56 protein-coding genes and 1 tRNA gene (1 of these 57 only partly in view) are annotated in these 56679 nt (G+C 75.5%); 27 read left to right on the top strand and 30 right to left on the bottom strand.

What is annotated here, in order from left to right:
• The 3 genes in view from xseA to VKV23_07055 are tightly spaced (at most 43 nt apart) and all read left to right on the top strand, a layout consistent with a single transcriptional unit that may run on beyond the window.
• A protein-coding gene (xseA, locus tag VKV23_07065; protein HLI15794.1) for an exodeoxyribonuclease VII large subunit crosses the window boundary here: on the top strand, positions 1 to 693 show its 3' end. 891 nt of this gene lie to the left of the window's left edge; the window shows 693 of its 1584 coding nt (coding positions 892–1584); its start codon lies beyond the left edge, outside the window; its stop codon occupies positions 691 to 693.
• Positions 694 to 733: 40 nt separating this feature from the next.
• On the top strand, positions 734 to 961 hold the full coding sequence (locus tag VKV23_07060; protein HLI15793.1) for an exodeoxyribonuclease VII small subunit: 228 nt from the start codon (positions 734 to 736) through the stop codon (positions 959 to 961).
• Between the two features lie 43 nt (positions 962 to 1004).
• Positions 1005 to 2213: an FAD-dependent oxidoreductase gene (locus tag VKV23_07055; protein HLI15792.1), complete on the top strand. Its 1209-nt coding sequence runs from the start codon at positions 1005 to 1007 to the stop codon at positions 2211 to 2213.
• Between the two features lie 1065 nt (positions 2214 to 3278).
• On the opposite strand, the gene VKV23_07050 is transcribed toward VKV23_07055, so the two are convergent.
• Positions 3279 to 3791: a hypothetical protein gene (locus VKV23_07050; GenBank protein HLI15791.1), complete on the bottom strand. Its 513-nt coding sequence runs from the start codon at positions 3789 to 3791 to the stop codon at positions 3279 to 3281.
• 278 nt (positions 3792 to 4069) lie between these two features.
• Here VKV23_07050 and VKV23_07045 point away from each other — a divergent pair, with 278 nt between their 5' ends.
• The 3 genes from VKV23_07045 (at position 4070) to VKV23_07035 (ending at position 7500) form a co-directional block, all read left to right on the top strand.
• A complete protein-coding gene (locus VKV23_07045; GenBank protein ID HLI15790.1) occupies positions 4070 to 4924 on the top strand; it encodes a thiamine pyrophosphate-dependent enzyme in 855 nt (284 codons plus the stop codon).
• On the top strand, positions 4921 to 5931 hold the full coding sequence (locus VKV23_07040; protein ID HLI15789.1) for a dihydroorotate dehydrogenase-like protein: 1011 nt from the start codon (positions 4921 to 4923) through the stop codon (positions 5929 to 5931). Before VKV23_07045 ends, VKV23_07040 begins: the two co-directional genes overlap by 4 nt.
• A 102-nt stretch (positions 5932 to 6033) precedes the next feature.
• Positions 6034 to 7500, top strand: coding sequence for an MFS transporter (locus tag VKV23_07035; GenBank protein ID HLI15788.1), 1467 nt, complete (start codon positions 6034 to 6036; stop codon positions 7498 to 7500).
• Between the two features lie 51 nt (positions 7501 to 7551).
• On the opposite strand, the gene VKV23_07030 is transcribed toward VKV23_07035, so the two are convergent.
• A complete protein-coding gene (locus VKV23_07030; protein ID HLI15787.1) occupies positions 7552 to 8994 on the bottom strand; it encodes an FGGY-family carbohydrate kinase in 1443 nt (480 codons plus the stop codon).
• A gap of 159 nt (positions 8995 to 9153) precedes the next feature.
• Here VKV23_07030 and VKV23_07025 point away from each other — a divergent pair, with 159 nt between their 5' ends.
• The 6 genes from VKV23_07025 to VKV23_07000 all read left to right on the top strand — a co-directional run bounded on the left by VKV23_07025 (position 9154) and on the right by VKV23_07000 (position 14130).
• Positions 9154 to 9576: a rubrerythrin family protein gene (locus VKV23_07025; GenBank protein ID HLI15786.1), complete on the top strand. Its 423-nt coding sequence runs from the start codon at positions 9154 to 9156 to the stop codon at positions 9574 to 9576.
• An 81-nt stretch (positions 9577 to 9657) separates the two neighbouring features.
• The gene (locus VKV23_07020; GenBank protein ID HLI15785.1) at positions 9658 to 10947 is read left to right on the top strand and encodes a heterodisulfide reductase-related iron-sulfur binding cluster; all 1290 of its coding nucleotides are present in this window, start codon (positions 9658 to 9660) and stop codon (positions 10945 to 10947) included.
• Complete coding sequence (locus tag VKV23_07015) at positions 10944 to 11543, top strand: DUF3501 family protein (GenBank protein HLI15784.1); 600 nt, start codon at positions 10944 to 10946, stop codon at positions 11541 to 11543. The genes VKV23_07020 and VKV23_07015 overlap by 4 nt, the downstream gene beginning before the upstream one ends.
• A gap of 160 nt (positions 11544 to 11703) precedes the next feature.
• Positions 11704 to 11934 carry a WhiB family transcriptional regulator gene (locus tag VKV23_07010; protein HLI15783.1) on the top strand — a complete coding sequence of 77 codons (231 nt, stop codon included), beginning with the start codon at positions 11704 to 11706 and terminating at the stop codon, positions 11932 to 11934.
• A 33-nt stretch (positions 11935 to 11967) separates the two neighbouring features.
• Positions 11968 to 13074 (top strand): anthranilate phosphoribosyltransferase, encoded by a 1107-nt coding sequence (gene trpD, locus VKV23_07005; GenBank protein HLI15782.1) that lies wholly within the window; start codon positions 11968 to 11970, stop codon positions 13072 to 13074.
• Positions 13075 to 13332: 258 nt separating this feature from the next.
• Positions 13333 to 14130, top strand: coding sequence for a hypothetical protein (locus tag VKV23_07000; protein HLI15781.1), 798 nt, complete (start codon positions 13333 to 13335; stop codon positions 14128 to 14130).
• Here the strand turns inward: VKV23_07000 and VKV23_06995 are convergent.
• Together VKV23_06995 and VKV23_06990 are read right to left on the bottom strand one after the other, a co-directional pair.
• Positions 14060 to 14875 (bottom strand): glycosyltransferase family 2 protein, encoded by an 816-nt coding sequence (locus VKV23_06995; protein ID HLI15780.1) that lies wholly within the window; start codon positions 14873 to 14875, stop codon positions 14060 to 14062. The genes VKV23_07000 and VKV23_06995 overlap by 71 nt on opposite strands.
• A complete protein-coding gene (locus tag VKV23_06990) occupies positions 14872 to 17196 on the bottom strand; it encodes a hypothetical protein (protein ID HLI15779.1) in 2325 nt (774 codons plus the stop codon). Before VKV23_06990 ends, VKV23_06995 begins: the two co-directional genes overlap by 4 nt.
• A gap of 83 nt (positions 17197 to 17279) precedes the next feature.
• Here VKV23_06990 and VKV23_06985 point away from each other — a divergent pair.
• Together VKV23_06985 and panD are read left to right on the top strand one after the other, a co-directional pair.
• Positions 17280 to 17353, top strand: a tRNA-Val gene (locus VKV23_06985).
• Positions 17354 to 17404: 51 nt separating this feature from the next.
• Positions 17405 to 17755: an aspartate 1-decarboxylase gene (panD, locus tag VKV23_06980; protein ID HLI15778.1), complete on the top strand. Its 351-nt coding sequence runs from the start codon at positions 17405 to 17407 to the stop codon at positions 17753 to 17755.
• 62 nt (positions 17756 to 17817) lie between these two features.
• Here panD and VKV23_06975 read toward each other — a convergent pair whose 3' ends face one another.
• The 4 genes from VKV23_06975 to VKV23_06960 form a co-directional block, all read right to left on the bottom strand.
• Entirely contained in the window at positions 17818 to 18915 is a 1098-nt protein-coding gene (locus VKV23_06975; GenBank protein ID HLI15777.1) for a DUF3048 domain-containing protein, read from the bottom strand.
• 62 nt (positions 18916 to 18977) lie between these two features.
• Positions 18978 to 20354, bottom strand: a complete 1377-nt coding sequence (locus VKV23_06970) for an aspartate aminotransferase family protein (protein ID HLI15776.1) — start codon at positions 20352 to 20354, stop codon at positions 18978 to 18980.
• A gap of 397 nt (positions 20355 to 20751) precedes the next feature.
• Positions 20752 to 23184, bottom strand: a complete 2433-nt coding sequence (locus VKV23_06965) for a bacterial transcriptional activator domain-containing protein (GenBank protein HLI15775.1) — start codon at positions 23182 to 23184, stop codon at positions 20752 to 20754.
• Positions 23181 to 23474 carry a hypothetical protein gene (locus VKV23_06960; GenBank protein HLI15774.1) on the bottom strand — a complete coding sequence of 98 codons (294 nt, stop codon included), beginning with the start codon at positions 23472 to 23474 and terminating at the stop codon, positions 23181 to 23183. The genes VKV23_06965 and VKV23_06960 overlap by 4 nt, the downstream gene beginning before the upstream one ends.
• Before the next feature lie 515 nt (positions 23475 to 23989).
• Here VKV23_06960 and VKV23_06955 point away from each other — a divergent pair.
• Positions 23990 to 24949, top strand: coding sequence for a pirin family protein (locus VKV23_06955; GenBank protein HLI15773.1), 960 nt, complete (start codon positions 23990 to 23992; stop codon positions 24947 to 24949).
• Here the strand turns inward: VKV23_06955 and VKV23_06950 are convergent.
• From VKV23_06950 to VKV23_06920, 7 genes are all read right to left on the bottom strand, one after another.
• Positions 24898 to 25335, bottom strand: coding sequence for a transcriptional repressor (locus VKV23_06950; GenBank protein HLI15772.1), 438 nt, complete (start codon positions 25333 to 25335; stop codon positions 24898 to 24900). The two genes, VKV23_06955 and VKV23_06950, sit on opposite strands and share 52 nt — an antisense overlap.
• 108 nt (positions 25336 to 25443) lie before the next feature.
• The gene (locus tag VKV23_06945) at positions 25444 to 25878 is read right to left on the bottom strand and encodes a hypothetical protein (protein ID HLI15771.1); all 435 of its coding nucleotides are present in this window, start codon (positions 25876 to 25878) and stop codon (positions 25444 to 25446) included.
• Positions 25879 to 26038: 160 nt separating this feature from the next.
• The gene (locus VKV23_06940; protein ID HLI15770.1) at positions 26039 to 27070 is read right to left on the bottom strand and encodes an ATP-dependent 6-phosphofructokinase; all 1032 of its coding nucleotides are present in this window, start codon (positions 27068 to 27070) and stop codon (positions 26039 to 26041) included.
• 390 nt (positions 27071 to 27460) lie between these two features.
• Positions 27461 to 27769 (bottom strand): hypothetical protein, encoded by a 309-nt coding sequence (locus tag VKV23_06935; GenBank protein HLI15769.1) that lies wholly within the window; start codon positions 27767 to 27769, stop codon positions 27461 to 27463.
• Positions 27770 to 27951: 182 nt separating this feature from the next.
• Positions 27952 to 28695, bottom strand: a complete 744-nt coding sequence (locus VKV23_06930; protein ID HLI15768.1) for a SigB/SigF/SigG family RNA polymerase sigma factor — start codon at positions 28693 to 28695, stop codon at positions 27952 to 27954.
• Entirely contained in the window at positions 28682 to 29155 is a 474-nt protein-coding gene (locus VKV23_06925; GenBank protein ID HLI15767.1) for a hypothetical protein, read from the bottom strand. Before VKV23_06925 ends, VKV23_06930 begins: the two co-directional genes overlap by 14 nt.
• A complete protein-coding gene (locus VKV23_06920) occupies positions 29152 to 29490 on the bottom strand; it encodes an STAS domain-containing protein (GenBank protein ID HLI15766.1) in 339 nt (112 codons plus the stop codon). Before VKV23_06920 ends, VKV23_06925 begins: the two co-directional genes overlap by 4 nt.
• Positions 29491 to 29881: 391 nt before the next feature.
• On the opposite strand from VKV23_06920, the gene ligD (VKV23_06915) reads away from it, so the two are divergent.
• Together ligD (VKV23_06915) and ligD (VKV23_06910) are read left to right on the top strand one after the other, a co-directional pair.
• Positions 29882 to 30826: a non-homologous end-joining DNA ligase gene (gene ligD / locus VKV23_06915; protein HLI15765.1), complete on the top strand. Its 945-nt coding sequence runs from the start codon at positions 29882 to 29884 to the stop codon at positions 30824 to 30826.
• Complete coding sequence (ligD, locus tag VKV23_06910) at positions 30819 to 31730, top strand: non-homologous end-joining DNA ligase (GenBank protein HLI15764.1); 912 nt, start codon at positions 30819 to 30821, stop codon at positions 31728 to 31730. Before ligD (VKV23_06915) ends, ligD (VKV23_06910) begins: the two co-directional genes overlap by 8 nt.
• A gap of 286 nt (positions 31731 to 32016) precedes the next feature.
• On the opposite strand, the gene VKV23_06905 is transcribed toward ligD (VKV23_06910), so the two are convergent.
• Positions 32017 to 32433: a hypothetical protein gene (locus VKV23_06905; GenBank protein ID HLI15763.1), complete on the bottom strand. Its 417-nt coding sequence runs from the start codon at positions 32431 to 32433 to the stop codon at positions 32017 to 32019.
• A 203-nt stretch (positions 32434 to 32636) separates the two neighbouring features.
• Here VKV23_06905 and ahcY point away from each other — a divergent pair, with 203 nt between their 5' ends.
• Entirely contained in the window at positions 32637 to 34085 is a 1449-nt protein-coding gene (gene ahcY, locus VKV23_06900; GenBank protein ID HLI15762.1) for an adenosylhomocysteinase, read from the top strand.
• A gap of 368 nt (positions 34086 to 34453) precedes the next feature.
• Here ahcY and VKV23_06895 read toward each other — a convergent pair whose 3' ends face one another.
• From VKV23_06895 to moaC, 12 genes are all read right to left on the bottom strand, one after another.
• Complete coding sequence (locus VKV23_06895; protein ID HLI15761.1) at positions 34454 to 36490, bottom strand: elongation factor G; 2037 nt, start codon at positions 36488 to 36490, stop codon at positions 34454 to 34456.
• A gap of 69 nt (positions 36491 to 36559) precedes the next feature.
• On the bottom strand, positions 36560 to 37054 hold the full coding sequence (locus VKV23_06890) for a DUF4395 domain-containing protein (GenBank protein ID HLI15760.1): 495 nt from the start codon (positions 37052 to 37054) through the stop codon (positions 36560 to 36562).
• Between the two features lie 67 nt (positions 37055 to 37121).
• Positions 37122 to 37859, bottom strand: coding sequence for a molybdenum cofactor synthesis domain-containing protein (locus VKV23_06885; GenBank protein ID HLI15759.1), 738 nt, complete (start codon positions 37857 to 37859; stop codon positions 37122 to 37124).
• A 2-nt stretch (positions 37860 to 37861) separates the two neighbouring features.
• Positions 37862 to 38920: a GTP 3',8-cyclase MoaA gene (gene moaA / locus VKV23_06880; GenBank protein HLI15758.1), complete on the bottom strand. Its 1059-nt coding sequence runs from the start codon at positions 38918 to 38920 to the stop codon at positions 37862 to 37864.
• The gene (gene glp / locus VKV23_06875; GenBank protein HLI15757.1) at positions 38917 to 40158 is read right to left on the bottom strand and encodes a gephyrin-like molybdotransferase Glp; all 1242 of its coding nucleotides are present in this window, start codon (positions 40156 to 40158) and stop codon (positions 38917 to 38919) included. Before glp ends, moaA begins: the two co-directional genes overlap by 4 nt.
• Positions 40155 to 40658, bottom strand: a complete 504-nt coding sequence (locus tag VKV23_06870) for a molybdenum cofactor biosynthesis protein MoaE (GenBank protein ID HLI15756.1) — start codon at positions 40656 to 40658, stop codon at positions 40155 to 40157. The genes glp and VKV23_06870 overlap by 4 nt, the downstream gene beginning before the upstream one ends.
• A gap of 38 nt (positions 40659 to 40696) precedes the next feature.
• Positions 40697 to 41284 carry an NTP transferase domain-containing protein gene (locus VKV23_06865; GenBank protein ID HLI15755.1) on the bottom strand — a complete coding sequence of 196 codons (588 nt, stop codon included), beginning with the start codon at positions 41282 to 41284 and terminating at the stop codon, positions 40697 to 40699.
• 29 nt (positions 41285 to 41313) lie between these two features.
• The gene (locus VKV23_06860; GenBank protein HLI15754.1) at positions 41314 to 42459 is read right to left on the bottom strand and encodes a substrate-binding domain-containing protein; all 1146 of its coding nucleotides are present in this window, start codon (positions 42457 to 42459) and stop codon (positions 41314 to 41316) included.
• A gap of 283 nt (positions 42460 to 42742) precedes the next feature.
• Complete coding sequence (locus VKV23_06855) at positions 42743 to 43714, bottom strand: ATP-binding cassette domain-containing protein (GenBank protein HLI15753.1); 972 nt, start codon at positions 43712 to 43714, stop codon at positions 42743 to 42745.
• Positions 43689 to 44525: an ABC transporter permease subunit gene (locus VKV23_06850; GenBank protein HLI15752.1), complete on the bottom strand. Its 837-nt coding sequence runs from the start codon at positions 44523 to 44525 to the stop codon at positions 43689 to 43691. The genes VKV23_06855 and VKV23_06850 overlap by 26 nt, the downstream gene beginning before the upstream one ends.
• Positions 44509 to 45504, bottom strand: a complete 996-nt coding sequence (locus VKV23_06845) for a substrate-binding domain-containing protein (GenBank protein ID HLI15751.1) — start codon at positions 45502 to 45504, stop codon at positions 44509 to 44511. Before VKV23_06845 ends, VKV23_06850 begins: the two co-directional genes overlap by 17 nt.
• A gap of 52 nt (positions 45505 to 45556) precedes the next feature.
• On the bottom strand, positions 45557 to 46105 hold the full coding sequence (gene moaC / locus VKV23_06840) for a cyclic pyranopterin monophosphate synthase MoaC (GenBank protein HLI15750.1): 549 nt from the start codon (positions 46103 to 46105) through the stop codon (positions 45557 to 45559).
• A gap of 213 nt (positions 46106 to 46318) precedes the next feature.
• Here moaC and VKV23_06835 point away from each other — a divergent pair, with 213 nt between their 5' ends.
• On the top strand, positions 46319 to 46666 hold the full coding sequence (locus VKV23_06835; GenBank protein HLI15749.1) for a hypothetical protein: 348 nt from the start codon (positions 46319 to 46321) through the stop codon (positions 46664 to 46666).
• A complete protein-coding gene (locus VKV23_06830; GenBank protein HLI15748.1) occupies positions 46663 to 47436 on the top strand; it encodes a VC0807 family protein in 774 nt (257 codons plus the stop codon). Before VKV23_06835 ends, VKV23_06830 begins: the two co-directional genes overlap by 4 nt.
• Positions 47437 to 47455: 19 nt before the next feature.
• Here the strand turns inward: VKV23_06830 and VKV23_06825 are convergent, their stop codons facing one another.
• Positions 47456 to 48799 (bottom strand): amidase family protein, encoded by a 1344-nt coding sequence (locus VKV23_06825; GenBank protein ID HLI15747.1) that lies wholly within the window; start codon positions 48797 to 48799, stop codon positions 47456 to 47458.
• 157 nt (positions 48800 to 48956) lie between these two features.
• On the opposite strand from VKV23_06825, the gene VKV23_06820 reads away from it, so the two are divergent.
• The 3 genes from VKV23_06820 to VKV23_06810 are packed head-to-tail and all read left to right on the top strand — an operon-like array spanning position 48957 to position 52442.
• Complete coding sequence (locus VKV23_06820; GenBank protein ID HLI15746.1) at positions 48957 to 49985, top strand: zinc-binding dehydrogenase; 1029 nt, start codon at positions 48957 to 48959, stop codon at positions 49983 to 49985.
• Positions 49982 to 51004, top strand: a complete 1023-nt coding sequence (locus tag VKV23_06815; protein HLI15745.1) for a methyltransferase — start codon at positions 49982 to 49984, stop codon at positions 51002 to 51004. Before VKV23_06820 ends, VKV23_06815 begins: the two co-directional genes overlap by 4 nt.
• A 1-nt stretch (position 51005) precedes the next feature.
• On the top strand, positions 51006 to 52442 hold the full coding sequence (locus tag VKV23_06810; protein ID HLI15744.1) for an amidohydrolase: 1437 nt from the start codon (positions 51006 to 51008) through the stop codon (positions 52440 to 52442).
• On the opposite strand, the gene VKV23_06805 is transcribed toward VKV23_06810, so the two are convergent.
• Positions 52435 to 53214, bottom strand: coding sequence for a DeoR/GlpR family DNA-binding transcription regulator (locus VKV23_06805; protein ID HLI15743.1), 780 nt, complete (start codon positions 53212 to 53214; stop codon positions 52435 to 52437). The two genes, VKV23_06810 and VKV23_06805, sit on opposite strands and share 8 nt — an antisense overlap.
• Positions 53215 to 53315: 101 nt before the next feature.
• Here VKV23_06805 and VKV23_06800 point away from each other — a divergent pair, with 101 nt between their 5' ends.
• The 4 genes from VKV23_06800 to VKV23_06785 all read left to right on the top strand — a co-directional run.
• Positions 53316 to 54125: a BtpA/SgcQ family protein gene (locus VKV23_06800; protein HLI15742.1), complete on the top strand. Its 810-nt coding sequence runs from the start codon at positions 53316 to 53318 to the stop codon at positions 54123 to 54125.
• 2 nt (positions 54126 to 54127) lie between these two features.
• Positions 54128 to 55612, top strand: coding sequence for an FGGY family carbohydrate kinase (locus VKV23_06795; GenBank protein HLI15741.1), 1485 nt, complete (start codon positions 54128 to 54130; stop codon positions 55610 to 55612).
• Positions 55609 to 56370 carry an SDR family NAD(P)-dependent oxidoreductase gene (locus VKV23_06790; GenBank protein ID HLI15740.1) on the top strand — a complete coding sequence of 254 codons (762 nt, stop codon included), beginning with the start codon at positions 55609 to 55611 and terminating at the stop codon, positions 56368 to 56370. Before VKV23_06795 ends, VKV23_06790 begins: the two co-directional genes overlap by 4 nt.
• A gap of 117 nt (positions 56371 to 56487) precedes the next feature.
• A partial coding sequence (locus tag VKV23_06785) for a hypothetical protein (GenBank protein ID HLI15739.1) occupies positions 56488 to 56679 on the top strand: 192 nt, incomplete at its 3' end.

The raw sequence follows: 56679 nt of genomic DNA, 5'->3' as shown, positions 1-56679 counted from the left end.
AGGGGCGACCTCGCCGCGTTCGACGACGAGGTCGTCGCGCGGGCGATCGCGACCGCGCCCTTCCCCGTGTGGACCGGCATCGGCCACACGGGCGACCGCTCGGTCGCCGACGAGGTCGCCCACCGCTCGTACATCACGCCGACCGCCTGCGGCGAGGCGGTGGTCGCCGCCGTGCGCGAGTACTGGGACGCCGTGCGCCAATGTGTCGGGGAGCTCTCCGGCCTGGCGCGCGCCCGCCTCGAGGCGGCCCGCCACGGCCTCGACGGGCAGGCGCGCACGCTGCGCAGCGGGGCGCGCCACCAGCTCGAGCTGCACCTCCACGAGCTCGTCGTGCGCGGCAGCCGTGTCGAGCGCGCCGCGGTCGTCGAGCTCGAGCGCGCCCGGCAGACGCTCGCGTCGCGCCGGCGGGCGCTCGTCGACGCGCTCGCCCGGCGCACGGCGGCCGAGGCCCAGGAGGTGGGCCGTCGTCGCCAGGTGCTGCGCGCGTACGACCCGCGTCGTCAGCTCGAGCGCGGCTGGTCGCTCACGCGAGACGAGGCGGGACGGATCGTTCGCTCCGTCGTCGGGCGCCGCCCCGGGGAGCGCCTGCGGGTGACCGTCAGCGACGGTAGCGTCGTGACGAGGGTGGAGGCGCTGCGCAGCGCCCAGGAGGAGCACCGGTTGGGCGCGCCAGCCGGGCACGCGAGGGGGTAGGGCGATCGACGAGGTCGCGCCGGGTGCAGGCGAGGTGCCGGTGAGCGAGCTGTCGTACCGGGACGCCGCGGCCGAGCTCGACGGCATCATCGGCGAGCTCGACAACGGCGTCGTGGACGTCGACGTGCTCGAGGTCCGCTTCCAGCGCGCCGTCGAGATCGTCGAGGAGCTGGATCGGCGCATCCGGGGCGCTCGGGCGCGCGTCGACGCGCTGCTGCCCCGCCTCGAGGGCATCGGGGGCGAGCAGGGGAGCGCCGATGCCACCTGAGCCAGCGGGAGCACCCGGCGCGTCCTTGGGAGGCGGGGCGGCCGTGGTCGAGCGGGCCGGCACGGTCCTCGTGGTCGGCTCGTCGCTCGCGGGACTGCGCGCCTGCGAGCAGCTGCGCGCGCTCGGCCACGCCGGCCGCATCGTCCTCGTCGGCGCGGAGGCCGGCCTCCCCTACGACCGCCCGCCGCTGTCCAAGCGCTTCCTCGCCGGACGGCTCGACGAGCCGGCGCTCGCGCTGTGCACGCGCGAGCACCTCGAGTCCCTCCAGCTCGACGCCCGCCTCGGCGTGCGGGCGAGCGCGCTCGACGTCGAGGGTCGTCGCTGCGAGCTCGAGGACGGCTCCGAGGTCGCCTTCGACGGGGTCGTCATCGCCACGGGGGCCACGCCGCGCACGCTGCCGGGGGCGCGCGACCTGAAGGGCGTCCACACCCTGCGGAGCCGGGGCGACGCGCTCGCCCTGCGCGACGCCCTCGGCGAGCCCAGCGTTCGCCTCGTCGTCGTCGGCGGCGGCTTCCTCGGCATGGAGGTGGCCGGGACGGCTCGCGAGCTCGGCTGCGAGGTGACGGTCGTGGAGCCGCTCGCCGAGCCGCTCGGGCGCGTGCTCGCCGCCGAGCTGGGCGCCGCGCTGCGGGCCCTGCACGAGCGCCGCGGTGTCGTGGTGCGCACCGGGGTCGGGGTGCGGGCGCTGGCGGGAGAGGGCCACGTGGAGGCGGTTGAGCTGACCGACGGCTCCCGCCTCCCAGCCGACGTCGTGCTCGTGGCGATCGGGGTCGTCCCCGAGGTCGACTGGCTCGCTGGCTCGGGGCTCCGCCTCGAGGACGGCGTCGTCTGCGACGCCGCCCTGCTCGCCGCTCCCGGGGTCGCGGCCGCGGGCGACGTCGCCCGGTGGCCGCACCCGGCCGCTCGCGGCCTCGTCCGCCTCGAGCACTGGACGAACGCGGCGGAGCAGGGCGCGCACGCGGCTGCGAGCCTCCTCGCCGAGGGCGCACCGCCGCCGTACGTCCCGGTCCCGTACTTCTGGTCGGACCACTTCGACACGAAGGTGCAGGCACTCGGCTTGCCGATGCCCGAGGACGACGTGGAGGTGATCGACGGCAGCCTCGCATCCGGGCGCTTCGTGGCCTGCTGCGTGCGTGCCGGACGCCTCAGCGGGGTCGTCGGCTTCGGCCGTCCCCGCCAGGTCACCGCCCTCCGGCCGCTGGTCGCGCGCGGCGCCCCGCTCGCCGAGGCCCGGAGCCTCCTCGTGCCGTGAGCGGGTGCGGCCCGCGCGCGGGCCACGGGCCGGGCGCGACGCCGGCGGCGCGCCGTCGCGTGCCCCGCTCGCAGCGGCGCGCGCTCGCGCCGTAGGCTGTGGGCGCGTCGTACCTCGCGCCGGCACCACCTGAGACCTCGCTCCTCGCGTGCGGGCCGCCGCCGTGCGCTCGCGCCCGTCGGCACGGTCCCGCCCCGCTCGCGCCGGGGCTCGAGCCGTGAGACGGCCCGACCTCACGACCCTGCCCGATCTCGTCCACGGTCGGTCGTGGGCCGGGCCAGTCCGAACCCGCCGACCCGTCTACGTCGACCTCCTGCCCCCCTGCAACGCGGCGTGCCCTGCCGGCGAGAACGTCCAGGCGTGGCTCGCCTCGATCGAGGCGGGCCGTCACGAGCAGGCCTGGCAGCTCCTCGTGGCCGACAACCCGTTCCCCGCGATCGAGGGGCGCGTCTGCTACCACCCCTGCGAAGACGCCTGCAACCGGGCGGAGCTCGACGAGGCGGTGTCGATCCACGCGCTCGAGCGCTTCCTCGGCGACCTCGCGCTGGAGCGTGGCTGGCCGCTGCCCGGGCCGCCGCCGCCCACGGGCAGGCGGGTGCTCGTCGTCGGTGCCGGTCCGAGCGGACTGTCCGCCGCCTACCACCTCGCCCGCCGGGGGCACGAGGTCGAGGTCCGCGACGCCGGCGCGCAGCCGGGCGGGATGATGCGCTACGGCATCCCCGCCTACCGGCTGCCACGCGACGTGCTCGACGCGGAGGTCGAGCGCCTCGGCGGCCTTCGCGTGCGCGTCGTGCGCGGCCACCGGGTCGAGGACCTCGAGGCCGAGCGGCGCGAGGGAGCGTTCGACGCCGTGTTCGTCGCGGTCGGCGCCCATCTGTCGAAGCGCGTCGACATCCCCGCGCGCGACGCCGGGCGCATTCTCGACGCGGTGTCGTTCCTCAGGGCCGTGGCCGAGGGCGAGCGGCCGGCGCTCGGCCGCCGCGTCGCGGTCTACGGCGGCGGCAACACGGCGATGGACGCGGCGCGCACAGCCAGGCGCCTCGGCGCCACCGATGCCCTCGTCATCTACCGGCGCACCCGGGCGCAGATGCCCGCCCACGCCGAGGAGGCGGCCGAGGCCGAGGCCGAGGGCGTCACGATCAACTGGCTGCGCACCATCAGCGCCTTCGAGGGCCACGAGCTCGTCGTGGAGGCGATGGAGCTCGACGACGCCGGCGTCCCGCACCCGACCGGACGCCTCGAGACCCTCCCCGCCGACAGCCTGATCCTCGCGCTCGGCCAGGAGAGCGACACCGCCTTCCTCCGCTCGGTCCCCGGGGTCGCTCTCGCGCCCGACGGCACCGTCGTCGTGTCCTCCTCGATGATGACCGGAGCGCCGGGCGTCTTCGCCGGCGGCGACATGGTGCCCGCCGAGCGGACGGTGGCGCCCACCGAGCCGACCCGCCGGGCGATCAACCTCGCCTGGCGCGAGCCGCTCGTCGCGTCGAGCCGCGAGCACGTCGCGTTCTTCGAGTCCCTGCCCGCCGTCGAGCGACCCCGGGTGGACTTCGCGACGGTGCGCGGCGCGCAGTTCCTCACGCCGCTGTTCGAGTTCTCCGGTGCCTGCGCCGGGTGCGGCGAGACCCCCTACCTCCGGCTCGTGTCCCAGCTCTTCGGCGACCGGGCCGTGATCGCCAACGCCACGGGCTGCTCGTCGATCTACGGCGGGAACCTCCCGACCACGCCCTGGACGACCGACGAGAACGGCCGGGGGCCGGCGTGGTCGAACTCGCTGTTCGAGGACAACGCCGAGTTCGGGCTCGGCCTGCGCCTCGCGGCGGACCACCACGCCGCCGTCGCGCGCCCGTCTCGTCGAGCTGCGCGACGCGCTCGGCGCCGAGCTCGTCGACGCCCTGCTCGGCGCGCCCCAGCGGAGCGAGTCCGAGCTCGCCGCCCAGCGGGCGCGCATCGCGACCCTGCGCCGGCGCCTCGCAACGCTCGACTCGCCCGCGGCCGACGACCTCGCGAGCGTCGCCGACCACCTGCTGCGGCGCAGCGTCTGGATCGTCGGCGGGGACGGCTGGGCCTACGACATCGGGGCTGGCGGCCTCGACCACGTGCTCGCGAGCGGCAGGGACGTGAACGTGCTGGTCCTCGATACCGAGGTGTACTCGAACACCGGCGGCCAGGCGTCGAAGGCCACGCCGCTCGGCGCCGTGGCGAAGTTCGCCGCGGCCGGCAAGACCGTCGAGAAGAAGGACCTCGCCCTGCAGGCGATCGCCTACGGCAGCGTCTACGTCGCCCGTGTCGCGATGGGCGCCGACCCCCAGCAGACGCTCACCGCGCTGCGCGAGGCCGAGGCCTACGACGGCCCGTCGCTCGTCATCGCCTACAGCCACTGCATCGCGCACGGCATCGACATGCGAGACGGCCTCGCCCAGCAGTACCGGGCGACGGCGAGCGGCTACTGGCCGCTCATCCGCTACGACCCCCTGCTGCGCAGCGCCGGGGCGAACCCCTTCCTCCTCGACTCGCCGCGGCCGAGGATCCCGCTCTCGGACTACACACGCCGCGAGCTGCGCTACTCGATGCTCGCCGGGACCGACCCGGCCGAGGCCGAGCGTCTCGGGTCCCTGGCGCAGGCGGCGGTGCTGCAGCGCTGGGCTGTCTACGAGGAGATGGCGACGCGTCCCGCGGGGAGGTTCCCCGCCGACGCCCGCAAGCAGCGGTGACGGACCTTCGCACGACCTACCTCGGCCTCGAGCTCGCGCACCCGCTCGTCGCCTCGCCGTCGCCGCTCTCGTACACCCTCGAGGGGATCCGCCGACTGGCCGACGCCGGGGTCAGTGCGATCGTGCTGCACTCGCTGTTCGAGGAGGAGGTCCGCGCGCAGAGCGATCGCCAGGCGCGCCTCGTCGAGGCGGGCAGCGAGAGCTTCGCCGAGTCGCTCACCTACTTCCCGGCGGTCCCCGGTGCCGACGCTGGTCCCCGCCAGTACCTGAGCCTGCTCGAGCGGGCCCGGGCGAGCATCCCGATCCCGGTGATCGGGTCGCTCAACGGCGTCACGACGGGGGGCTGGACCGCCGCCGCGCGCCAGCTGCAGGACGCGGGGGCGTCGGCGATCGAGCTCAACCTCTACTCGGCGCCGGTCGGCCCCGAGGTCACCGGACGCGCCGTCGAGGAGCGCCACGTCGAGGTCCTCGGCCTCGTCAAGGCCTCGGTCGGCGTGCCGGTGGCGGTGAAGATGAGCCCCTACTACAGCTCCGTCGGCGAGATGGCGCGCCGCTTCGTCGAGGCCGGGGCCGACGGGCTGGTGCTCTTCAACCGCTTCCTGCATCCCGACATCGACCCGGAGTCCTTCGCGCTGGTGCCTGGGATCGGGCTGTCCACGCCGGCGGAGGGACGCCTCGCGCGCACGTGGATCGCGCTGCTGCGCCGGCGACTGGACGTCGCGCTCGCCGCGACGACCGGTGTCGAAGGCCCCGAGGACCTCGCTCGCTACCTGCTCGCCGGGGCGGACGTCGTCATGAGCACGTCGGCCCTGCTGCGGCACGGCCTCGATCACGTGGCGGTCCTGCTCGAGGGCCTGCGCGCCTGGATGGCGCGCAAGGGCTTCGGCCGCCTCGAGCAGCTGCGCGGCCTGCTCGCCGCGCCGGCGGGCGTCGGCGACGCCGGCGCCCGTGCCGACTACGTCGCTGCGATGCAGGCCGCGAACGCGAGCACCACCGGACCGTGGTGACCTGCCGGCTGGCCCCGGCTGCTTGACGTCCGGCCCGGGCAGCGGGGCGATGGGGCCAATGCCCCTGGCGGGTCGGCGCGCGCCGGGCGAGCCTCGAGCGACGTGGAGCGCGCGCGACCGGTCGGCCCGGCCGACCCCGGGGGCGACTCGCAGGCGCCGGGCAGCGGGCCTGCGCTGCCGCAGGACGACGCGGTCTCCTGGCGCCACGTCGTCGCGGCGCTGCGCGTCCGCAGCTTTGCCTGGTACTGGGCGAGCCAGCTCCTCTCCGGCCTCGGCAGCTGGTCCCAGACGGTCGCCCAGGCGTGGCTCGTGCTCGAGCTCGCCCGCACGCCCTCGCGCGCTGGCGTGTGGCTCGGCACGGTCACCCTCCTGCAGTTCCTCCCGCTGCTCGCCTTCGCTCCGCTCGGTGGCGTCGTCGCCGACCGCCTCCCGCGCCGCCGGCTGCTCGTCGCGACCCAGAGCGCGTCTGCCGGGCAGGCCGTTGCGCTCGGCGCGCTGGTGGCCACCGGCGCGGTCCGGCTCTGGGAGGTCGGGGTGCTGGCGTTCGCGCTCGGCACGACGAACGCGCTCAACAACCCGGCCCAGCAGGCCTTCGTCCCGGAGCTCGTCGGGCGGCGCCTCGTCGCCGACGCCGTGGCGCTCAACAGCGTGCAGTTCAACTCGGCCCGCATGCTCGGCGGCGCGCTCGGCGGCGTGGCGGTCGCCGCGTGGGGCGTGCCCGGTGCGCTCTTCCTCAACGCGGCGAGCTTCCTTCCCGCCATCGCCGTGCTCGGCGTCATCCGCCCCGCCCACAGCCCGCCGCGGCGCGGCCGGCCGGCTGCGTCGATGCTCGCAGAGCTGCGCGACGGCTGGCGTTTTGCCTGCTCCTCGGGGCCGATCCGCCGGGTCGTGCTCGTCTTCGGCGCCGCCAGCCTCTTCGGGTTGAACTGGCAGGTGGTGATGCCGCTCGTCGCCCGCTTCCTCGTGCACCGCCAGGTGACCGGCTTCGGCGACCTCATGGCGGCGTTCGGTGCCGGCTCGCTCCTCGCGGCGCTGCTCCTCGCCCGTGACCGCCGGGCGAGCGAGCGCCGCCTCGTCGAGGGGGCGCTCGCGCTCGGGGCTGCGCTCGCGCTCGTCGGCCTGTCGCGCTCGTACCTCGCCAGCTTGCTCCTCGTCGCGGGCGGTGGCGTCGCGAGCATCGTCGTGACGATCACGGCGAACACGCGCCTGCAGCTGCTCGCACCCGACCACCTGCGCGGGCGCGTGATGGGCATCTACGTGCTCCTCATGGGTGGGACGACGCCGGTCGGGGGGTTCCTGCTCGGCGAGGTCGCCGGCCGCCTCGGCGTCCGGCCCGGCATCGTCGCCTTCGGCGTCGTGACGGCTGCGAGCGTCGCGGCCGCTGCGCTGGCGACGCGCCGACGCGCCGCTCGCGACTCCCGGGGCGAGGCGCCGCCCCCCGAGGGCCACCGGGGGGGCTGGCCCGAAGGGGGGAGCCCGGCGGCGTGCGCCGGAGCGGCCGACCTGGGCCCGGCGAGCCGGCCGCCCTCCCTGGCCCTCGGCTGCCCCGAGGGTGTGGCACGCCGGTGAGGTGCCGGAGCCGGCGTGCGAGCCCGCCGTCCTCGCTCGCGTGCTCGTCGCTCAGAAGTCGAGGGCCGAGAGGCTCGGGACGGTGCGCAGCGCCCTCGCCCGCGCGTCGAGCCAGCGCTCTCGATCGAGCCGGCGCCGCGGCTCGATCACGGCGCGCGGCGGGTTCAGCTGCGCCGTCTCCTCGAGCGCTCCCCAGGTGCCGACCGCCGTCCCGGCGAGGAAGGCCGCACCGAGCGTCGTCGCGTCGAGCGCGCCCGAGGCGAGGACCGGGCGCTGCAGGGCGTTCGCGAGGAGCTGGAGGAACGAGGCGTTGGCGCTCATGCCGCCGTCGACCCGCAGCTGCTCGACGCGCCGGCCGCCGTCGGCCTCGAGCGCCTCGAGCAGGTCGGCACCGCGCTGGGCGATGCCCTCGAGGACAGCGTGCACGAGCTCGGCGCGGCTCGTCGACGCGCTGAGCCCGATGAACGCCCCGCGCGCGCCGAAGTCCCACACCGGGCTGCCCATCCCGGCGAGCGCGGGGACGAAGATCACCCCGCCGGCGTCCCGCACGCTCGCGGCGAGCGAGTCGGACTCGGCGACGTCACCGAGCAGGCCGAGGCCGTCGCGCAGCCACGCGAGGCAGCTGCCCGCGGCGAGCATGATGGCCTCGAGCCCCCACGTCGTGCGCCCGGCGAGGCGCCAGGCGACGATCGGGAAGGTTCCGCCTGGTCCGCGGGTGGGAAAGGGCGGTCGTATGGTCCCGACCGTCGCGTCGAGCATGGCGCCGGTCCCGAAGGTGCCCTTCGCGCTGCCCGGCTCGAGGCAGCCCTGTCCGACGAGGGAGGCCTGCTGGTCGGCGACGAGCGCGGCGATGACCGGCGCGCCGGGCAGGGCGCTCGCCGGTGCCAGCAGGCCGGCCGAGTCGACGATCTCAGGGAGGACCTCGGGGGGGATCGCCAGCGCGTCGAGGACTCGCTCGTCCCACCCCGAGGCGTCCTCGAGCACGAGACCGGTGACCGCGGCGTTCGTCGCGTCGGTCACGTGCAGCTTGCCGCCCGTGAAGGTCCAGGCCATCCAGGTGTCGAGCGTCCCGAAGCACAGTGCGCGCCGGTCGGTTGCGTCGACCTGCTCGAGGAGGAGGGCGAGCTTGGTCGCCGACTGGTTCGGGGCGAGACGGATGCCCGAGGGGCGGAGGGCGAGGCAGCGGCCGACCGTGCGGAGGTCCTCCCAGCCGATCCCGGGGGCGACGGGCCGGCCGGTCGCACGCTCCCACACGACGGTGGAGGCCCGCTGGGTCGCGATGGCGAGCGCGTCGACCTTCCCGGCCGCGGCGATCGCGGCGCTCGCCACCTCGAGCGCGGAGCGGGCGAGGGCCGCGGCGTCGAGCTCGGCGACGCCGGGGGTCGGCCGGCTGACGGGGAAGGGTCGCTGCTCCTGGTGGCGCACGACACCGTCGTCGGCCACGATCGACGCGCGTACGCTGCTCGTGCCGACGTCGACGACGGCGATGCTCACCACGCCTCCCGCTGCCGCACGGTGCGCGAGCCTGCCACAGCGGGGCCTCGCGGCGGATGGGCCCGCCCGGCGGCGCCGGGAGCCTTTGGAAACAGACTAAGGTTGGAGCTAGTCGAACGACTGTTCCGAGTGAGGGATCCAGCGAGAGAAGGGAGAGCCGTGCCGCAGCTCAAGAACTCACGGACCGAGGCGAACCTGAAGGAGGCCTTCGCGGGCGAGAGCCAGGCGAACCGCCGCTACCTCTACTTCGCCCAGAAGGCCGACGTCGAGGGGTACCCCGACGTCGCTGCGCTGTTCCGCTCCGTGGCCGAGGGCGAGACCGGGCACGCCTTCGGGCACTTCGACTTCCTGCGCGAGGTCGGCGACCCGGTGACGGGGGAGCCGGTCGGCTCGACGGCGGACAACCTGCGTTCGGCCATCGCCGGCGAGACCTACGAGTACACGGAGATGTACCCGGGGTTCGCGCGGGTCGCCCGCGAGGAGGGGTTCGAGGAGATCGCGGAGTGGCTCGAGACGCTGGCGCGCGCCGAGAAGAGCCACGCCGGCCGCTTCCAGCAGGGGCTGAGCTCGATCGCCAGCTGAGCGCCACGCGGCGGCACCGCCCCGGCGGGCACCGGGGCGGTGCCGTGGCCTGGACGGGCTCCTCCGGGGAGGGGAGACGCCATGACGACGACCTACGACCCGACGCATCCGGCCTACCTCGCCGCGCCGGACCTGCGCGCCGAGATGACGCGGGTGTTCGACATCTGCCACGGCTGCCGCCTCTGCTTCAACCTCTGCCCGGCGTTCCCCTCGCTGTTCGAGATGATCGACGCCAAGGACGGCGCCGTGGGCGAGCTCACGGCCGCCGAGCAGGACCGCGTCGTCGACGAGTGCTACCAGTGCAAGCTCTGCTACCTGAAGTGCCCCTACGTGCCGCCCCACGAGTGGGCGCTCGACTTCCCCCGCCTCATGATGCGGGCGCGCGCCGTGCGGCACGCGACGCCGGGCCGCCCGCTCGCCGAGCGGCTCGCCGACCAGGTCCTGGCGCGCACCGACCTCGTCGGCCGTGTGTCGACGCTCGCCGCGCCGCTCGTCAACGCCGTCACCGGCACGCCGGGCACGCTCGCCCGCAAGGTGATGGAGGCGAGCGTCGGCGTGGCAGCCGGACGGGTGCTCCCCCCCTACGCGCGGGAGCGCTTCAGCACCTGGGTCCGCCGGCGGCCGAGCGCGCTCGAGTCGCCGAGGGCGGAGGTGAGCGTCTTCCCGACGTGCTTCATCGAGTACATGGAGCCGGCGATCGGCCGCGCGCTCGTCGGTGTCTACGAGCGCAACCGGGTCGCCTGCAGCCTGCCCGCGGGCGCCCGCTGCTGCGGCGCGCCGTGGCTGCACGGCGGGGACGTCGAGCGGTTCCGCCGCGCGGCGCGGCGGAACGTCGCCGTGCTGGCGAGGGAGGTGCGCGCCGGGCGCGACGTCATCGTCGCCCAGCCCACCTGCGCCTACGTCGTGAAGAAGGACTACCCGATCTACGCCCCGGGGACCGACGCGGACCTGGTCGCCGCGCACACCTTCGACCCGGCCGAGCACCTCGTCGCGCTCCATCGGCGCGAGGGGCTCGACACCGAGTTCACCGGCCCCACGCCGTCGGACGTCGCCTACCACCGCGCCTGCCACCTGCGGGCCGAGCAGCAAGGTGCGAGGGGCAAGGAGCTCCTCGAGCTGCTCGGGGCGAAGGTCTCCCTCATCGAGCGCTGCTCGGGGATCGACGGGACCTGGGGCTACCGGCGGGAGAACTACGAGCTGGCGCGCCGGGTGGCCCGGCCGCTCGCTCGTGCCGTCGAGGAATCGGGCGACGCCACCGTGTGCGGGGACTGCCATCTGGCGAACAGCGCGATCCGGGAGGAGACCGGCCGACGGCCGCTGCACCCGGTGCAGCTGCTGGCGCGCGCCTACGGCATCGAGGGGTCCGAGTGAGCGGTCCGCTCACCCTCGCCGACATCCTCGACCAGCGCGCCTACGAGCGCGAGCGCGAGGCCTTCCGCCGGTCGGTCATCGAGCTGAAGCGGCACCGGCGGGTGCCCATCGGGCCGCTCGTCACCGTCGTCTTCGAGAACCGCACGACGATCCGCTTCCAGGTCCAGGAGATGGCGCGGGCGGAGCGGATGACGAGCGACGAGCAGGTCCAGCACGAGCTCGACGTCTACAACCCGCTCATCCCCGGCATCGGCGAGCTCTCGGCGACGCTGTTCGTCGAGCTCACCTCCGAGGCGGAGCTGCGCGAGTGGCTCCCGAAGCTCGTCGGCATCGAGCGCGCCGTCCTGCTGCGCGTCGGGGAGGGCCCGTCGGCGACGGTCGTGCGCGCCGACGTCGACCCCTCGCACGCCGCGCAGCTCACCCGCGAGGAGACGACGGCGTCCGTGCACTACGTGCGACTGCGCCTCGACGCGCCGGCCCGCCGTCGCTTCGCCGCGGAGCCGGCAGTGCTCGCCATCGACCACCCCGCCTACCGGTACGAGACGGAGCTCGGCGCGGCGACGAAGGCGTCGATCCTCGACGACTGGCGCGCCTAGCAGGCACCGGGCTTTACAGCTGGTCGGGCGCGCAGCACAATGGAAGGCCACCCGCGGAGCACCCGCGCCCAGCCCGGCCCCACCTCTGGCGGGCCGGCGCTCGTCAGCTGACCGAGCCTAGCTGATGCGCCGCTCCGACGAACGAGAAAGCGACAGTTCCATGAAGGCCACCTGGCGACAGCGAGCAGCCTGCCGGGGCATCTCCCCCGACGTCTTCTACCCCTCCTGCGACGAGGAGGCGGCGGAGGCCAAGGCGATCTGCGCGCTCTGCCCGGTGCGCCAGCCGTGCCTCGAGTACGCGATCTCCGAGCGCGAGCGCGACGGCGTGTGGGGCGGCCTCACCGAGCGCGAGCGCCGCCGACTCATCCGCCAGCGCCGCAAGACCGCCTAGAGGCGCTGGCTCGAAGCCTCTAACCTCGTCACGATGACTGGCCCGCAGGGCGCTCGCCGAGCGCCGCGAGACGGCCTCGAGGCGCTCGGGGGCTGGCCTGCCGTGCTCTCCCGGCTCTTCGGCGGCGCCGACCTCGACGCGGACCTGGCGCGGGCCGCCCTCGGCTCGATCCTCTCCGGCGCGGCCGATCCGCTGCAGGCGGCTGCCCTCGTCGGGGCGCTGCGCGTCAAGGGCGAGACCGCCGACGAGCTGCGCGGCTTCGTCGCCGCGATGCGCGAGCACGGGGAGGAGGTCGACCTCGGCCCGGCGCGCTCGCAGGCCATCGACACCTGCGGCACCGGCGGCGACCGCGCCGGGACGATCAACGTCTCGACGATCGCCGCGCTCGTCGCGGCAGGTGCCGGGGTTCCGGTGCTGAAGCACGGCGGCCGGGCGTCCTCCTCGCGGGTCGGCTCCGCCGACGTCCTCGAGGCCCTCGGCGCCGTCGTCGACCTCGGCCCGGCGGGCGTTCGGGCCTGCCTCGAGGCGAGCGGGTTCGGCTTCTGCTGGGCGCCGCGCTTCCACCCGGCGATGCGCCACGTCGCCGCGCTGCGCCGCGCCCTCGCCGTACCGACGGTGTTCAACTTCCTCGGTCCGCTCGTCAACCCCGGTCGCGTCCTGCGCCAGGTCGTCGGCGTCGGGGACCCGGCCATGGCGGAGCGCATGCTCGACGTCCTCGAGGCGAACGGCGCCGTCCACGCCATCGTCTGCTACGGGCACGACGGCCTCGACGAGCTGTCGACGGTCGCCCCCTCGACCGTGCACGAGACGCGCGTCGACGCGTCCGGCCAGCGACGGCGCCGCGTGTTCACGCTCGACCCCGGCGCGCTCGGCTTCCGGCCGGCTCGGCGCGAGGAGCTCCAGGGAGGCGACGCCAGCGAGAACGCTGCCCGGCTGCGCGCCGTGCTCGCCGGCGAGCGCGGCGCCCAGCGGGACTTCTCCGTCCTGAACGCGGCGGCGGCGCTCGTCGTCGGGGACGCGGCGGGCGACCTCGCCGAGGCGGTCGAGCTCGCCGAGAAGGCGCTCGACTCCGGGCGCGCCCTCGAGGTGCTCGAGCGCTTCATCGCCGCGTCGAGGGCCGCGGCCGAGGCGCGCGGCTGAGCGCCGCCGTGCGAGGGCTGCGGGGGTCGGCGCCACGCCGGGAACGTGGTGCGCGCGAGGACGTCGGGCTGCGCGCTCGGTGACGGCGCCGGGGCAGGTGGCCGTGGCAGGCGTGCGGGTCCTCGCGGCCTCCAGGCGGCGGCGCTTCGCGCGCGCTCGTGGGGCTCACAGATTCCTCACACTTCGATGCGCCAACGCCAACACGTCGGGGCGAAGATCACGCTGAGAGCGGCGGGGCGCGGCCCCAGGAGGCAGGACGTGTCGAAGCGGAGGGCGATCGCCCGATTGCTCGCGGGCGGCCTCGCCGTCGCTGTCGCGCTCGCGCCGGCCGTCCGGGCCGCCGCTGCCCCCGCGCCCCTGCCGAGCCCCTTCGCGGACGACCAGCCGGCGCGCCTCGCGCCGACGCTCCCGGTGCCGGTGGTCGAGCAGTGGCTCGAGAACGCCCTCTCGCTGCGGCTCGCCCGCCTCGCCGACCTCCAGGCGATGGTCGGCGCGTCGAGGGTCCTGACGCCGACCGAGCGCGCCGAGCTGACGGGGATCCTCGACGGCGCCTCGGCGGGCATCGAGGCGCTCGCCGCGAAGGTGCCTGCGGACGCGACCCTCGCCAGCCTGCGCGCCGACGACGCGTCGATGGTGGTCGACTACCGCGTCTTCGCCGTCGTCTCCCCCCAGGTGACCGGCGTGCTCGGCGCCGCAGCGCTCCAGGCTCGCGTCACGGCGATCGCGGCGGTCGAGCCGGGCATCGCTGCGGCCATCGCCGCCGCGCGCGAGCCGCGCCGGCTGGCGCTGGAGGCCCAGGCCACCGATCGTGAGCTCGCGGCACGCGTCGCCACGGCGCGCAGCGAGCTCGTGGGCCAGCCAGCCGCCCTGCTCGGCCTCGACCCGGCGAGCTACCCGGGCTCGCGCGCGGTCCTCGCGGCCGCCGCGGCCGCCAGCGCGCGCGCCCGCGCCGATCTCGCCGCGGCGCACAGCGACCTGCAGCGGCTCACGCGCCTGCTCGCGACCGGTCCGCAGCTGCGCGGGCCGCGGCGGCACCGCCACCACCCGCTCGCCTGAGCGCGAGCTGCTCGCGGCGCGCCTCGCGGCGGCGACGCGCGGCGAGGCGCGCCAGGCCGACGAGCGACTCGGCGGTCCGCCGCCACACCGCGCTGCGCGGCGGGCGGCGCTCGACGACGGAGGCGGGCACCTCGGCGACGGGCAGGCCGGCCGCCTCGGCGCGCAGGACGAGCTCGACGTCGAAGAGGCTGCCGCGCATCGTGCAGCGCTCGAGGAGGGTCCCGAGCTCGGCGCGCCGGACCGCCTTCATCCCGTGGGCGTCGCTCGCCCGCAGCCCGAGGCCGTAGCGCAGCGCAGCGCTGAAGCACGCGGTGAGGAGCCGGCGCGCCAGCGGGCGGCGGTCGCGCGCGCCGGGCGCGCGCTTGGAGGCGAGGACGAGCGCGGCGCCGCCCTCGTCGAGGAGGCGCCTCGCCGTGTCGAGGAAGGCGAGGTCGTAGTAGTCGACGTCGAAGCTGACGACGACGTCGCCGCGCGCTGCCTCGAGCCCCGTCTTGAGCGCTGCCCCGTAGTCGCCGACCGGGCGCGTGAGCACGCGCACGCTGTCCAGCTGCGCCTCGAGGAGGCGCGCCAGGCGCAGCGTCCCGTCGCTCGAGCCGTTCTCCACGACGATGATCTCGTAGGACAGGCGGCGCGCCTCGAGCCCGGTCACGAGGTTCGTGACCGTCGAGCCGAGGAGCGCAACCTCGTTGTGCGCCGGGAGGACGACCGAGAGCTCGAGCGGGCTCCCGGCGGGCGGCGCGCTCACGCCGGTTCGTGCCCGTCGCCTGCCGGCCGACGACGGCGGCGCCGGGGCCCGGCGGCGTCCGCGCGCCACAGCAGCGCGAGGCCTGCGATCCCGAGCGCGCTCGCCCCTCTGGCGACCCAGTCGATACCGGTCGTCCCGTAGGTGAGCAGGACGTGGTGGGCCCGGGGCACGACGACCATGAGGTTGGGCGTCACCGGGTACGGTCCGTCCGCGCCGCGCGCCTGCCAGTTGGGGAAGTACGGCACGCGCACGAGCACCGGCTCGCCGAGCCGTGACACGTCGAAGGACAGCTCGTCGGTCCCTCGGCGGACGTGCGAGACGGCCGTCGGGGCGACCCGGCGGGCGGCGCCCGGCGCGACGAGCGAGGTGCGCCCGGCACGCGGCCAGGAGGGCGCGCCCTGCCTGGCGAGCACGACGGGCCAGTCCGCCTCCGACTGGTACCAGCGGATCGCGAGCGACAGCCAGGTGGCGTTGCTCATCGGCGGCTCCACGACCGGGTCGTAGCGCAGCGGGACGACGAGTCTCGAGCCGGCGATGCGGTAGACGATCCAGCGGCCGGCGGGCGGCGTCGGCGAGCCGGGCGGGACGTCCACGGCGAGCGGGCCCGCGGGGGTCGAGCCGACGGCGCGCAGCACCGGGTCGGCCGCCGCCGCGGCCTCGACGCTCGGCGAGTTGGCGAGGAAGTAGCGCACGCCCATGAGCTGGAGGTGGCGGACGCCGTCGGCGACGTTGGTCGGCTGGTAGGGGAGGCCGACGACCGGGTCGGATGAGCCGAGCGAGAGCTCGGACTGGTCGAGGAAGTGGAAGTCGGTGGTCGTCGAGGACTCGTAGTAGAGGCCCTCGGTCGTGTCGATGCAGCCGTTCGTCCACATCGGCAGCGACATCGGCGCGAGCGTCGAGCCGTAGTAGTTCGTCAGGTTCGGCGAGTACTCGTAGTCGAGCAGGCCGCACCCGTAGCGTCTCGCGACCGCGCGCAGCATCGCCACGAGGTTCGACAGCTCGTGCCACCCGGGCTTGGACTGGTAGCCGGTGTAGTTCCACGCCACCCAGCCGGCGGTGAAGTTCCGCTCGCCCACCGGCCAGTCGGCGAACGGCAGGGCGCCGAGCCAGGAGGCCACGAGGAGGACGACCGAGGCGCCGAGGACGACGGGCGTGGCCGTGGAATGCGCCGGCGCGGCGCGAAGCGCCGTGAGCGCGGCGCGCGCGAGCTCGGCTGCGCCGTAGGCGGCGACGAGGGCGCAGGTGAGGAACCAGAACGGGAGCCAGCGCCCGTTGTAGACGGTGCCGGACGGGAGGAGCTCGAAGGCCCCGGCCGCGCCGAGCGCGCCGAGGACGAGGGCGAGGACGACGCGCTCGCGTCGCAACGCCGCGCAGACGGCGCCGACGAGCGCGAGGGCGACGAGCGCGAGCATCCCGGTGCGCGGGAAGAGGGTGCCGAAGAAGTCCCCGACGCGCACGAAGTTCATCGACGACGAGTAGCCCTCTCGGAGGTAGACGCCGAAGGGCAGCAGCCAGAAGGCGACGAGGAGGCCGCCGACGGCGCCGGTCGAGACGAGCACGGCCGCGGCTCGCGCTCGCCAGGCGGCGGCGGCGAGGACGACGGCGAGCGCGGCGGCGAAGAGGGCGGGGACCAGGTGGCACAGCACGGTCGCGGCGAAGGCGAGCGCGGCGAGCCAGCGGCCCCTCCCGGTGCGCAGGGCGCGTTGGAACAGCCCGAGGAAGACGAGCGCGAAGCTGAGCGCCAGGCTGAAGGAGAACTCCCCCGCCATCGTCGAGGCGATGTTGCCGCCGTCGATCGTGTAGGAGGTGTTGAACAGGTACGGGACCATCGCCACGCTCATGAGCGCGGGGACGGGGCGCTCGAGCCCCGCGAGGCGGCCGAAGGCGTAGGCGGCGCCGGGCAGGGTGACCGAGCCGAGGACGGTGACGAGCTTGAAGGCGACGGCGTAGGGGAAGGCCACCGTCAGCAGGCCGACGAGCACGGCCGGGAGGGGGAAGTAGAAGACGTAGAGGGGGAAGCCGCCGTCCCACTGCGGGTCCCAGCCGGAGAGGTGCCCGCTCGGCAGGAGGTGGTGGAGGAAGTAGTAGACGGCGACGACGTGCGCGGCGTTGTCGCCGCCGACGTCGAGGTTCGGGCCGAACAGGAGGTCGGGGCGCAGCTCGGCGACCACGAAGGCGGTGATCCCGGCGACGACGAGGGCGGTCGCGACGCCGGCGCGAGGCGACGGGCGAGCGGTGGTGCCGGGCCCGCCCGCCTCGCCCTCGGGCGCCGAGCCCGCCGCGGGCACGCCGTCGAGCTGCGCGGCGGGGACGGCGTGCACGCGCCGATCCTACCGACGCCCCCGTCGCAGGCCACGGCGCCAACCTCGGCTCGAGCCGCTCGGTGCTAGCCTGGCACAGCCGCGGGCCGTTGGCGCAGTCCGGTAGCGCACTTGCATGACGCGCAAGGGGTCAGAGGTTCGAGTCCTCTACGGCCCACCGCTGGTGCCGGGCCGCGCCGCCGGCGGGCCCAGACGGGAGATCACTGCGATGCCGATGCGGTTGCGCCGCATGCTCAAGGCGAAGGTGCACCGGGTCACCGTCACCGACGCGAACCTGCACTACACGGGCTCGCTGACGCTCGACGCGGCGCTCATCGCCGCAGCCGACTGCTACGAGTTCGAGGAAGTCGACGTCGTGAACGTCAACAACGGCGAGCGCTTCTCCACCTACCTGATCGCGGGCGGACCGGGCGAGTGCTGCCTGAACGGGGCGGCGGCGCGCCTCGGGGCACCGGGCGACCTCCTCATCGTCATGGCCTTCGATCTCGTCGACGAGGAGAGCGCGGCCTCGCTGAAGCCACGCATCGTCCACGTCGACGCGGCCAACCGGCCCTGCTGACGACAGGTCGGGCGGCGCGCCGCCCGCCGGGGGCGATGCCCCGCCCCGCCGGAACGACCTCGCTAGGGCGTCACGACGAAGTGGCCGGGCTCGTTGTAGATGGTGTCGGGCAGGATCTCCACCCAGGTGCGCCCCGGTGCCAGCCCGACGCCGTCGCCGCTCCCGACGTCGCTGAACGCGGTGGGCGAGCTCAGGTTGGCGCGACGCCAGATGACGGGGATGATCTTGCCGTCGCGCATGATGTAGCCGGGCCCCTTCCCGACGGTGACGCTCTCCACGTCACCGGTGCCGCCCGGGCTCTCGATGTAGGGGCCGTAGGTGTAGTGGACGATCTCGACGACGACGTTCGTCGCGGCGACCGGCTGGTTCGTGAGGGCGTCGACGTCCTGGACGCCGCCGTAGGTGTGGAGCCACTCGCCCGTCGCGGGGTCCCACTTCCACACGACGTCGGTCCCCGCCGAGAAGTCGATGGAGACCGAGCTGGCGGGCTTCGCGTCGGCGGGCAGGCTCGTGTCGTAGCGGAAGATGGGGGCGGGGGCGGCGTGCGACGGGAAGAACCGCCAGATGGCGTCGGTGCTCGTGTAGGTCGCGTCCGGCGCCGTCCGGTTCGGGTCGTTGTGGAACAGGTTGTAGTGGACGAACTCGTTGGCGTTGTCGATCCAGGGCATCGACGCCACGGCCTGCTGGTTCGGCTGGACGCCGCCGACGTACGCGAGCGCGACGTGCCGGAACTCGGCGAGGATGTGCCAGTCGACCCAGCGGACGGAGCGGACGGGCCCGACGTCGGACGCCGAGTTGCACTGGTAGATGGCGATGTAGCGCATGATGAAGCCCTCCGCCGGCGTGTCGTAGACGACGTCCGCCTCGTTGAGGCCGCTCTGCGGACGGGCGCCGCCGGGCTCGTTGCCGATCTTCACTGCGATCGGCTCGCGCTGGGGCACGTGGCCGCCGGGGGCCGGCAGGTCGGTGAGCGGGCAGCGGTTTGCGGGGATCGCCGGCTGGGTAGACGGCTTCGTCGGGGTGATGGCGCTCGTGCTCGAGCCTCCCCTCGACAGCGCGAGGAAGAGGGCGACGGCGAGGACGACGAGCACGACGGCGCCGATCACGGCGAGGCGCACGCGCGCGTTCTTCGTGCTGGAGCTACGGCGGTGGGATGGCACGTGCGCACCGTAGTAGCTCGGCGCGCCGAGGTGGTGGCAAGCGGCGGCTGTCAGGTGCGGGCTCAGCGGCGCGCCGACGCCTCGAGGAGGACCCGGCGCAGGATGCCCGCGATCTCGGCGAAGTGCTCCTCGCCGCACACGAGCGGGGGTGCGAGCTGGATCACCGGGTCGCCGCGGTCGTCGGCACGGCAGATCAGCCCCTCCTCGTACAGCCGCGGCGAGAGGAAGCCGCGCAGCAGCCGCTCCGCCTCTGCGGCGTCGAAGCTGGCGCGCGTCGCCCGGTCCTTCACGAGCTCGATCCCGAAGAAGTAGCCGTCGCCGCGCACGTCCCCGACGATCGGCAGGTCCGACAGCGACTCGAGGGCGCTCCGGAGCGTCCCCTCGTTGCGGCGGACGCGCTCGAGGAGCCCCTCGTCCTCGAGGATGTCGAGGTTGGCGAGCGCGACCGCGCACGACACCGGGTGGCCGGCGAAGGTGAAGCCGTGGAGGAAGGTCTCGCTCCCGTCGAGGAAGGGCGCGACGAGGCCGTCGCGGACGATGAGCGCTCCGAGCGGCGCGTAGCCGCTGGTGAGGCCCTTGGCCACGGTGACCATGTCCGGCCGGATGCCGTAGCGCTGCGAGCCGAACCAGTGGCCGAGACGCCCGAAGGCGCAGATCACCTCGTCCGCGACGAGGAGAACGCCGTAGCGGTCGCAGATCTCCCGTACCCGGGCGAAGTAGCCGGGGGGAGGCGGGAGGCACCCGCCGGCGTTCTGCACCGGCTCGAGGAAGACGGCGGCCACCGTCTCGGGCCCCTCGCGCAGGATCGCCCGCTCGATCTCGTCAGCCGCCCACCTGCCGAAGGCCACGAGGTCGTCCGCGTGCTCGGGCGCCCGGTAGAAGTTGGTGTTCGGCACCCGCACCGTCGCGGGGACGAGCGGCTCGAAGGGCTGGCGCAGGGCCGGCACCCCGGTGATCGAGAGCGCGCCCATCGTCGTGCCGTGGTAGGCGACGTCGCGGCTCACCGCCTTCACGCGCGCCGGCTGGCCGATTGCCTTGAAGTACTGGCGCGCGAGCTTCCAGGCTGACTCGACGGACTCGGAGCCGCCCGAGGTGAAGAACACGCGACGGAGGCCGTCCGGCGCGAGGTCGGCGAGCCGCTCGGCGAGCTCGGCGGCGCGGGGGTGGGCGTAGCTCCACAGCGGGAAGTAGGCGAGCTCGCCCATCTGGCGGCGAGCCGCCTCCCCGAGCTCGACGCGGCCGTGCCCGACCTGCACGGTGAAGAGGCCCGAGAGGCCGTCGAGGTAGCGCTTCCCGGCCGCGTCGTAGACGTAGGGCCCCTCGCCCCTCGTGATGAGGGGGACCGGCTGGCTCGTGTACGAGGAGAGCCGCGTGAAGTGGAGCCACAGGTGGCGACGGACCGCCGCCTCGAGGTCCTCGCCACGAGCGCCGGCGGTCACTGCTCGCGTCGCTCGTCGCCGCCGGCGTCGGTCGCTCCGGCGCCATGAGGGGCGCTGCCGAGAATCGGTCGCCCCGCACCGCTCGGCGCGCGGGCCGCGCAGCGCCGCGCCGGCCGGGCGCCACGGCCGGCCCGAGTGCGAACCCACGAGGGGGATCGGCTCGCCGCTGCGGCCCGGCTCGCACCGGAATCGGCCGCAGCGAGGGGCGAGCCCGCGCCCGGGTCCACCTCGACGAGGACGGGCGGTCCCTCGAGGACCGGCGCGCGCTGACCGGCCGGCGCGGTCGCGACGCGCGGCCTGCGCTCGCTCGCTGTGTGGAAGGGCGCGACTCGCATGGCTGTCTCACCCCGTCCTCGCTGCCGGTGCCGACGCAGCCACCCTATCGGGGCTCCGGCCCTCACCGGCAGATCCGCTTCGGCGCGAGGGCGTGGTAGAGGGCGCGGGTCTCCGCCGACGGCTCGCTGCCGTCGAGGGCCTCGAGGGCCCGCTGGAGCCCCTCGAACGCCGCCTCGACGCCCGCGCGATCGCCTTCGAGGTCGCAGATGGCCATGAGGTCGCGCGCGAGCATCTCGGATGCCGGCTCGATGAGGCGGCCTCTGGCGACTGCCCAGCGAGCGAGCGGGAGCTCGCCTGCCGCCGTGGCGAGGGTCGCGAGGTGGTGGGCGGCGTCGACGATCTCCTCGCCCATCCTCGCCGCGTGCCCCTCGGCGACGAACCAGGGGAAGCCGTCGCGCGCTCGTGCGAGCGGCGGCCCCTCGACGAGCGCGAGCGCCTGCCGCAGGTGGTCGAGGGCCGGTCCGGACTCCGCTGCGCGCGCGGCCCACGCCAGGCCGACGAAGCGCCACCAGTCGCAGCCGACCGCCGGCGAGAGTCGCAGCTCGCCGTCCACCTCCTCGAGGCCACGAGCGCCGTCACGGTCCAGGCCGAGTGCCAGCGCCGCCGCGCCGGTGACGGCGTCCAGGCGGCGGCGTGCCTCGGCGTGGGGCTGGCCCGAGAACAGGACCCGTGCCAGCTCGTCCGCAGGCGCTCGTCCGCCGCGCAGTGCCAGGCAGGCGAGAGCCTCGAGGGCGCGCTCGACGTAGCGGTCCGCGATCGGCCCGACGGGACCGGCCAGGCGCGGCCGAGGTCCGAGGACCTCGATGGCGATGGCCGCGTCGCCGCCCGGGGCGGGCACCGGCCTCGCCAGGGGTGGGGACACGGGCGCGGGCCGCGTCCGCGCCGCGGCGAGCAGGCTGTCGGCGAGCGCGGCCTGGCGCTCGTTCGCCGCGGGGTGTCGCAGGCGGAGGCCGTAGGGCTCGAGGACGGCCGTGCCCTGCTCGACGACGAGGTGCTCGGTCCCGAGGGCGCCAGGCGCGATGACCCCCGCGACGCGCGCCGCGGCGGCGAGCAGCTCCTCGGCCGGTGCCGTCCGCTCGTCGGCGACGAGCACGAGCGGCTCCCGGCGCCAGCTGCGCGTGAGTCGCTCGGCGAGGCTCCTGCGGGCTGCTGCGCCGAGCGTCGCGAGCGCCGGCGCCGACGACTCGGCCAGCTGGTGGCACAGCTCGTCGGCAGGAGGCGGGCTCGCCCCGAGCAGCTCGACCGAGAGCTCCTCCGCCCACGGCAGCGTGCGCAGCGCGACCGACAGCGCCCGCAGCGCGGCGGCCACCTCGTCGGGTGCGCCGACCACGCCGAGGCGCCGCCCGGGCCCGAGCGCGAGGAGGTAGGCGGCCTCGCCGTCGTCGCCGAGCGGGACGAGCCACGGCACGTAGCGGCCGAGCCCGCGGCTCAGCTCCGTCGACTCGCGCGGGCCGAGGGACGGCTCGAGCGCCCACCAGCGACCGCCGCTGCGCGCGACGAACGGCTCCGGCGGAGGGCCGACGTCGGAGGCGAGGAGGAGCTCGACGCCGTCGGGCCCGGCCCGCACGAGCCGCACCTCGGGCAGCGCGGCGCCAGGGCCGCGCGCACGGAGGGCGCCCCACAGCAGGCGGTTGGCGGCGTCGATCCACTCGAGCAGGAGGCTCTGCGCGAGCGGCGCGATCAGGCTCGCCGCCTCGCCGGCTGCAGGCTCGGCCCGGCGCCGTCGCTCGCCTGGCGAGCGCAGGCTCTCGCCGACGCGCTCGAGCAGGCGGAGCCGCCGTGCCAGCGCAGCGGTCGTGACGATGCCGAGGCCGAGCAGCGACAGCTCGGCGAGCAGGTGGCCTTCGTGCGCGCGTGGGGCGTCGGCGGCCTCGGACGGCGAGCCGACGGGGGCGGCTCGGGCGCGTCCCGCGGGCAGCGCGAGGCGCCACCCCGGTCGGAGGAGGTTCGGGTCGACGACCCAGGCGCCGTCCGCCTGGCGGGCGCCGAGGTTGGACGCGGCGAGCAGCGGCCAGGCGCGCGCGTCGCCGAGGACGGTGGCGGCGAGGCCGGCGAGGCTCTGGTTGGCGGCGACGGTCGCGAGGCGAGGCTGCTCGAGGCGCTGCGCGGCGACGGCCGCGGGCCTGCGCCAGGCTCCCGGCGCGCCGTGCCGGGCGAGGGAGGAGCCCGCGGTCGCGAGGACGAGGAGGCCGGCGACGGCCGCCGCCCAGCGCGCCGACCACGTCGTCGCCGCGGCCACCTCTCGGCGCCGGAGGGCCGCGACGAGGTCGCGTCCGAGGCGCTGGGCCGCGAACGCCCACGCGCTCGCGACCACGACGAGCACGACGCGAGTCCAGAGCGCGAGCAGGTGCGGCACGCCGACCGCGCCAGGTGCGCGGCCGGGGACGGCGGCGAGAAGCCAGAGCCGCCAGAGGGCGGTTGGGACACCGACGAGCACGAGGAGGCTCTTGCCGAGCGCGCTCACGCCGGCGACGAGCGGGCGGGCTCGGCTCACGAGCTGCTCGCGGGGGCGGAGTAGGCGACGAAGGCGTCGTAGGTGGCCGGGAGCCGGCTCGAACCGGCGAAGGCGACGGTGAGCGAGCACGGCGCGCTGGCGTCGACCACCGCGACGGCGAGCTCGCCGCGCCCGGTGCGCGTCGCGCTCGCGAGGCCGCAGCGCAGCGTGAGCGCAAGTGGCCGCGGTCCGCCCCCGGGGACCCACGCGAGGACCTGGCCGTTCGTCGCAGCCAGCGGGTAGGTCGTGGCGACGTCCGCCGGGTAGCGCAGCTGACCGTGCAGCTGCATCGTGCGGCGCTCGCCGGTGCCGCGGCGATCGGGCGGACCGGCCGACGTCGGCTGCGCCGGCACGCTGGGCGGGGGGACCACCGCGGGCGTCGCGGCGCGCTCGCGCCGCGGGGGGCCCGACCGGTACGTGGGTCGGTCGGCGCCCGGGCGCCGTCGCGGGGGGTGTGGCACCGGCCGGAGGCGTCGTGGCGCCGGCCTCCTCGCGGGCAGGCGGGCCGCGCCTGCGGAGCGGGCCGGCGGCTCGGCGCGCACCGCCGCGAGGCGCGTCGAGAAGGCGAGAGCCGCCGCCACGGCGAGGCCGAGCGCGAGCCACGCGACCGCGTCACGGCGGGGGGAGGTGTGGCGGGCGCGGTGCGCGCCCCTCGCCGCGCGCCGCGGCGATCTCGCTCCGGCGGGTCGCCGACGCACGCAGCGATGCTGGCCGCGTACGTTCCCGTCGGACCTCCCGCCCTGCTGCCCGATCGGGCAGCGCCCCGGCCGGGAACAAGCCCGTCGAGCGAGGCGTTACCGGGGACATGCCCGCCATCTCCGTGGAGGACCGACTCGCGCTGCCTCGCGTCGTCGTCGCGGATCGCGCGGCCGCCCGGCCTCGGCCGGTGCACTCGGTCACCACGGCGCCGCACGCGCTCGAGGGGGACGGCTTCCCGGTGCGGCGTGCGTTCGCCGGTGTCCCGCTGGCGCAGCTCGACCCCTTCGTCCACCTCGACCAGATGGGCGAGGTGGACTACGCGCCCGGCGAGCCGAAGGGCACGCCCTGGCACCCCCATCGCGGCTTCGAGACGGTGACCTACATCATCGACGGGGCCTTCCAGCACCGGGACTCGAACGGGGGCGGGGGCCTCATCGCCGACGGCGACACCCAGTGGATGACGGCCGGCGCGGGGATCCTGCACATCGAGACGCCCCCGGACGCGCTCGTGGCCTCGGGCGGCCTGTTCCACGGGATCCAGCTGTGGGTCAACCTCCCGGCGGCGAAGAAGTGGGTGCACCCTCGCTACCAGGACATCCGAGGGAGCCGGTCGGCGCTGCTCACCTCGCCGGACGGGGGCGCGCTCGTCCGACTGATCGCCGGAGAGCTGGCGGGGCTCGTGGGGCCAGGCAGGACGTACACGCCGATCACCCTCGTGCACGCGACCGTCGAGCCGGGCGCCCGCCTCGAGCTGCCCTGGCCGGCGCGCCACAACGCACTCGTCTACGCGCTCTCGGGGTCCGGCAGGGTGGGGGACGAGGCCCGCCCGCTCGAGGCAGGCCAGCTCGCCGTGCTGGGCGCGGGCGACCTCGTCGTGGTGGGCGCACCGGCGAGCAGGCGCGGGCGGCCCCTCGAGGCCCTCGTGCTCGGCGGCGAGCCGATCCGGGAGCCCGTCGCCTGGTACGGGCCGTTCGTGATGAACAGCGAACGCGAGCTGCGGGAGGCGTTCGAGGACTACCGCCGGGGCCGTCTCGGCACGGTCCCGGCCGAGACGGTCGAGCCCTGAGCGCCGCCGTTGCGGCTGGCAGCGCACGCCGGGCAGAGCCCGTGGAAGACGATGTCCATGCCCGTGACGAGGAAGCCGTGGCGGTCTTCGGGCGCGAGCTCGACGTGGTCGCTGCGCACGGAGAAGACGTCGCGCAGCGTTCCGCACGAGGTGCACACGAGGTGGTGGTGGGGGAGGCGGGCGTTCGGGTCGTAGCGCTTCGGGCCGTTCCCGGTGGCGACCTCCAGGACCTCTCCCATCGTGACGAGCTCGTTCAAGGTGTTGTACACCGTCGCGAGGCTGATCTCTGGCACGCGCTTCTGCGCGGCGTCGTGGACCGCCTCGGCGGTCAGGTGCACGTGCACCCCGTCGAGCACCTCGGCGACGGCCCGCCGTTGAGGGGTCACCCGCCAGTTCCGCTCGCGAAGCCGTTCGAGTAGGTCGCTGATGGCTCGCTCCTCACGTCGCTGCGTCGAGAGTGTAGCGGCAGGTCCTCGACGTCCCCGACGCCGGCGTCAGCCGGCGAGGACGACGCCGAGCACGAGGGCTGCGAGCGATGCCAGCGCGGTGAGGGCGCCGTAGGCGCCGAGCGCGGCGCGCGAGCGCGCGCGCTGATGGGCGAAGGCCGCGGCGCCCGCGAGCACGACCACGGCCACCTTCGCCACGAGCACCGCGCGCCACGTCGAGGACTGGCCGGTGCTCGTGGCGGCGATGTTCCACACGCCGGTGCCGAGCAGCACGAGGTAGGCGGGCCACTCGATCCGGCCGAATGCCCGGGCGACGGCGCGCGGCGCGCCGGCGCCGAGCCGGCGGACGGTGGGGAGCAGACCGGCCACGGTGAGCTGGCCGCCGACCCACACGGCCGCCGCGGTCACGTGGAGGGACAGGCGGACGGCGGTCGTCGCCCCGGCGAGGGCGGCGACCGTGGAGCTGTCGGGGGGGAGCGCCACGTCCCGACCCTAGCGACGGGCGGTTCGCGCCGCCAACGAGCTTCCGGCGCGAGCGCCGCAGCGTGAGCGGCTCGCGGTCCGTGGGCTCCGCGCGTCCGGGGCGGTCGGCGGCGCCTCCGGCGGCGAGCCGGCGGGACGAGGCTCGCCTGTCCGGTCGGCTCTAGCCGGTGAAGGCGTGCGCCAGGTCCTCGAGGAGGCTCGCTGGGACGCGCTTCAGCTCGCCCACCGCCTCGGCGAGCGGCACCCGGCCGATCTCGGTGCCGTGGATGCCCACCATCGTGCCGAAGGCCTTGTCGTGCGCCGAATCCACGGCCGCGAGCCCGAGGCGCGTCGCGAGGACCCGGTCGAAGGCAGAGGGCGAGCCGCCTCGCTGCACGTGGCCGAGGATCGTGACGCGCGACTCGAGCCCCGTCTGGCGCTCGATGGTGGCGGCCACGACCGACCCGATGCCGCCCAGGCGCTCGTGATCGTACCGGTCGACCTCGGGCGCGGGCAGGTCCAGGGTGCCCTCGACCGGCTTCGCCCCCTCGGCGACGACGACGATGGAGGCGTAGCGCCCCTTGGCGTGGCGGCGCTTCAGCCAGTCGGAGGTCGCGGCGAGGTCGAAGGGCTGCTCGGGGACGAGCACGACGGCCGCGCCGGCGGCGAGGCCGGCGTGGATGGCGATCCAGCCGACGTGGCGCCCCATGACCTCGCAGACCATGACCCGATCGTGGGACTCCGCCGTCGTGTGGAGGCGGTCGATCGCGTCCACGGCGATCTGCACGGCGGTGTTGAAGCCAATCGTCACGTCGGTCCCGTTCACGTCATTGTCGATCGTCTTCGGGATCCCGACGACCGGGACGCCGAGCTCGGCCATGCGTCGTGCCACGCTCAAGGTCCCCTCGCCGCCGATGGCGACGAGGGCATCGAGGCCGTGGCGGTCGACCGTCGCCAGCGCGTCGTCGACGCCCCGGTCGAGCTTGAACGGGTTCGCCCGCGAGGTGCCGAGGATCGTGCCGCCGCGCGGCAGGATCCCGCGGCAGCGCTCGACGTCGAGGGGAGAGGCCTCGTCGCGCACGACGCCGAGCCAGCCGTCGCGAAAGCCCACGACCTCGTCGCCGTAGCTCACCGTCGCCTTGCGCACGACAGCCCGGATCGCGGCGTTCAGGCCAGGGCAGTCGCCGCCTCCGGTGAGCACTCCGATGCGCATCCCTCGTTCCCCGCAGCCCGTGGCACCTGGGCTCGCCCTGCGGCGCGCCGTGACCAACGCTACCGCCCGCGCGCTGCTCCCTCGCCACTGGCGCCTCGCGGCGCCGGCGCAGCGCCACCGCCAGGTCCCTGCCCGTCGAGGGTGCGCCGCGTGATGGCGCTCGGCAGACGCCACTCGCGCCTCGACGGCGCCCGGTCGCGCCGGCGCGCGAGGGCGCCGGGGCGCGTGGACGAGCACCGACCGGAGGGCTGGCGCGCCGTCCGGAGCAGAGCGAGCGTCGGCCGACCGAGGCGGACCCAGCTCGCCGCGGCCTGCGGGCGCGAGCGCCGTCTCGCGGGCAGGTGCTCGTCCCACCGCCGGAGGGTCGGTCGGCTCGCGTGGGCGCGCTGGCTACTCGCTGCGCTCGGTCCCGCTGGCCGCGGGCGCCTGCGACCCGTCGGGCGCCGGCGGCGGCGAGTGGTCCGGCTGCTCCTCGGGGACGTGCGTCGCCGGGGCGGAGGAGCCGAGCCTGATCCGCGCCGGCAGTCCCCTCATCGCGGGTGGGGCCTGTTCGACCAGCCGGCGCCACGTGGCGCGGAGCGTCCCGAGCGCACGGGCGCGGCGCGCCGCCCCCGCTCGCAGGTCGAGGAAGTAGGCGAGCCCTGCGCCAAGGCCCAGGGCGAGGCCGGTCCGTAGCAGGCGTCGCGTCCGGTGCTGCATCATCCGCCTCCTCTGCGGCACGGGCGTCGTCGCGTGGCGCAAGCTGCCTACCCGCTCGCCCTGCGCTGCTAACCGCGAGCCGCACGTGCTCGCGCACGGCGTGCTCTCGTCTCGTCTCGGGTCGCTCGACGGCGCGCCCGGTGCGAGCCGTAGGCGACCTCTCGGCACGAACGGCGGGTGGCTCACAGGTCGCGTGCGAGCGCCTCCCGGAGCGCGGCGAGGCTGCGGGCGAGCAGCCGCGAGACGTGCATCTGGCTCAGCCCGACACGGGCGGCGATCTCCGACTGGGTGAGGTCGTCCACGAAGCGGAGCCGGACGATGAGGCGCTCGCGCTCGGGCAGGGCGTTGAGGTACGGGAGGAGGACGGCTCGATCCTCCGCCGTCGTGAACTCCTCGTCCTCCCTCCCCAGCCGGCCCCCGAGGGTGTCGCCCTCGGGTCCTGGGCTGTCGAGCGAAGCCGAGCGGTAGGCGTGGCCGGCCTCGAGCGCCTCGAGCACCTCCTCCTCGGTGGCGGCAGCCGCCGCGGCGAGCTCCGCGACCGTCGGGGAGCGCCGGAGCCGTTGCGAGAGCTCCTCGAGGATCGGGCCGAGGCTCAGGTAGAGCTCCTGGACGCGCCGCGGGGCGCGCACCGACCACCCGCGGTCTCGGAAGTGCCGCTTGAGCTCGCCGACGATCGTCTTCGTGGCGTAGGCGGAGAACTCGAAGCCGAGGTCCGGGTTGAAGCCCTCGACCGACTTGATGAGGCCGATGGAGGCTGCCTGGTAGAGGTCGTCGAAGGACTCGCTCCGGTTCGCGAAGCGCCGAGCGAGCTGCTCGACGAGCCCGAGGTGCAAGGTGACGAGGCGGTCCCGGAGGCGCCGATCGCGGGTGGTGGCGTACTCGTGGAAGAGCGCCGTCACCGAGTCGTCGCGTTCAACCTCTTGCATCGCGGTCGCCGACCGTTCGGCGCACCTGGATCCAGCCGCGTCGGGTGCTGATCGACTGGCGCTCGATGGCGTGGGCCTCCGTGAGCGCGTCGAGGATCCGCTCCGAGAGGATGCGCTGGGGGAGGATCCCCGCATCGCCCGAGTCGGGCTCCTCCTCGTCGTCATCCGCGACGACCCCCGAGGCGGTGCACGTGATCTCGAGCAGCTCGTCGCTGAAGACGAACTCGAGATCCGCTCGGGCCTGCGGGGTGGCGCCGGCCGTCGTCGAGATCACGAGCTCGTCGACCGCCAGCCTGAGGTCCTCGATCTCGTCGACGGCGAAGCCGAGCTGGGACGCGAGGGCGCTCGCGCACATGCGCGCGAGCGCGCCGAAGCGCGCGTCGGCCGGAAGCGAGAGGAGGACGCGTTCCCTCCCGAGTCCGCGCAGGGCGTCGCGCTCGGGCTCCTCGCGTGCGGTCATGACCGTGCCGGGAGCGCCTCGCGGCGCGCAGCGACGACCTCGAACTGCGAGGCCAGGCCCGTCACCTCGAGCACCTTCGCGATCTGGGGTCGGGTCACGACGAGGCGCACGCTCGCGCCCAGGGCGCGCTTGCGGGCGGCGACGAGGACGCTGATGCCGGTCGAGTCGAGGAACGTCACCTCGCTCAGGTCGACGACGACGAGCGGCTCGTCGGCAGGGACGCCGAGCAGACCGTCGCGCAGCAGGGGAGCGGTCGAGACGTCGACCTCGCCGATCGCTGTCACCACGGGGACCCCTCGATCGCGAGCGACCGAGACCGTCAGGACGTCGTTCATCGCTCTCGTGCTCCTCGCCTCGCCGAATGCGGGCAGACACGCCTCGCGACGCACTCTCGCCTCACGTCGTCACGCGGTCCCCCGAAGGATACGGGCCCTCGCAGGCGCGCGCACACTGGCAGGAACGGCCGCGCGCGCCGCCGCGAGGACCCCCGCGGCGGGCAGACTGGTGCCAGGTCGCACCGGCGCGGTGGTCGGCGCTGCGAGGGAGGAGGTCCCCGCCCGGATCCGGGAGCCGATGAGGCGCCGGAGACGAGGAGGTCCGGGCGCGTGCGGCCGTGCCGACACGGCGACTGACCCGGTCGGCGGTGCGGCTCCCGGCCGCTCGCGCGCCGGGCCGAGGGCCTCGCCGCCAGCGGTTCGCGACGCGAGGGCGAAGGAGGAGGTGCCGGTGCCGAAGGCGCTCTCGCCGATGCTCCCCGTCCCGGCCAGGCGTCCCCCCGCCGGCCCTGGCTGGACGTTCGAGTTCAAGTGGGACGGGCTGCGCGCGCTCGCCTTCGTCGAGGGCGGACGCGTCGTCCTGCGCTCGCGCCGCGGCCGGTCGATCGGCGCCGCGTACCCCGAGACCGGCGAGCTCGGCTCGCTGCTCGGCGCGCGCCGCGCCATCCTCGACGGCGAGGTCGTCGCCCTCGACGAGCGCGGACGCCCGAGCTTCGAGCGCCTACAGGAGCGCCTCAACGTCGCGAGCGCGCGCCGCGTCGCCGCTGCGGCCCGCCGCGTGCCGGTGACGTACCTGCTCTTCGACGTCTGCTACCTCGACGGCCGGTCCCTGCTCGCCGAGCCCTACCTCCGTCGGCGAGCGCTGCTCGAGGAGCTCGGCATCGCTGGCGCCGCCGCGGCCGTCCCAGCGGACGCCGGACGCGACGGCGAGGCGGCGCTTGCCGTGGCCCGCGAGGCCGGCATCGAGGGGGTGGTCGCCAAGCGGGACGACAGCTCCTACGAACCGGGCCGCCGCTCGAGGGCGTGGGTGAAGGTGCGTGACGTCCGCACCCAGGAGGTCGTCGTGGCCGGCTACACGCCGGGGGAGGCCGGGCGCGCCGGCACCATCGGCGCGCTCGTGCTCGCCGTGCAGGGGGCCGCCGGCCTCGAGTACGTGGGGCGGGTCGGCTCGGGCATGAGCGAGGAGGCGCGGCGCGAGCTCGTTCGCCGCCTCGAGCGGCTCGCGACGGGCGCCCCGGTGCGAGGCGCGCCGCCCGACGTCGCCGTTCGCTGGGTCGAGCCGTCGCTCGTCGGGGAGGTCGAGTTCGCGCGCTGGACACGCGCCGGGCGGCTGCGCCACCCGGCCTGGCGCGGCCTGCGCCCGGACAAGCGGGCGGAGGAGGTCGTGCGTGCGTGAGCGCCGCCTCGAGGTGGAGGTCGACGGTCGGCTGCTCTCGGTGGCGAACCTCGACAAGGTGCTCTACCCGGCGTCGGGCTTCACGAAGGGCGACCTCATCTCCTACTACGTCGCCGTCGCACCGGCCATCCTTGGCCATCTCGCGGGCCGGCCGGTCACGCTCGCGCGCTTCCCCGACGGAGTGGAGGGCCGTTCGTTCCTCGAGAAGCACGTCCCCGCCCACGCCCCCGCGTGGCTCGAGACGGTCGAGGTGCCGCGGGTGCTCGGCCGCAGGACGCGGCGCGACGCGCTCGAGCAGGCCGTCGTCTCGAGCGTCGCAGGGCTCGTCTGGGCGGCGAACCTGGCGGCGATCGAGCTGCACGTCCCGATGTGGCGGGTCGACACCGGGCCGTCGCCGCGCCCGGACCTCGTGGTCTTCGACCTCGACCCGGGGCCGGGCGTCGGCGTGCTCGAGTGCATCCCGGTCGCCGTCGCGCTGCGCCGGGAGCTCGAGGCGCGGGGTCTCGAGGCGGTCCCGAAGACGAGCGGCCGGAAGGGCCTCCACCTCTACGCGCGCCTCGAACCGCCTCGCGCCTGGCAGGACGTGCGCAGCGAGGCCTACGAGGTGGCGCGCCGCATCGAGGCCGAGGAGCCGCGACGGGTCGTCACGAGCATGGCGCGCGCTCGGAGGCCGGGCCGAGTCCTCATCGACTGGAGCCAGAACCACCCGGCGAAGACGACCGTGGCGGCCTACTCGCTACGGGCGGAGGCCACCCCGAGCGTGTCCGCGCCCCTTCGCTGGGAGGAGCTCGCGGCGGCCGAGCGAGCGGGACGCGCCGACGGGCTGCGCTTTCGACCTGCCGAGGTCCTCGCCCGGCTCGACCGCTACGGCGACCTCTTCGCAGGCCTCGCCGTCCGGTCGTGAGCCGCCCGAGGCAGCGAGCGCCCAGGACGGATCGCGTGCCGCGTTGGGTGCCGCCCGGCGTCCGGGCCGTCTGCCCCGGTCCGCACCGAGGCGGCTGGCGCCGGGGCACGGTCCACCTCGAGGTGACCGCAGGCGCTGCATGCGTAGATGGTGCGCCAGGGCGCCAAGAGGCCGGTGGCGATGAGGTCGGGATCGAACGGCGCGTGCTCGACCATCTCCTCTCGGCACTCGGGGCAGGGGGGCACGGGGCTTCCTCCGGCAGGGCAGCGGTGGCGGGGGGACGCGTTCAGGTCTCGGGCACGCTCGGCTCGGCGAGCGCGCCGAGCACGAGGCGCAGCAGGCTCGAGGGCCCGAGGCGCTGCGCGCCGAGCCGGAGCTCGAGGGGCACGAGGACCCGCCGCTGGAGAGCCTCGACGGGGGTGGCGCTCCGTTCGGCGGTGAGGAGCACCTCCTCGGCGAGGAAGGCGACCGTTCGGTGCCACGCCCACAGCTCGGGCCGGTCGGCGACGTCGGCGGGTCGCTCGGCGAGCGCGTGCAGCCGCTGGCGCGAGGCGTGCGCGAGGCAGTTCATCCACGCCCAGGCGGGCACGGAGCCGTCCGCCTCGCTCAGCACCTCGGCGATGGAGCCGTCGAGGAAGCGGTCGCACTCGGCGAGGAGCAGGTCCGTCGAGACGGCCGCGGGCTCATGGTCCCGGAAGCGCATCACGGCGAGCTGGCCGCACGCTCTCGTGCGCTGGGTCGGTCGCTCCGCTGCCCCACGTGCTTCCTCTTACCCCCGGCCGGCGGGGCCCATGCCGGCGCGCCGGGGCGACCGGCGCTCGCCGGGTGGTGGTCGGCGTGCCGGGATGCTGTAGTGGTAGCGACGCGGCTGCCGCACCGGCGCCGCCCGACAGCGCGAGGGACCCTATGACCGTGCTCCGCCCTGGCGAGTACAAGGTGGCCGATCTCGGTCTCGCCGACTTCGGCCGGCGGGAGATCGCGCTCGCCGAGCACGAGATGCCTGGCCTCATGGCGCTACGCGCCGAGCTCGGACCCGACCAGCCCCTCGCCGGGGCTCGCATCAGCGGGTCGCTGCACATGACCGTGCAGACGGCCGTGCTGATCGAGACGCTGGTGGCGCTCGGCGCGCAGGTGCGCTGGGCGTCGTGCAACATCTTCTCGACCCAGGACCACGCCGCCGCCGCTGTCGTCGTCGGTCCCGAGGGCACGCCGGGGTCGCCGGCGGGCGTGCCGGTCTTCGCCTGGAAGGGGGAGACGCTCGAGGAGTACTGGTGGTGCACGGAGCGGGCCCTCGACTGGGGCGCCGGGACGGGCCCGAACATGATCCTCGACGACGGCGGGGACGCGACCCTCCTCGTCCACCTCGGGGCCGAGGCGGAGCAGGCGGGGAAGGTGCCCGACACCCCCGCCGACGCCCCCGAGGACCTCGTCGTCCTCCACGAGCTGCTGCGCCGCTCGCTCGAGGACGATCCCGGGCGCTGGACGGCGGTCGCTCGGGGGGTGCTCGGGGTCACCGAGGAGACGACCACCGGGGTGCACCGCCTCTACCAGCGGCAGGCAGCCGGAACGCTGCTCTTCCCGGCGATCAACGTCAACGACTCGGTGACGAAGTCGAAGTTCGACAACCGGTACGGCTGTCGGCACTCGCTCATCGACGGCATCAACCGGGCGACCGACGTCCTGATCGGCGGGAAGGTCGCCGTGGTGTGCGGCTACGGGGACGTCGGCAAGGGGTGCGCCGAGGCGCTCCGGGGCCAGGGGGCGCGCGTCGTCGTCACGGAGATCGACCCGATCTGCGCCCTCCAGGCGGCGATGGACGGCTACGAGGTGACGACGCTCGAGGACGTCGTCGAGCGCGGCGACATCTTCGTCACCGCGACGGGGAACCGCGACGTCATCACCGCCGCGCACATGGCGCGGATGAAGCACCAGGCGATCGTGGGCAACATCGGCCACTTCGACAACGAGATCGACGTCGCGGGCCTGGCACGCGTCCCGGGCATCTCCAGGGTGAGCATCAAGCCGCAGGTCGACGAGTGGCGCTTCCCCGACGGCCACGCCGTGATCGTCCTGTCGGAGGGCCGCCTGCTCAACCTCGGGAACGCCACGGGCCACCCGAGCTTCGTCATGTCGACGTCCTTCACGAACCAGGTGATCGCCCAGATCGAGCTGTTCACGAAGCGGGGCGAGTACGACCGGCGCGTCCACGTGCTGCCGAAGCACCTCGACGAGCGCGTCGCCCGCCTGCACCTCGACGCCCTCGGCGTGAAGCTGACGACCCTCACCCCCGAGCAGGCGGCGTACATCGGGCGTCCGGTCGAGGGTCCGTACAAGCCCGACCACTACCGCTACTGAGCCTGGATCACCGTCCGACGCCGGCCGGACGGCGCGCCGCCGCAGGGCGGCCTGGATGCCATGGGAAGGGCGTGGATCGGCCGTCGCCCCGCCCAACGGGCGTGGGTCGATCGAGCGATCGCCGGTTCCCTTCCAGCTGGACGGCACCGGGGCGTTCTGCCGGCGCTCTCGATCCGGCCGCTCAGGTGCGACGCGAGCGCAGCCGCGCGTGGCTCGGCTGCCACCGCTCGGCCCACGGCCAGCCTGTCGGCAGGTGAGCCCAGCGGCGACAGGCAGCTCGCGCGAGACGCTCGGCGACGGCGAGGAGGCAGGGGAGAGTCGCCCGGGCAGTGGGTCCACGCTGCGGCGCCGCCTCGCCGCTGGTGCGCTCAGGCGCGCGCCAGCTTCTCGCTCAGGTGTGCCGGGACCTCGGCGTAGTGGTCGTGGTGGACCGAGAAGGTGCCGTAGCCGCCGGTCAGCGACCGGAGGTCCATGGCGTAGCGCACGAGCTCGGCGCTCGGGACGAGCGCGGTGATGACCTGCTGCCCGGTCTCGTCGAGCTCGCTGCCGACGACGCGTCCCCGCCTCGCGTTCACGTCGGCGAGGACCTCGCCTTGCAGGCGCGCCGGGACGCGCACCTCGAGGCGGGAGATCGGCTCGAGCAGGACCGGGTTCGCCTTCCGGAGCGCCTCCTGGAAGGCCAGCGACGCCGCGATCTCGAAGCTCGTCTCCGAGGAGTCGACGCTGTGGAACTTGCCGTCGACGCAGCGGGCGCGCACGTCGACGACGGGGTAGCCGAAGACGCCACCCCGGCGCATCGCCTTCTCGATGCCGTGCTGGACCGCGGGCAGGAACTGCCGGGGGATGGCGCCGCCGACGATCTCGTCCACGAACTCGAACCCCTCGCCGCGCGCGAGGGGCTCGAGCTTCAAGACGACGACGCCGAACTGCCCGTGGCCGCCGGTCTGCTTCTTGTGGCGACCCTCGGCCTCGGCCGGCGAGGTGATCGTCTCCTGGTAGGGGATCCGCAGCGCCTCGACGTCGATCTCCACGCCGAACTTGCGCTGGAGGCGCTCGCACACCACGTTGAGGTGGGTGTCGCCGAGGACCGTGAGGACCGTCTGCTGGGTCTGCTCGTCGTGGTGCACCGAGAGCGCACCGTCCTCCTCCTCGAGGCGGTGGAGGCTCGTCATGAGCTTGTCCTCGTCGCCTGACTTCCGCGGGCGGATCGCCACCGCGAGCTGGGGCGGCGAGAGGGGCGGCATCTCGGCGACGACCGGCGAGCCCTTCGGTGCCAGCGTGTCGCCGGCCTGGGCGTCGGCGAGCTTGGCGACCGCGACGATGTCGCCAGCGGGTGCCTCGCCCAGGGCGTAGGTCTCCTTGCCCCGCATCATCTGCAGCGCGTGCAGGCGCTCCTCGGACTTCGTGCGGCTGTTGACGAGCACCGTGTCGGGCCGCAGCGTCCCGGAGATCACCTGGAGCAGCGAGATGCGCCCGACGAAGGGATCGATGATCGTCTTGAACACCCGCGCCAGCGGCTCGCCGCTCGGGTCTCGAGCCACCTCCACCGACCGGTCCCCGGCCCGCACGCGCACGGGCCGGCTCGGCGCGATCTCGCGGATGAAGGCGGCCAGCCGGTCGATCGCGACGTTCGTCGTGGCCGAGCCGCACACGACGGGGAAGACCGAGCAGGCCGCGACGCCGGTCGCGAGGGTCGCCTCGAGCTCTGCCATGGAGGGCGTGTCGCCCTCCAGGTAGCGTTCCATGAGCTCGTCGTCGGCGACGACGATGCCCTCGACGAGGCTGTCGCGCACCCGGTGCTCGAGCTCGGCGATCTCCTCGGGGATCGGGCCGCGCCGGGGCGCCCCGCCCTCGTAGCAGATGGCCTCGTCAGCGAGCAGGTCGGCGATCCCGCGGAAGGAGGCCTCCTCGCCGATCGGCAGCTCGAGCGGCGCGACGCCCGCGCCGAAGACCTCGCGCAGCTGGTCGAGGACGCGGGAGAAGTCCGCGTGCTCGCGGTCGAGCTTGTTGACGAAGACCATCCGCGGGACGCCGAGGGCCTCCGCCGCCCGCCAGACCACCTCCGTCTGGACCTGGACCCCGTCGACGGCGCTCACGACGACGACCGCCAGGTCGGCGACGGCGAGGGCCCGCTCGGCCTCGGGGAGGAAGTCGGGGAAGCCGGGCGTGTCGATCACGTTGACCTTCTCGCCCTCGAGGACGTAGGGCGCGAGGGCGAGCGAGACGGAGAAGCGCCGCTTCAGCTCCTCCGGCTCGAAGTCGCAGGTCGCCGTGCCGTCCTCGACGCGCCCGACGCGCGCGGCCGTGGCGGTGGCGAGCAGCAGCGCGTCGGCGAGGGTCGTCTTGCCCACGCCGGTGTGGCCGACGAGGGCGACCGTCCGTACCGGCGCAGTGCTGGGGGCCATGCACACCTCGCTTCGGGGAGGGTCCTCGGCGCATGGTAGCGCCCAGTCCCGCCGTCGAGGCCGGGACGCCTAGCCAGCCACGGACGCGCCGGCGCGCCGGGAGAGGTCGGCGCACTCGAGGCACACGGCGGGCGGCACGAGCCCGAGGCGCATGGCGAGGCCGAAGAGCTGGCACCCGACGCAGTAGCCGATCGCCGCCTCGAGGAGCGCCGGGACGGCGAGCGCACCGAGCAGCGCGCGCGCCGCGACCGGCTCGCCGGCGAGCCAGAGGGCGAGCGCCGAGCTCGAGAAGGTGCACCCGATGGCCTGGGCGAAGCGCTTGGGCGGGCCGGGGTGCAGCTTGGCGTGCCGGCCCAGCCGGGGCGCCACGACCCTCGTCGCCAGCAGTGCGAGGGGGCTGAGCCGCGGGCCGGCGAGGACGCGTGCGGCGAAGCCGTACGCGAGCGGGACCGCGAGCCACAGTGCCGGGAGCGTCGCCGCGAGGGCGGCCATCACGACGACGCCGACTGCCACCGTGCGCGCCGCCGCGTCGTTCACCCAGCGCGGGAAGGCTGGCAGCGCCACACGCCGAGTCTAGGCGCCCACGGCGCGTCCCGGACCGGGTCGTGCCGGCGACGGTCCGGACGCGGGCTCAGTGGGGCTGCTCGCCGGCGAGGAGGGCGAGCGCGTGCGGCAGGACGTCGAGCACGGCCTCGAGCGACTCGACCGCTCCCCTCGCCGACCCGGGGAGGTTGAGGACGAGGCAGGCGCCGACGGTCCCAGCGAGGCCGCGGCTCAGGCGCCCGAGCGGGCTCGCGGCTCGCGCGGCTTCGGCGAGGCCGGGCGCCTCGCGCTCGAGGACGCGCCGGGTCGCCTCGGGCGTGAGGTCGAGCGGCCCGAAGCCCGTGCCCCCCGTCGACACGACGAGCCCCGCGAAGCCCGACGCCATCTCCCGCAGTGCCGAGGAGACCGGCTCCACCCCGTCGCCGACGACGCGCCGCTCGAGGACGCGAAAGCCGGCGCGCTCGAGCGCCTCGGCGAGCGCGGGGCCGGCGGTGTCCGCTCGCCGCCCCTCGCTCCCCGCGCTCGACACCGTCAGGATCTTCGCCTCGAGCCGGGAGCCGAGGGCCGGGCGCGCGGGCGCCTCGTCGGCGCAGCCTCCGGAGACCGGCGGCAGCACGGCGAGCTCGTCGGACGCGCCGAGCGGCTGCGAGGGCAGCGCGGGCTCGCCGTTCACCCAGAGGGCGCTCGTCTCGAGCACCTGCGCGAAGGCGGGGCCGAAGCGCTCGACGGCGGCGGCGAGGACCTCCTCGGGCGTGGACCCGGGCACCTCGGCGCCGGGGCTGCCGGCGGCCTCGCGCGCCGGACCGAACAGCCGCAGGTGTGGCAACGTCAGCCGCCGATCATCGACATCGATCGCCGGGGCGGGCTGAAGGTCGGGTCGCCGATCCCGTGACCGGCGCGCTTCGCGCCGACCGAGGCGTGGAACAGCGCGGCGAGCTCGTCGTCGGACCCACCCCGGCGCAGCACGTCGCGCAGCGAGAGCTCGTCGTCGGAGAACAGGCAGTTGCGCAGCGCGCCCTCGGCGGTGACGCGCAGGCGGTCGCAGGTCCCGCAGAACGGGCGGGTCACGCTGGCGACGACGCCGATCTCGCCGCAGCCGTCGGCGAAGCGGTAGCGCGCGGCGGGCGCGGGCTCGCCCGGGGCCTCGACCGCCTCGAGCGGCCAGCGCTCGTCGATGCGCGCGACGACCTCGTCGGAGGGCACGACGAGGCGGCGGTCCCAGCGCCGGTCGGCGTCGAGCGGCATGAACTCGATGAACCGGACGACCCGCCCCGCCTCGCGGGCGAAGGCGGCGAAGTCGAGCACCTCGTCGTCGTTGACGCCGGCGACGAGGACGACGTTCACCTTGATCGGCGCGAGGCCCGCCGCCTCAGCGGCATCCATCGCCTCGAGCACCGACGAGAGCCGGCCCCCCCGCCGGATCGCCGCGAAGCGGTCCTCGCGCAGCGAGTCGCAGCTCACGTTGACCCGCCGCAGGCCGGCCGTCGCGAGGGGGCGGGCGAGCGCGGCGAGGCGCATGCCGTTCGTCGTGAGCGCGAGGTCCTCGAAGCCGAGGGACGCGAGGCGCGCGACGAGGTCGGCCAGTCCCGCGCGCACGAGGGGCTCGCCCCCGGTGAGGCGGACCGCGGTGATCCCGAGATCGCGCGCGACGCGCGCGATCCGCTCGATCTCGTCGAAGCTGAGCAGCTCGGCGGCGGGGAGGAAGCGCACCCCCTCGGCGGGCATGCAGTAGGAGCAGCGCAGGTTGCATCGGTCGGTGACCGAGAGTCGCAGGTCGGTGTGGAGCCTGCCGAAGCGGTCGACGAGGGGCCCGGTGCCGCGGCCTGACCGGCGAGCGGGCGGGTCGCGGCGAAGGAGGACTCGCTGCGGGGTGAGCGCGGCCTTCACGGACCGAGCACCTCGAGGCGGTCGGGATCGAGCAGCAGGACGCGCACCGCCTCTCCCGGCCCCGGCCCCTCGCCGTCGGGCAGCACGACGAGGGCGTTGGCTCGCGCCAGGGCGCTGAGCTGGTGGGAGCCCTGGCCGCCGGCCGAGCGGACCTCCAGCCTGCCGCGTCCGTCGACGCCGGCCACCGCGCGCAGGAAGTGCGTCCGGCCGTCGGGGCGCCGGCGGAAGGCCTCCGCCGCGCGCGCCTCGAGGAGGGGCGGCTCGATCGAGCGCTCGCCCGCCATCGCCCGCAGCGCGGGCCGCGCGAGGAGCTCGAAGGAGACGAGCGCGGAGACCGGGTTCCCCGGGAGGCCGAAGACGGGGGTCGCGCGCGGCCCGATCTCCCCGTAGACGAAGGGCTTGGCGGGCTTGATCGACACCTCCATCGAGCGGCACGCGCCGCTCGCCATCTTCGCGAGCACGTCGTGGAGGACGTCGCGGTCGCCGTGGCTCGCCCCGCCCGTGGCGAGGACGGCGTCGCACTCCGCTGCCCGTTCGAGCGCGGCGGCGATCGCGGTCTCGTCGTCGTGCACGATGCCGAGGTCGACCGGGTCGAAGCCGGCGCGCGCGAGGAGGGCGAGGAGGGCGGGTCGGTTGGCGTCGCGGATCTTCCCCGGCGGCAGCGGGCCGGCACCGGCCACGAGCTCGCTCCCGGTGGCGAGCACGCCCACCTTCGGGCGGGGGTGGACCTCGAGCGCCTCGATGCCGAGGCCGGCCAGCACGCCGAGGTGGGCGGGGCCGAGGACGGTGCCGGGGCGAAAGAGCACCTCTCCCGAGCGCAGGTCCTCCCCGGGCTGGCGGACGTTGTCCCCCGGCTCCACGGGCTCCTCCAGGACGACCACGTCCCCGCTGGGCGACGCCAGGTGGCTCGCCTCGAGGACGCACACGGCGTCCGCCCCCGGCGGGATCGGCGCACCGGTCATGATGCGCGCGGCCTGGCCCGGACCGAGTGGCCGCCCTGGCGCGTCGCCTGCCATGACCGCCGCGACCACCTCGAGCCGGGTGGGCGCCTGCCGGCAGTCCGCGGCGCGCACGGCGTAGCCGTCCATCGCCGCGTTCGCGAAGGGCGGCACCGCCTCGCCGGCGACGACCGCGCTCGCCAGCACGCAGCCGAGCGCGTCGGCCCTGGTGCGCTTGGTCGGCCCGAGCGGGGCCTGGCGCCCGACGACGAAGGCGCGCGCCTCCTCGAGGGGGATCACGGCGCGATCCCCTCGCAGCCACCGCGTGCCTCCGGTCGCGCGTCGGGGGCCCGGAGGCGCTGCGCGCCGAGCGCCCAGGCTTCCCCGTTCGCCCAGGTCTCGCGCTTCCAGATCGGCACGGCCGCCTTCACGGTGTCGATGAGGTAGCGGGCGGCGGCGAAGGCCACGTCGCGCGAGGGCGCGGTGGCGACGACGACGACGGCGATCTCCTCAGGGGCGAGCGTGCCGGTTCGGTGGAGCAGGACGAGCCGGCCCAGCTCCGGCCAGCGCGCACGCGCCGAGCGAGCGACGTCGGCGAGCGCCCGTTCGGCGGCGCCCGGGTAGCACTCGTAGTCGAGACGGACGACGCCCGGCCGTCCCTCGGAGTGGTCGCGCACGGTCCCGCTGAAGCTCACGAGCGCGCCGCAGCGTGCGGTCACCGCCCAGGCGAGCGCGTCGGCGAGCGGGAGCGGATCGGCTCCGATGGCGACCCAGTCGTCGAGGCCGCGCGGGGGGTCCACCGGGCCGATCGTAGCGGGGGAGGTGCGCCGGCCCCGCCTCAGGCACCGGGGGGCAACTCGAGCCCGAGGCGCCGCAGGTCCGCCGGCTCGTCGGCGTCGCACAGGTCCAGCTCTGCCGCGATGCCGCCCCAGCACGGCGCGCCGAGCCGCTCGACGCGTGCATCGGCGCTGAACCGGCGCAGCGACCGCTCGCCGTGCGCGAGCGACGCGGCGGCCTCGTCGAGGGCAGTCCTGCTCCAGCGGGCGCACAGCGGCTGCACCCGACCCCCGACGAGCGGGGCAGCGCTGCCCTGTCCGGGCCAGGTCGCGAGGAACCGGAGGAACGCGACGGGGACCCTCGGCAGGTCGCAGGCGAGGACGAGCACCGGCCCGTCGTGTCCGGCGGCGCGCAGCGCACGAGCCCCGGCGACGATCGCCGCGAGGGGACCCGACCCCGCCGGCTCCTCGAGCACGTGCGGCAGGGCGGTCCGTCCCGGCCCGACCTCGAGGGCGACGGCCACGACGGCGGCGAGGCGCGCCGCGAGCTCCTCCCCGAGGGTCGATCCTGCGAGCGGGAGGCTCGCCTTGTCGAAGCCCATCCGCCGGCTCGAGCCGCCGGTGAGGAGCATCCCAGCGACGCCGGGCACGGGGCGATCCCCCCGAGGGGGCGCAGCGCTCACGACGCGCCGTCGGCCGACCGACCGTGGCGCGCCACGCCGAGGTCGGTCGTGCCGTAGCCGGGCAGCTGGGCGAGCTGGGCGCGTAGCCACGCGGAGGCGAGGACCTCGGCGAGGGCGATCCGCTCGGGCGAGGACGGGCCGTCGTCGCGCACCACGAGGTCGAAGCGCTCCTCGGTCCGGGGGAGGAAGCGCAGGCCGTAGGCGAGGGCGGCGGGCTCGTGCGCGACGCCGGCGTCGGCCAGGCCGGCGGCGATCGCGGCGGCGACCTCGAGGTGGCCGGCGACGTGCGTCTCGTAGCCGGGGAGCGCGCTCGGCTCGATCCGGAGCGCCTCGCGCTCGCGCTCGAGGACGGCGCGCGCCTCGGAGCCGGGCTCGCGGTTCGCGAGGCGCAGCCGCCGGCGCGCGACGTCCCCGAGGTCGGCGATGTCGCTCCCGGCTCGCTCGCCGAGCACGATGCCCTGGCGCCAGGTGGTGAAGCCGTAGGCGCGCCAGGCGCTGCCGAGGTAGGCGTCGGGAGCGCTCGTGTTGTAGCCGCGCCCGTCCGGGTCGCGCCGGTGGATCCCAGCGGCGTGGACGTGCCCGGCGGCGAGCAGCTCGAGGGCGCGCCCGCTCCCGCACGCCCACCACAGCAGGCCGAGCGGCGGATCGCGCCGGGCGAGCGGCGTGGCGAGCAGGGCGAGGGCAGGGTCACAGCCCGCCACGACGACGGTCGGCTGGGGCGGCCCGAGCGGGTGGACCCGCGCCGGCTCCTCGGCGAGGAGGCCGTCGGCGGGCGCGAACCCGACGGCGCGCCCGGTGGCGCCGTCGAGGGGTGCCGCGAGGAGCGCACCGCCGACGGAAGCGAGCCCGACGCGTGCCCCCCGCTCGCCGAGCTCCTCGAGGGGGACGACCGAGACGGCCGCCGGCGCGGCGCGCTCGCCGAAGAGCTCCTCCACGCTGGCGCCGAGCGCCTGCGCGAGGCGCAGCGCGCTGCGCAGCGAGGGGTCCGCGCTCCCGCGCTCGATCGCCGCGACGGCCTGCCGCGTGATGCCGGCGAGGGAGGCGAGCTGGCGCTGGGACAGCGAGCGAGCGCAGCGAGCCTCGCGCAGCCGCTGCCCGGCGTCGCGCCGCTCGCGGCCAGCCTGGCTCGGGCCCTCGCTCACGAGGGCGTCGCTCCTGCCGTGGTCGTGGCGGTGCGCGAGCCGCTGCGTGGCTCCCAGGCCGTGCGAGCGCGCCGCGCGCGCCGAGGAGGCGGTCGGCCGTCCTGCGCGGCTCGCCGGAGTGCCGGCGCGATCGGGTGGGCACCGGGCGTCACGGCGCGCCCGAGGCGGCCGGCGGCTCGGACGCGCCCGGGCGCGCTCGCCGCCTCTGCCGTGCGGCCCGCGACGGCGCCGCGCAGGGGCTCGCCGGATGCGAGGCCGGTGCGACCCGTCGGACGGGAGGGGCTCACGACGGCACCGCCTCGGAGGCGAGCAGCCTCCCATCCTCCCCGTAGACAGGGGGGGCGATCGGCGTGAAGCGGATTTCGTTCCCGGCAGGGGGCTCGTCGACGCGCAGGGTCACCGCCGTCCCGTGCACGGCGACGGCGAGCTCGAAGCGCGCGCCGGACGGTCGCAGGGACCGCAGCTCGCCGATGAGGGTCGGCCCACGCTCGGGGTGGTGGCCGAGGAGGACGAGGTCGGGGTGGACGGCGAGGAAGCACCCCCCGCCCGCGAGCGGTGCGAAGGATCGGTAGCCGACGAGGGCGGCGACGCGGCGCGTCGCCGGGGCACGCACGAGGGCGGCCGGCTCGTCGACCTGGAGCACCTGCCCACGGTCGATGACGGCGACCCGATCGGCCACGAACTGCGCCTCGGCGAGGTCGTGCGCGGCGACGAGCGTCGGCAGCTGCCGCTCGGCGGCGGCTTCGAGGATCACCTCGGAGACGACGCGCTTCGCCTCCTCGTCGAGCCCGTCGTAGGGCTCGTCGAGCGCGAGCGCCGCTGGCGCCGCGGCGAGGAGGCGAGCGAGCGCGACGCGGCGGCGCTGGCCGGCAGAGAGGGCGAGCGGCGAGGCGGCGAGGAGCTCGCCGATGCGGAGGCGGGACGCGAGCGCGGCGACGCTGGAGCGATCGGCCGCGCCGTAGGCGAGGTTGGCAGCGACGCTGAGGTGTGGGAAGAGCGCGGGGTCGTGGCGCAGGAGGCCGATGCGTCGCCGCCAGGTCGGCACGCTGCGCGCGGGCTCGGTCGTGGCGAGGAGGCGACCGCCGAGCGACACGCGGCCGCGCCGGGGGTGCACGAGCCCGGCGATGGTCTCGAGCACGGTCGTCTTGCCGGCGCCCGAGGGCCCGAACAGCGCCAGACGCTCGCCCGGTGCGACGCGCAGCGCGACCGAGACCGCGAAGTCTCGGCGCTCAACGGTGAAGTCGGCCTCGAGCACGGGCGCTGTAGGCGTAGGCGGCGATCGGCAGGGGGAGCGCGACGACGAGGAGCACGAGCGCGAAGGGGAGCGCGGAGGCGAGCCCGGTCTCCTGGAGGGTCGTCCAGATCTGCAGGGGCAGGCCGAAGGGGTGGTAGGCGACGATGACGACGGCGCCGAAGGCGCCCATGGCGCGGGCCCAGGCGAAGGCGAGGGCCGCCGCCAGGCCGGGCGCGGCGAGCGGGAGGGTGACCCGGGCGAGGACGCGCCAGGGAGGGTCGCCGAGCAGCGCCGCCTGCTCCTCGAGGCGGCGGTCGGCGGCACGGAAGGCTGCCTGCGCGCCGAGCACGTAGTAGGGCGCGGACTCGTACACCTGGGCGACGACGAGGGCGAGGAAGGTGTTCGTCGCGCTGAGGTGCACCCGGGCGAGGGCGTGCCCGGCGGGCGTCGCCGGGCCGAGCATGAAGACGAGCAGCAAGCCGATGACGAGGGGTGGCAGCAGCAGCAGTGCGAGGACGCCGGTCTCGAGCACGCGGGCGAAGGGGAGGCGTCCCCGAGCGAGGAGGAAGGCGAGCGGCGTGCCGAGCCCGACGAGCACCGCGAGGGTGAGGGCGCCCGACTCGAGCGAGACGACGAGGGGGGTCAGCGCGCCCGGGGCGCTGAGCGCTCGGCCGATGGCTGCAGGCGACAGCTCGCCGAGGAGGGTGAGGATCGGGCCGACGAGGACGACCCACACCACGATGGCCGCGAGCGCCCCCGCCGTCGCCTGCAGGTGGTCGAGGCGCTCGCGCCGCGCCGGCGCGCCGAGCGCCGCCTCAGCGGGCGAGCGCACGGCGTACCACCGCCGGGACGGCGCGCACGGGCCCGACGACCACGGGGCGCGTCAGCGTGTAGCCGAAGGATCGCACGGCTCGTCGCCCGGCGTTCGACAGGAGGTAGGCCACGAACGCGGCCGCGGCCGGCGCGGCGGGGCGGCCGATGACCGTCACGTCGAGGCTGATGGGCTGGCCGTGGACGACCGCCCCGTCCGCGAGCCGGAGCGAGGCGGTCGAGTACAGCGAGGCGAGCCTCGGGTCCCCGAGGTTGACCTCGGTCGGCAGCGGCACGTACGGCAGGTGCAGCGCGCGCGCCTCGGGCAGGTAGGCGCTCGCGGCGTCGAGCTGACCTGCCTGGAGCCGGGCCTCGAGGCCCACCTCGTCGAAGATCTCGGCGGAGTCGCCCGAGCCGGGAGCCGGCGCACGCAGGATCCTCCGGACGATGCCGCCCTCGAGGCCGGCGCGCCGCTGCGCGAGCTCGAGCATCTCGACGAAGGCCGCTCCCTGCGGATCGACGTTCGGGTCGGTCCGGCCCAGCCGGAAGGAGGGCGACGCGAGGAGGACGAGGAGCTGACGGAGCGTCCCGCGACCGCGCGCGATCGCCGCGAGCCGGGTGGCGAACGGGCTCGCCGGGTTGTAGGCGAGGACGAGGGGGCAGGAGGCGAAGCGGACGAGCCAGCGCGTCAGACGGGGCTCGAGCGAGACGATGGGGCCCGGGCCGACGCTCTCGAAGACGTTGGCGCTGATGGCGCCGGCGGCGATCTCGGCCGCGAGCGCGTCGGCTCCCGCGCCGCGACCCTCGTAGCCGTAGCCCGTGGCGCGGGAGAAGGCGGGTCCGAGCACCCGCTCGTTGAGCAGGGTGAGGGAGCCCGCGTAGGCGACCTCGGCGACTCCTCGACGGGCGGACGCGTTCGCTGCCGGTCCGAGCGCGGGCGACGCCGCGAGGACGGCGATCGCTGCGGCGGTTCGCAAGCGCCGCCGGCGGTGGCGCCCCATTTACGCAATCGTAGCTGCCGTGCAGCAATCAGTGCTTGCCCGGCGTTCCGGCTCAACCCTCGGTGGCGGTCGCGTCGGCCGGGTCGGCGCAGCCCGGCTGGCCGTCACGAGCGACCGTTCCGTCCGCCCGCCGCAGCCACGCGCCGCTCCGACCGCCGGTCTTGTGCCAGACGGCGAGGTCGTCGAGGACGAGGGTGTCGTCGAGGTGGCGGCACGCCTGGTAGACGGTGAGGGCGGCGACGGCGCAGGCGGTGAGCGCCTCCATCTCGACGCCCGTGCGGTCCAAGGCGTCGACCGCGGCCTCGATCCCGACGCCGTGCTCGGCGGGGCCGAACTCGACCGCGACCTCGCCCAGCAGGAGGGGGTGGCAGAGCGGGACGAGCTCGTCGGTCCGCTTGGCGGCGAGCACCGCGGCCGTGCGCGCTGCGCCGAGGACGTCTCCGGTCGGGAGCTCGCCGCCCAGTACCCGGCGCGCCGTGTCGGGCGACATCCGCAGCAGCGCGCGGGCGACGGCACGTCGGCGCGTCGGCCGCTTCGCGGTGACGTCGACCATCCGGGCGTTGCCCGCCGCGTCGAGGTGGGTCAGCTCCGGGCCGGGCATGCCGGAGTGTACCGAGGGGCGCGGTGGCAGGGCGGAGCGGCCCGTCGGCCCCGGCGCCGGTCGGCGCGGCTGGCCCTGCGCGGCAGCTCGCCGGCGAGGTGCGTCCCGCCCCCGGGGCGCGAGCGCGCCGGCGCCTGGTGGTGCCGCACGAGGGCCGGGAGAACAGTACGGCTCGCCCCGTTTCGCGCGGGCGCGCCAGGGTAGGGGTCGCGCGTGGTCCGGCGCAGGGGATCGTCCGCGAACGGGCGCACCGGGTCGCGCCGTGGTCTCGCCCTCGCGCTGGCGCTCGCGGGTGCAGGTCCGCTGCTCGTCGTCGGGCTCGGCACCGCCACGCCCGCGCGTCCGAGCCGACGCGACGGGCTGTTCGCCGGCGAGATGCTCGCCGAGCTGCGCACGGTCCGGCACGCGCCGATCCGACCGCGCGCCGACTGCGCGGCGCTCGCCATCTCGGTGCCCGCCTACGTCCTCGGCTGCCGTGCCGGCGAGCGTGCCTTCACGCGTGCCTGGGCAGCGCCGGCGGACCCGCGCGCACCGACGGCGCGCGTCCGTCCCGGCCGGTGAGCGAGGGCGACGTCCGCCCCGGCGCGTTCGCCGCTAGCCTCGTTCGCATCGCCCGCGTCATCCTCCGCCGTCTGGCGCCTGCCGCCGTGCGCGCCCACCACGTGGGCGAGGTGGTGCTCGCCATGCCCTCGATCAGGTCGTTCGCTCGCCACGCGGTGCCGATGCTCCTCGAGGGTGTCCTCGGGCCCTTCGCGGTGTTCTACGGGGTGCTCTCGCTCGCCGGCTACCGCGGTGCGATCGTCGCCGCCCTGGCCTGGTCGGCGGCGGCGATGGTGCGCCGCCTGAAGCGGCGGGAGCCCGTGTCGGGCCTCCTCGTCTTCGGCCTGGCGGCCCTGCTCGTCCGCACGGCGGTCGCCTACGTGACCGGGAGCGCCCTCCTCTACTTCCTCCAGCCCGCCGCGGGGACCGGCATCGTGGCGCTCGCCTTCCTCGCCTCGGCGCTCGCCAAGCGGCCGCTCGCGCAGCGCCTGGCGCAGGACTTCTGCCCCCTCGACCCGCTGCTCGTCGCCCGCGCCGGCGTGCGGCGCTTCTTCATCCACATCTCGTTCCTCTGGTCCGTCGTACTCCTCGCGAACGCCGGAGCCGTCGCGCTCCTCCTGTTCACGTCGTCGCTGCGGGCGTTCGTCCTCGAGCGAGCCGCCGTCACCTGGGGGCTCCTCGTGCTGGGCGTCGCGGTGTCGGTGTGGTGGTTCGTGCGCGCCATGCGGGGCGAGGGCATCACCGTCACCTGGGGCGCCCGTCGAGCACCGGCAGAGGTCCCGGCCGACTGACGCGACCGCGCCGGTCGGCTCAGCGGCACATCGGCGGCACGACGTAGCCGCCGCAGACCTCGGCGAGGAGCTCGGCGAAGCGGATCGCCCCCAGGTCGCCGCCGATCGGCGCCACCACCTGGACGCCGACGGGCAGGCCCGACCTCGACAGTCCGGCCGGCGCGGCCACGACCGGGAGGTGCGCGACGCCCGTGCCACCCGTCCAGGCAAGGCCCTCGAAGTAGGGCCGTGCCGCGCCGTTGACGATCGTGGCGCGCTGGCGGCGGTCCGGGGTGTGGTCGTGGGGGAAGGCGACGGTGGGGGCGACCGGACAGAGCACGACGTCGACCGTCTCGAACAGGCGTGCCCAGCCGGCCTTCAGCCCCTCCTGCCGCCGCAGGGCGTCCGCGAGCGGCAGGCGGCCCGGGTCGAAGCCGATGGGAGGGACGATGCGGAAGAGCACCTCGGTCGCCTCGGCGAGCAGGCAGGGCCGGACCTCCTCGAGGCGCACCCCGGCGCCCTCGAGGGCGCGTACGGCGGCGCCGAGGACGTCGAGGACCTCCTGGTCGACGGGGAAGTCGGGGTCGGCGAGCCAGACGCCGACCCGGTACTCCTCGAGACGACGCGCCGCTCGCGGCGGTCGCAGCTCGCGCCGGCCGGCGAGCACCTGGAGCAGGACCTCGAGGTCCCTCGGCCCGCGGGCGAGCGGACCGAAGACGTTGATGTCGAGGTCGCGAGTCGTGCCGCCCGACGCGTCGCGCAGGTAGCCGAGCTGGGGCACGACCCCCCAGGTGGGCTTCAGGCCGTAGACGCCGCAGAACGCGGACGGGATCCGGATCGAGCCGAGCATGTCGGTGCCGAGCTCCATCACGGTCATCCCGGTGGCGGTCGCCACGGCGGCGCCGCCCGAGGAGCCCCCGCTGGTGCGGCCGGGGTCGAAGGGGTTCACGGTCACGCCGAACAGGTCGTTGTAGGTCTGCGAGTCGGTGGCGAACGCGGGCACGTTCGTCTTGCCGAGGATGATCGCTCCCGCCTCCCGCAGCCGGGCGACGGCGGGCGCGTCCTCCCGGGGGAGGTGGTCGGCGAGCTGCACGGCGCCGCTGGTCGATCGCAGGCCGGCCGTCTCGATCGCGTCCTTCACGGTCATCGGGATGCCCTCGAGCGGGCGGCAGCGCTCGCCGCGAGCACGCCTCGCGTCGGCGTCGGCAGCGGCGCGCGCCGCGCCCGCTGCGTCGAGGGTCACGACCGCGTTCAGCGCGGGGTTGTGCCGCTCGATGCGAGCGAGGACGCTCGCGAGGAGCTCGCGGGCGCTGAGCTCGCGCGCGGCGAGCGCGGCCGTCGTCGCCACGAGCGTGGCGAGGGCCGGGTCGTTCTCCGTCTCCATCGGCCAGCTCCCGTGCTCACGTCGGGCCCGGCGCGACCTGCGTGGCCTCGCCGAGTGTCTCGGATGGTGAGTATCCTTCACGAGCAATGAGATGTCGCCGCGCCGACCGGGCGCCGGTTCGTGCCCGCGGCACCGGGCGGGCCGGGGGGAGCGGGCGTTGAAGGCCGTCGTCCAGCACGCCTTCGGTGGCGTGGACGTGCTGGCCTACGAGGACGTCGAGGACCCGGCCCTCGGGCCGGGCGACGTCCTCGTGCGCGTCGAGGCGGCCGCCCTGAACCGCCTCGACGTCCTGCAGCGGCAGGGCCCACCGCTGCTGCCGGGCTTCCGGCTCCCGCACATCGCCGGCATGGACGTGGCCGGCACGATCGTGGCGGCCGGCGAGCTCGCCGGAGGGCGCGTCGGGGAGCGGGTCGTCGTCAACCCGGCGCTCCAGTGCGGCACCTGCCCGGCCTGCAAGGAGGGCGACGACGGTCTGTGCCCGAACGTGCGGGTCGTCGGAGGTACCGTCCCGGGCGGCTACGCCGAGCTGTGCTCGGTCCCGGCAGACCACGCGTTCGCGCTGCCCGAGGGCGTCAGCGCCGAGGAGGCGGCGACGATCCCGACGGTGTTCTCGACGGCCTGGCACGCCCTCGTCACCGTCGGGCGCCTCCAGGCGGGCGAGACCCTCCTCGTCCACGGCGCGGGGAGCGGCGTCACGATCGCCGCGATCCAGCTCGCGAAGCGGCTCGGGGCGCGCGTCGTCGCCAGCGCGACCTCCGAGCGCAAGCTCGAGCTGGCGCGCGAGCTCGGCGCGGACGTCGTCGTCAACAACCGCACCGGCGACGTCGTGGCGGCGTGTCGCGAGGCGACCGAGGGACGCGGCGCCGACATCGCCCTCGACCACGTGGGGCCCGCCCTCTTCCAGGCCACGATCGAGGCGCTGCGGCCGAGGGGACGCCTCGCGTTCTGCGGCACGACGACCGGGGAGCTGGCGACCTTCAACCTGCCCTACGCCTACCACTTCGGCATCTCCCTCCTCGGCGTCGACCCCTACCGCGCCACCGAGTTCGCTGACATGCTGGCCTTCTACTGGGGCGCCGGGTTCGTGCCGGTGATCGACAGCACCTTCCCGCTCGCGCAGGCGGCCGACGCCCAGCGCCGGATGGAGTCCGGCGAGGCAGCGGGGAAGATCCTCCTCCTCCCGTGACGGCGGGTGCGAGCCCGACCGGGCCGCTCGACGCCGCCTCCCCGGCTCCGATCTGGCGCCTGATCCAGGGGCTGACCGCCTACTTCAGCGTCGTGGCCGGCGACGAGCTCGGGGTCTTCGCGGCCCTCGCCGACGGCCCGGCCTGCCCCGCCGTGCTGGCTCGGCGCTGCGGCGCGCACGAGGGTCGCCTGGCCTCGCTGCTCGACGGCCTCGTCGCGGCGGGAGTCCTGGAGCGCGACGGGGAGCGCTACGCGCTCACGCCGACGGCGGCCGCGTACCTAGTCCCCGGCCCGGGCTACCTCGGCGCCCTCCTGCGCACCTCGCCGGGACCGCTCGAGAACTGGCCGGCGCTCGCCGCGACCGTGCGCGGCGCGCCGCCGCCGCGCGACGTCGGCGCGGACGGCTCGTTCCACGCCGAGCTCGTGCGAGCCACCTTCCCGGCCCAGCTCGCCGCGGCGCGTGCCACGGTGCGCGAGCTGGACCTGCGGCCGGCGCGCACGGCCGCACGGATCCTCGACCTCGGTGCCGGCGGGGCGCCGTGGACCATCGCGCTCCTCGAGGCGTGGCCGGGCGCCACCGCCGTCGTGAACGACCTCCCCCCGGTCGCCGAGGTCGCTGCCGAGAAGCTCGCCGCGGCGGGCCTGCAGGCTCGGGCGTCGATCCTCGAGGGCAGCTACTTCGAGGTCGGCCTCGAGGCGGACGCGTTCGACGTCGTGGTGCTGGCCCACGTCTGCCGCGCCGAGGGCGAGGCCGGGGCGCGCCGCCTCGTCGCCAGGGCAGCCCGCGCCCTCTGCCCAGGGGGCGAGCTGCTGCTCGCGGACTACCCGGTCGACGAGGACGGCCGGGGCCCGGCCCAGGCGCAGCTGCTGGGGGTGACGATGACGGCGAACACGCGCCAGGGTCGCGCCTTCACCTGGTCGCAGGCGCGGGCCTGGGCCGAGGACGCGGGGCTGGGCGCGCTCCGGGTCGCCGCCCCGCTGCCGCCGACGTCGGTGCTCCTCGCACGCAAGGGAGGCTGAGGTGGAACGGATCGGAGACGCTGGCCGCGCGAGCGGCGAGGCAGGGCAGGGCGCGACGGAGGTGGACGTCCTCGTCACCGGCGCGCTCGTCGTGACGATGGACGAGCGGCGCGAGGTGCTCGAGGACGGCGCCGTCGCCATCGCCGGCGACCGCATCGCCGCCGTCGGCAAGAGCGCCGAGCTCGCCCGGGCGTTCCGTGCGCGAGAGGTGATCGACGGCTCTCGCTTCGTCGTCACCCCGGGACTCGTGAACACCCACATCCACGTCACGGGCGAGCCGCTCACCCGCGGGTTCGTCCCCGACGACACGCCCTTCGAGGAGAACGTCTTCACCTGGCTGTGCCCGCTGTACGCGAGCTACACCGAGGAGGACGAGCGGCTGTCGGCCCAGCTCGCTGCGGCGGAGATGCTGCGCTCCGGGACGACGTCGTTCATCGAGGCGGGCACGATCCGCTTCGTCGACGCCGTGGTCGAGGCCCTGCGCGAGACGGGGATCCGAGGGCGCGTCGGACGGTGGATCTGGGACCTCCCGCCGGAGCCCGCCGTCTACCGTCAGACGACGCGCGAGGCGATCGCGCACCTCGAGTCCGACCTCGAGCGCTTCGCTGCGGGGGACCGAGAGCTCGTCGAGGCCTGGTCGATGGTCGTGGGCCACACGACCTGCAGCGACGAGCTCTGGCGCGCGGCGCGCGGGCTCGCCACCGAGCGCGGCACCGGGCTCAACTTCCACATGTCGCCAGCGGCGATGGACCCCAAGGGCTTCCTCGAGTCCTTCGGGGAGCGCCCCATGGTCCACCTGGATCGCCTCGGCGTCCTCGGGCCGGACGTCGTCATGGCCCACTGCGTCCACGTCGACGACGCCGAGCTCGCGCTGATGGCGAGGCGCGGGGTCAGCGTCGCCCACTGCCCGACGACCGCCCTCAAGGTCGCCTACGGCGTTACCCAGATCGGCAAGATCCCGGAGATGCTCGAGCTCGGGATCAACGTGGCGATCGGCACCGACGGCAACAACGCGTCGAACTACTCGGACCTCCTGCGTGCCACCTACCTCGTCGCGGGGCTCTTCAAGGACGCGCGCACGGATCCCCGGATGATCCCCGCCGAGACCGCGTTCGAGATGGCGACGCTCGGCGGGGCGCGGGCGATGCGGCTCGCGCACGAGATCGGCTCGCTCGAGGCGGGCAAGCAGGCGGACCTCGTGCTGCACGAGCGCAGCCGTCCGGAGTGGACGCCGCTACTCAACGTGGCGAACCAGCTCGTCTACTCGGCCGACGGGCGCTCCGTACACACGGTCTTCGTCGCCGGGCGCAAGGTCGTCGACGGCTACCGGCTGACGACGATCGACGAGGGTGCCCTCTACGAGGCCGCCCAGCGGGCGGGGGAGGCGATCGTGCGGCGCTCGGGGCTGCCGGTTCGGCGCAAGTGGCCGGTCATCTGACGCGGTCAGGGCGCGACGGCACGCACACGAGGCGCGCCCCGTAGGCGGGGCGCGCCGCCTCGGGCAGGCCGTCGTCGGTGAGGATCCGCTCGAAGCGCTCGAGCGGTGCGACGGGGGCGAGCGCGCGGCGCCCGAACTTCGAGCTGTCGGCGAGCACGGCGCAGCGCTCCGCGGCGTCGATCATCGCCTGCTTGAGGGGTACCTCGAGGGTGTTGAGGTTGGTCACCCCGGCCTCGGCGTCGATCGCGTCGGCGCCGAGGAACGCCCAGTCGGCGCGCAGGCCGGCGACGCCCGCGAGCGCGAGCGGTCCGGCGAGGGTGAACACCGAGTCGATGAGCTGCCCCCCGACGACGAGGAGGCGCACGCCGCGGCGGGTCGCGAGCTCGAGCGCGATCTGGAGGTCGTTCGTCGCGACGGTGAGCTCGCGCCTGCCGGCGAGCGCTCGCGCGAGCGCGAGCGTCGTCGAGCCGCTGTCGAGGATGAGGGAGGCCCCGTCGTCGACCAACGCCGCGGCCGCCTCGGCGATGGCGGCCTTCTCGGCGACGCGCCGGGTGCGCTTCACGTCGTAGGGGACCTCGAGCGCGCCGTCGGCGTCCACGGGGAGGGCGCCGCCGTGGGCCCGCTGCACGAGGCCCGCTCGCGCCAGGGCGTCGAGGTCGCGCCGCACCGTCGAGGCGTCGACGGCGAGGTCGCGTGCCAGCCGGCCCGCCTCGACGTAGCCGTCGCGTCGGAGCCGGCCGAGGATCTCGCGACGGCGCTGCTCGGCGATCATCGCCGACCGCGGTCCCGGTTGACGCTCACGCCTCCCCATGCTAGACGTGGCGCATGGAAACGAGCGATAGCGTGCAGGGACGTGCACGAGGAGACCGATTCGTGCCGGGCGCCCGCTTCCGGGCGCTCTTCGGCTCGACCCGCAAGCCGCTGATCGCCATGGCGCACATCCCCGCGCTGCCGGGGACGCCGCTGTACGACGCGGACGAGGGCATCGCGGGGCTCGTCGCCGCGGTCCGCCGCGACGTGGCGGTACTCGTCGACGCCGGCTTCGACGCGGTGCTCTTCTGCAACGAGAACGACCGTCCCTACGTCCTCGAGGCCGACCTCGTGGCTGCGGCGGTCATGGCCCGGGTGGTCGCGGAGTGCCGACCCGAGACGATCCCGTTCGGCGTCGACTACCTGTGGGACGCGCAGTGCGCGCTCGCGGCGGCGATCGCCACGGAGGCGGCGTTCCTGCGCGAGGTCGCGACCGGCGTGTACGAGTCGGACATGGGCCTGTGGGCCCCGAGCGCTGCGTCGCTCCTGCGGCGGCGGCGGGCGTTCGACGCCGGGCGCATCGCCGTGTTCATGAACGTCACGCCGGAGTTCGCGTCGAGCACCGGCACGCGCTCGGCGGCGGAGGCGGCGCGCTCGGTGGCGGTCTCGAGCCTGCCCGACGCCATCCTCGTCTCCGGGCCGATGGCCGGCGCCGAGCCTGCCCTCTCCACCCTCGCCCAGGTGCGCGAGGCGGTGCCGGCGGGCACGCCGGTCCTCGTCAACACCGGTGCCCGGGCAGACAACATCGCGGGGTTCCTCGAGGTCTGCGACGGCTGCATCGTCGGGAGCGCGCTGAAGGTCGACGGCTACACCTGGAACCCCGTCGACCCGGCCCGGGCCGCAGGGTTCGTCGCGGCCGCTCGGGGCGGCTAGCCGTGGGGTCCCTCCTGCTCGGCGTCGACCTCGGGACCACCGCGACGAAGGCGACGCTGCTCGACGCCGAGGCCGGGGTGCTCGCCGCCGCGAGCGAGGAGTCGCCGCTCGCCTCGCCGGCCGCGGGATGGGCCGAGGCGAGCACCGACCGCTGGTGGCGCAACGTGTGCCGCCTCGTGCCACGCGTCGCCGAGGCCGCCGGCGTCCACCCCCGGGAGATCGCGGGGGTGGCCTGCTCGGGCATGGTTCCGGCGGTCGTGGTCCTCGGCGAGGCGGGTTCGGCGCTGCGCCCGGCCATCCTGCAGAACGACGCCCGTGCCGCCGTCGAGATCGCCGAGGTGGCGGCGGCGCTCGAGGCGGTGGGCTTCGACGCGCTCGCCAGGACCGGCTCGGTGGTGTCCCAGCAGTCCGTCGCGCCCACCTGGCGCTGGCTCGTGCGTCACGAGCCGGAGGTGGCCGGCGCGGCGCGCCGCCTCGTCGGGTCCTACGACTGGCTGGCGATCGCCCTCGGCGCGCCGGCGCACGTGGAGGAGAACTGGGCCCTCGAGAGCGGGCTCTTCACGCTCGAGGGCAGCCCGGCGGCCCCGGTGCTCGAGGCGGCCGGCCTCGACCCGTCGCTGCTCGCACCCGTGCGCCGGCCCGCAGATCCCGTCGGGGAGGTGGGACGGGAGGCAGCGGCGGCGACCTCGCTCGCGGCCGGGACGGCGATCTACGTCGGCGGCGCCGACCACGTGCTCGCGGCCTTCGCGGCGGGCCTCGCCGAGGCCGGGGACTGGCTCGTCAAGCTCGGCGGCGCCGGCGACATCCTCGTGGTGAGCGACGAGCCCGTCGTCGACCGCCGCTGGTACCTCGACGCGCACCCCCTGCGCGGTCGCTGGCTCCCGAACGGCTGCATGGCCACCTCGGGGAGCCTGCTGCGCTGGGCGCAGCAGCTCTTCGGCGGCGTGGGTCTCGCCGAGCTCGACCGCGAGGCGTCGCAGGCCGAGCCGGCTCCGCTCATCTGCCTGCCGTACCTCCTCGGCGAGAAGTCCCCCCTGCACGACCCGGACCTGCGCGGCGCCTTCGTCGGCCTGCACCTCGGCCACGGCCGGGGCGAGCTCTTCCGTGCCTGCCTCGAGGCCGTCGCCTTCGGGTTCCGCCAGCACGTCGAGTGCTTCGAGGCGCGCCAGGTCGCCCTCGGCCAGGCACGGGTGAGCAACGGGGGCAGCGCGTCCTCCCTGTGGAAGCAGATCCTCGCCGACGTGCTCGGCACCGAGCTCGTCCCGATCCTGGACCACGGCGGCGCGGCGCTCGGCGCCGCGCTCGTCGCAGCGATCGGGGCCGGCGCCCTCGGCGCCGACGACGCGAGCCGGCGCTTCGTGTCCCTCGGCGAGCCGATCGCGCCGCAGTCGTGCCCGGCCTACGAGGAGGCGTACGCCGTCTTCCTCGAGCTGCAGGCGCTGCTCACGCCCGTGTCGCACCGTCTGGCGCGAAGGGGCCGGACGTGAGCGGCCTCGCGCTCGTGACCGGCGCCGGGTCGGGGATCGGCGCGGCGATCACGCTCGAGCTGGCCCGCCGCGGCTACCTCGCCGTCCCGACGGACCTCGACGCCGGTGCCGCCGCGGCGACGGCGGCCCGCTGTGGCGCTCCCGCCTCCTACCGCCTCGACGTCACCGACGCCGAGGCGGCGCGCACGGTGATCGCCGAGGCCACGGCGGCGCACGGCCCGCTCGAGGTGTTCGTGGCGAACGCCGGAGTGTCGCGCATGCGGCGCTTCCTCGACATCACCCCCGAGGAGCTCGAGCGGACGCTGGCGGTCAACCTGCGCGGCGTGTTCCTCTCGAGCCAGGCGGCCGCCCGCTCGATGGTGGCGGCCGGCCGCGGCGGGCGGATCGTCAACGTCGCCTCGATGGCCGGCAAGCAGGGGCGGGTGCCCTTCCTCGCCGACTACGTCGCCTCGAAGTTCGGCGTCGTGGGGCTCACCCAGGCGATGGCGTTCGAGCTCGCCGAGCACCAGATCCGCGTCAACAGCGTCTGCCCGGGCTACGTCCAGACGCCCATGCAGGAACGGGAGCTCGCGTGGGAGGCGGAGCTGCGCGCCACGACCGTCGACGCGGTGCGCGAGCTCTACGTCGCCGACACGCCGCTCGGCCGCCTCGAGACGCCCGAGGACGTGGCCCGAGTGGTCGCGTTCCTCGTGAGCGACGACGCCGCCTTCGTCACCGGCGAGGCGATCGCCGTGAACGGGGGAGCCTTCATGGACTAGCCGTCTTGGAATGCAAGATATCGTCCCGTAAAGCTTGAAGCTGGGGTGGGGACTTTGCTAGCGTGGGCACGAGCCCGGCTGGCGGGCGAGCGGCGAGCACGCAGGTGGGTAGGCGCCGTGAGCGTTATCGAGCTTCCAGGTCAGGCGGCCACGGGTGTGGCGGCGAGCTTCATCGACGAGGATCTCGAGGCGCGCATCTTCCGCGTCCATCGCGACGCCTTCCGCAGCCAGGCGGTCTTCGATCGGGAGCGCTCGCAGATCTGGAACCGCTGCTGGCTCTACCTCGGTCACGCGAGCGAGCTGCCGAAC

The organism is Acidimicrobiales bacterium, from assembly GCA_035294085.1.
GTDB lineage: Bacteria > Actinomycetota > Acidimicrobiia > Acidimicrobiales > Bog-793 > DATGLP01.
This window is presented reverse-complemented; position numbering and strand designations above follow the sequence as displayed.

What these genes read in the sequence shown, in the direction of transcription:
- panD (HLI15778.1), top strand. Translation starts at nt 17,405, where the DNA reads ATGCCGATGCGGTTGCGCCGCATGCTCAAGGCGAAGGTGCACCGGGTC.
- VKV23_06920 (HLI15766.1), bottom strand. Translation starts at nt 29,490, where the DNA reads ATGAACGACGTCCTGACGGTCTCGGTCGCTCGCGATCGAGGGGTCCCC.
- moaC (HLI15750.1), bottom strand. Translation starts at nt 46,105, where the DNA reads ATGCCCGGCCCGGAGCTGACCCACCTCGACGCGGCGGGCAACGCCCGG.
- VKV23_06905 (HLI15763.1), bottom strand. Translation starts at nt 32,433, where the DNA reads ATGCGCTTCCGGGACCATGAGCCCGCGGCCGTCTCGACGGACCTGCTC.
- VKV23_06960 (HLI15774.1), bottom strand. Translation starts at nt 23,474, where the DNA reads ATGCAGCTGCACGGTCAGCTGCGCTACCCGGCGGACGTCGCCACGACC.
- VKV23_06935 (HLI15769.1), bottom strand. Translation starts at nt 27,769, where the DNA reads ATGCAGCACCGGACGCGACGCCTGCTACGGACCGGCCTCGCCCTGGGC.
- VKV23_07020 (HLI15785.1), top strand. Translation starts at nt 9,658, where the DNA reads ATGACGACGACCTACGACCCGACGCATCCGGCCTACCTCGCCGCGCCG.
- ahcY (HLI15762.1), top strand. Translation starts at nt 32,637, where the DNA reads ATGACCGTGCTCCGCCCTGGCGAGTACAAGGTGGCCGATCTCGGTCTC.
- trpD (HLI15782.1), top strand. Translation starts at nt 11,968, where the DNA reads ATGACTGGCCCGCAGGGCGCTCGCCGAGCGCCGCGAGACGGCCTCGAG.
- VKV23_06930 (HLI15768.1), bottom strand. Translation starts at nt 28,695, where the DNA reads ATGCAAGAGGTTGAACGCGACGACTCGGTGACGGCGCTCTTCCACGAG.
- VKV23_06955 (HLI15773.1), top strand. Translation starts at nt 23,990, where the DNA reads ATGCCCGCCATCTCCGTGGAGGACCGACTCGCGCTGCCTCGCGTCGTC.
- VKV23_06925 (HLI15767.1), bottom strand. Translation starts at nt 29,155, where the DNA reads ATGACCGCACGCGAGGAGCCCGAGCGCGACGCCCTGCGCGGACTCGGG.
- VKV23_06805 (HLI15743.1), bottom strand. Translation starts at nt 53,214, where the DNA reads ATGATCGCCGAGCAGCGCCGTCGCGAGATCCTCGGCCGGCTCCGACGC.
- VKV23_07010 (HLI15783.1), top strand. Translation starts at nt 11,704, where the DNA reads ATGAAGGCCACCTGGCGACAGCGAGCAGCCTGCCGGGGCATCTCCCCC.
- VKV23_06825 (HLI15747.1), bottom strand. Translation starts at nt 48,799, where the DNA reads ATGGAGACGGAGAACGACCCGGCCCTCGCCACGCTCGTGGCGACGACG.
- VKV23_06895 (HLI15761.1), bottom strand. Translation starts at nt 36,490, where the DNA reads ATGGCCCCCAGCACTGCGCCGGTACGGACGGTCGCCCTCGTCGGCCAC.
- VKV23_06845 (HLI15751.1), bottom strand. Translation starts at nt 45,504, where the DNA reads ATGGGGCGCCACCGCCGGCGGCGCTTGCGAACCGCCGCAGCGATCGCC.
- VKV23_06940 (HLI15770.1), bottom strand. Translation starts at nt 27,070, where the DNA reads ATGCGCATCGGAGTGCTCACCGGAGGCGGCGACTGCCCTGGCCTGAAC.